Source organism: Devosia sp. Root635, from assembly GCF_001427605.1.
Classification (GTDB): Bacteria; Pseudomonadota; Alphaproteobacteria; order Rhizobiales; family Devosiaceae; genus Devosia.
Genome location: NZ_LMGZ01000005.1, coordinates 1 through 56,495, shown reverse-complemented (window position 1 = coordinate 56,495; position 56,495 = coordinate 1). Strand labels below are relative to the sequence as shown.

General features: G+C 63.8%; 56 protein-coding genes and 1 riboswitch (1 of these 57 running past the window's edge). Of the genes, 38 read left to right on the top strand and 18 right to left on the bottom strand.

Annotated features, from left to right (window positions below; translation table 11 throughout):
* Together ASD80_RS03965 and ASD80_RS03960 are read left to right on the top strand one after the other, a co-directional pair.
* Positions 1-276, top strand: partial view of a Na/Pi cotransporter family protein gene (locus ASD80_RS03965; RefSeq protein ID WP_056229299.1) — the 3' end only. Its footprint begins 1,398 nt before the window's first position; 276 of the gene's 1,674 nt are visible here — the last part of the coding sequence; its start codon lies beyond the left edge, outside the window; its stop codon occupies positions 274-276.
* A gap of 12 nt (positions 277-288) precedes the next feature.
* Positions 289-1,092, top strand: a complete 804-nt coding sequence (locus ASD80_RS03960) for an inositol monophosphatase family protein (protein WP_056229297.1) — start codon at positions 289-291, stop codon at positions 1,090-1,092.
* 297 nt (positions 1,093-1,389) lie between these two features.
* Here the strand turns inward: ASD80_RS03960 and ASD80_RS03955 are convergent, their stop codons facing one another.
* The 6 genes from ASD80_RS03955 to ASD80_RS03930 form a co-directional block, all read right to left on the bottom strand.
* Complete coding sequence (locus tag ASD80_RS03955) at positions 1,390-2,223, bottom strand: glycerophosphodiester phosphodiesterase (protein WP_056229290.1); 834 nt, start codon at positions 2,221-2,223, stop codon at positions 1,390-1,392.
* Positions 2,220-3,260 (bottom strand): ABC transporter ATP-binding protein, encoded by a 1,041-nt coding sequence (locus ASD80_RS03950; protein WP_056229287.1) that lies wholly within the window; start codon positions 3,258-3,260, stop codon positions 2,220-2,222. The genes ASD80_RS03955 and ASD80_RS03950 overlap by 4 nt, the downstream gene beginning before the upstream one ends.
* Before the next feature lie 9 nt (positions 3,261-3,269).
* Positions 3,270-4,091 carry an ABC transporter permease gene (locus ASD80_RS03945; protein ID WP_056229285.1) on the bottom strand — a complete coding sequence of 274 codons (822 nt, stop codon included), beginning with the start codon at positions 4,089-4,091 and terminating at the stop codon, positions 3,270-3,272.
* A 1-nt stretch (position 4,092) separates the two neighbouring features.
* A complete protein-coding gene (locus tag ASD80_RS03940; protein WP_056229282.1) occupies positions 4,093-4,971 on the bottom strand; it encodes an ABC transporter permease in 879 nt (292 codons plus the stop codon).
* The gene (locus ASD80_RS03935) at positions 4,968-6,116 is read right to left on the bottom strand and encodes an extracellular solute-binding protein (RefSeq protein WP_056229279.1); all 1,149 of its coding nucleotides are present in this window, start codon (positions 6,114-6,116) and stop codon (positions 4,968-4,970) included. Before ASD80_RS03935 ends, ASD80_RS03940 begins: the two co-directional genes overlap by 4 nt.
* A gap of 555 nt (positions 6,117-6,671) precedes the next feature.
* Positions 6,672-7,154 (bottom strand): SRPBCC family protein, encoded by a 483-nt coding sequence (locus ASD80_RS03930; RefSeq protein WP_056229277.1) that lies wholly within the window; start codon positions 7,152-7,154, stop codon positions 6,672-6,674.
* A 152-nt stretch (positions 7,155-7,306) separates the two neighbouring features.
* Between ASD80_RS03930 and ASD80_RS03925 the strand changes: the two genes are divergently transcribed.
* Together ASD80_RS03925 and ASD80_RS03920 are read left to right on the top strand one after the other, a co-directional pair.
* Positions 7,307-7,627 (top strand): hypothetical protein, encoded by a 321-nt coding sequence (locus ASD80_RS03925; protein WP_056229275.1) that lies wholly within the window; start codon positions 7,307-7,309, stop codon positions 7,625-7,627.
* A 23-nt stretch (positions 7,628-7,650) separates the two neighbouring features.
* On the top strand, positions 7,651-10,074 hold the full coding sequence (locus ASD80_RS03920; protein ID WP_056229274.1) for a glycoside hydrolase family 2 protein: 2,424 nt from the start codon (positions 7,651-7,653) through the stop codon (positions 10,072-10,074).
* 138 nt (positions 10,075-10,212) lie between these two features.
* Here the strand turns inward: ASD80_RS03920 and ASD80_RS03915 are convergent, their stop codons facing one another.
* Positions 10,213-11,109 carry an N-acetylmuramic acid 6-phosphate etherase gene (locus tag ASD80_RS03915; protein WP_056229271.1) on the bottom strand — a complete coding sequence of 299 codons (897 nt, stop codon included), beginning with the start codon at positions 11,107-11,109 and terminating at the stop codon, positions 10,213-10,215.
* A gap of 264 nt (positions 11,110-11,373) precedes the next feature.
* Between ASD80_RS03915 and ASD80_RS03910 the strand changes: the two genes are divergently transcribed.
* Genes ASD80_RS03910 through nagA form a run of 3 tightly spaced genes read left to right on the top strand, consistent with a single transcriptional unit; the run spans position 11,374 to position 14,350 of the window.
* Positions 11,374-12,162, top strand: coding sequence for a GntR family transcriptional regulator (locus ASD80_RS03910; RefSeq protein WP_056229268.1), 789 nt, complete (start codon positions 11,374-11,376; stop codon positions 12,160-12,162).
* Between the two features lie 20 nt (positions 12,163-12,182).
* Positions 12,183-13,193: an SIS domain-containing protein gene (locus ASD80_RS03905; protein ID WP_056229439.1), complete on the top strand. Its 1,011-nt coding sequence runs from the start codon at positions 12,183-12,185 to the stop codon at positions 13,191-13,193.
* Complete coding sequence (gene nagA / locus ASD80_RS03900) at positions 13,190-14,350, top strand: N-acetylglucosamine-6-phosphate deacetylase (protein WP_056229265.1); 1,161 nt, start codon at positions 13,190-13,192, stop codon at positions 14,348-14,350. Before ASD80_RS03905 ends, nagA begins: the two co-directional genes overlap by 4 nt.
* Positions 14,351-14,370: 20 nt before the next feature.
* On the opposite strand, the gene ASD80_RS03895 is transcribed toward nagA, so the two are convergent.
* Entirely contained in the window at positions 14,371-15,114 is a 744-nt protein-coding gene (locus tag ASD80_RS03895; RefSeq protein WP_056229264.1) for an SDR family oxidoreductase, read from the bottom strand.
* Positions 15,115-15,562: 448 nt separating this feature from the next.
* Here ASD80_RS03895 and ASD80_RS03890 point away from each other — a divergent pair, with 448 nt between their 5' ends.
* The 3 genes from ASD80_RS03890 (at position 15,563) to ASD80_RS03880 (ending at position 21,134) form a co-directional block, all read left to right on the top strand.
* Positions 15,563-16,906: a hypothetical protein gene (locus tag ASD80_RS03890; protein ID WP_056229263.1), complete on the top strand. Its 1,344-nt coding sequence runs from the start codon at positions 15,563-15,565 to the stop codon at positions 16,904-16,906.
* 235 nt (positions 16,907-17,141) lie between these two features.
* Complete coding sequence (locus ASD80_RS03885; protein WP_056229262.1) at positions 17,142-20,399, top strand: OmpA family protein; 3,258 nt, start codon at positions 17,142-17,144, stop codon at positions 20,397-20,399.
* A 135-nt stretch (positions 20,400-20,534) separates the two neighbouring features.
* Positions 20,535-21,134, top strand: coding sequence for a hypothetical protein (locus ASD80_RS03880; protein ID WP_056229259.1), 600 nt, complete (start codon positions 20,535-20,537; stop codon positions 21,132-21,134).
* A gap of 33 nt (positions 21,135-21,167) precedes the next feature.
* On the opposite strand, the gene ASD80_RS03875 is transcribed toward ASD80_RS03880, so the two are convergent.
* Positions 21,168-22,100 carry an alpha/beta fold hydrolase gene (locus ASD80_RS03875; protein WP_162247308.1) on the bottom strand — a complete coding sequence of 311 codons (933 nt, stop codon included), beginning with the start codon at positions 22,098-22,100 and terminating at the stop codon, positions 21,168-21,170.
* A 103-nt stretch (positions 22,101-22,203) separates the two neighbouring features.
* Positions 22,204-24,228, bottom strand: coding sequence for a lytic transglycosylase domain-containing protein (locus ASD80_RS03870; RefSeq protein WP_082555035.1), 2,025 nt, complete (start codon positions 24,226-24,228; stop codon positions 22,204-22,206).
* 273 nt (positions 24,229-24,501) lie between these two features.
* Between ASD80_RS03870 and dapA the strand changes: the two genes are divergently transcribed.
* Both dapA and smpB read left to right on the top strand, forming a co-directional pair.
* Positions 24,502-25,377: a 4-hydroxy-tetrahydrodipicolinate synthase gene (gene dapA / locus ASD80_RS03865; RefSeq protein ID WP_056229251.1), complete on the top strand. Its 876-nt coding sequence runs from the start codon at positions 24,502-24,504 to the stop codon at positions 25,375-25,377.
* 5 nt (positions 25,378-25,382) lie between these two features.
* Positions 25,383-25,880, top strand: coding sequence for an SsrA-binding protein SmpB (smpB, locus tag ASD80_RS03860; RefSeq protein WP_056229248.1), 498 nt, complete (start codon positions 25,383-25,385; stop codon positions 25,878-25,880).
* A 145-nt stretch (positions 25,881-26,025) separates the two neighbouring features.
* Here smpB and ASD80_RS03855 read toward each other — a convergent pair whose 3' ends face one another.
* Positions 26,026-26,592, bottom strand: a complete 567-nt coding sequence (locus ASD80_RS03855) for an NYN domain-containing protein (protein WP_056229438.1) — start codon at positions 26,590-26,592, stop codon at positions 26,026-26,028.
* 248 nt (positions 26,593-26,840) lie between these two features.
* On the opposite strand from ASD80_RS03855, the gene rpoZ reads away from it, so the two are divergent.
* From rpoZ to ASD80_RS03810, 9 genes are all read left to right on the top strand, one after another.
* Complete coding sequence (gene rpoZ, locus ASD80_RS03850; RefSeq protein WP_056229435.1) at positions 26,841-27,209, top strand: DNA-directed RNA polymerase subunit omega; 369 nt, start codon at positions 26,841-26,843, stop codon at positions 27,207-27,209.
* 353 nt (positions 27,210-27,562) lie between these two features.
* Positions 27,563-29,851 carry a RelA/SpoT family protein gene (locus ASD80_RS03845; RefSeq protein WP_056229245.1) on the top strand — a complete coding sequence of 763 codons (2,289 nt, stop codon included), beginning with the start codon at positions 27,563-27,565 and terminating at the stop codon, positions 29,849-29,851.
* An 8-nt stretch (positions 29,852-29,859) separates the two neighbouring features.
* The gene (acpS, locus tag ASD80_RS03840; protein WP_056229242.1) at positions 29,860-30,288 is read left to right on the top strand and encodes a holo-ACP synthase; all 429 of its coding nucleotides are present in this window, start codon (positions 29,860-29,862) and stop codon (positions 30,286-30,288) included.
* Between the two features lie 31 nt (positions 30,289-30,319).
* Positions 30,320-31,123: a signal peptidase I gene (gene lepB / locus ASD80_RS03835; protein WP_056229239.1), complete on the top strand. Its 804-nt coding sequence runs from the start codon at positions 30,320-30,322 to the stop codon at positions 31,121-31,123.
* Positions 31,120-31,827: a ribonuclease III gene (gene rnc / locus ASD80_RS03830; protein ID WP_056229237.1), complete on the top strand. Its 708-nt coding sequence runs from the start codon at positions 31,120-31,122 to the stop codon at positions 31,825-31,827. The genes lepB and rnc overlap by 4 nt, the downstream gene beginning before the upstream one ends.
* Positions 31,824-32,747, top strand: coding sequence for a GTPase Era (gene era / locus ASD80_RS03825; RefSeq protein ID WP_056229234.1), 924 nt, complete (start codon positions 31,824-31,826; stop codon positions 32,745-32,747). Before rnc ends, era begins: the two co-directional genes overlap by 4 nt.
* 153 nt (positions 32,748-32,900) lie before the next feature.
* Complete coding sequence (gene recO / locus ASD80_RS03820; RefSeq protein ID WP_056229231.1) at positions 32,901-33,608, top strand: DNA repair protein RecO; 708 nt, start codon at positions 32,901-32,903, stop codon at positions 33,606-33,608.
* Positions 33,609-33,716: 108 nt separating this feature from the next.
* Positions 33,717-35,987 carry a DNA topoisomerase IV subunit A gene (gene parC, locus ASD80_RS03815; protein WP_056229228.1) on the top strand — a complete coding sequence of 757 codons (2,271 nt, stop codon included), beginning with the start codon at positions 33,717-33,719 and terminating at the stop codon, positions 35,985-35,987.
* Positions 35,984-36,292, top strand: a complete 309-nt coding sequence (locus ASD80_RS03810) for a Dabb family protein (RefSeq protein WP_056229225.1) — start codon at positions 35,984-35,986, stop codon at positions 36,290-36,292. The genes parC and ASD80_RS03810 overlap by 4 nt, the downstream gene beginning before the upstream one ends.
* A 133-nt stretch (positions 36,293-36,425) precedes the next feature.
* Here the strand turns inward: ASD80_RS03810 and ASD80_RS03805 are convergent, their stop codons facing one another.
* From ASD80_RS03805 to ASD80_RS03790, 4 genes are all read right to left on the bottom strand, one after another.
* Positions 36,426-37,415 (bottom strand): endonuclease/exonuclease/phosphatase family protein, encoded by a 990-nt coding sequence (locus ASD80_RS03805; protein WP_056229221.1) that lies wholly within the window; start codon positions 37,413-37,415, stop codon positions 36,426-36,428.
* Between the two features lie 120 nt (positions 37,416-37,535).
* On the bottom strand, positions 37,536-38,561 hold the full coding sequence (locus tag ASD80_RS03800; RefSeq protein WP_056229219.1) for a hypothetical protein: 1,026 nt from the start codon (positions 38,559-38,561) through the stop codon (positions 37,536-37,538).
* A gap of 151 nt (positions 38,562-38,712) precedes the next feature.
* Positions 38,713-39,441 carry an arginyltransferase gene (locus tag ASD80_RS03795; RefSeq protein WP_056229214.1) on the bottom strand — a complete coding sequence of 243 codons (729 nt, stop codon included), beginning with the start codon at positions 39,439-39,441 and terminating at the stop codon, positions 38,713-38,715.
* A 59-nt stretch (positions 39,442-39,500) separates the two neighbouring features.
* Positions 39,501-40,028 carry an RDD family protein gene (locus ASD80_RS03790; protein WP_056229213.1) on the bottom strand — a complete coding sequence of 176 codons (528 nt, stop codon included), beginning with the start codon at positions 40,026-40,028 and terminating at the stop codon, positions 39,501-39,503.
* A 64-nt stretch (positions 40,029-40,092) separates the two neighbouring features.
* Between ASD80_RS03790 and ASD80_RS03785 the strand changes: the two genes are divergently transcribed.
* Complete coding sequence (locus ASD80_RS03785; RefSeq protein ID WP_056229210.1) at positions 40,093-40,890, top strand: class I SAM-dependent methyltransferase; 798 nt, start codon at positions 40,093-40,095, stop codon at positions 40,888-40,890.
* Positions 40,891-40,910: 20 nt separating this feature from the next.
* Here the strand turns inward: ASD80_RS03785 and ASD80_RS03780 are convergent, their stop codons facing one another.
* Together ASD80_RS03780 and hemB are read right to left on the bottom strand one after the other, a co-directional pair.
* Positions 40,911-41,318, bottom strand: coding sequence for a cytidine deaminase family protein (locus tag ASD80_RS03780; RefSeq protein WP_056229207.1), 408 nt, complete (start codon positions 41,316-41,318; stop codon positions 40,911-40,913).
* A 1-nt stretch (position 41,319) separates the two neighbouring features.
* Positions 41,320-42,333 (bottom strand): porphobilinogen synthase, encoded by a 1,014-nt coding sequence (hemB, locus tag ASD80_RS03775; protein ID WP_200950221.1) that lies wholly within the window; start codon positions 42,331-42,333, stop codon positions 41,320-41,322.
* Positions 42,334-42,430: 97 nt separating this feature from the next.
* On the opposite strand from hemB, the gene ASD80_RS03770 reads away from it, so the two are divergent.
* The 9 genes from ASD80_RS03770 (at position 42,431) to ASD80_RS03730 (ending at position 50,419) form a co-directional block, all read left to right on the top strand.
* On the top strand, positions 42,431-42,820 hold the full coding sequence (locus ASD80_RS03770) for a hypothetical protein (protein WP_056229205.1): 390 nt from the start codon (positions 42,431-42,433) through the stop codon (positions 42,818-42,820).
* A 188-nt stretch (positions 42,821-43,008) separates the two neighbouring features.
* Positions 43,009-43,518: a transcriptional regulator LdtR gene (ldtR, locus tag ASD80_RS03765; RefSeq protein WP_056229202.1), complete on the top strand. Its 510-nt coding sequence runs from the start codon at positions 43,009-43,011 to the stop codon at positions 43,516-43,518.
* Between the two features lie 276 nt (positions 43,519-43,794).
* The gene (locus ASD80_RS03760; protein WP_056229200.1) at positions 43,795-45,015 is read left to right on the top strand and encodes a L,D-transpeptidase family protein; all 1,221 of its coding nucleotides are present in this window, start codon (positions 43,795-43,797) and stop codon (positions 45,013-45,015) included.
* Positions 45,016-45,217: 202 nt separating this feature from the next.
* A complete protein-coding gene (locus tag ASD80_RS03755) occupies positions 45,218-45,430 on the top strand; it encodes a DUF6898 family protein (RefSeq protein ID WP_056229198.1) in 213 nt (70 codons plus the stop codon).
* A gap of 48 nt (positions 45,431-45,478) precedes the next feature.
* Positions 45,479-45,561: riboswitch (ZMP/ZTP riboswitch) on the top strand.
* 119 nt (positions 45,562-45,680) lie between these two features.
* Entirely contained in the window at positions 45,681-46,985 is a 1,305-nt protein-coding gene (gene glyA / locus ASD80_RS03750; protein WP_056229197.1) for a serine hydroxymethyltransferase, read from the top strand.
* A 9-nt stretch (positions 46,986-46,994) separates the two neighbouring features.
* Positions 46,995-47,471 (top strand): transcriptional regulator NrdR, encoded by a 477-nt coding sequence (gene nrdR, locus ASD80_RS03745; RefSeq protein WP_056229193.1) that lies wholly within the window; start codon positions 46,995-46,997, stop codon positions 47,469-47,471.
* On the top strand, positions 47,468-48,565 hold the full coding sequence (ribD, locus tag ASD80_RS03740; RefSeq protein WP_056229190.1) for a bifunctional diaminohydroxyphosphoribosylaminopyrimidine deaminase/5-amino-6-(5-phosphoribosylamino)uracil reductase RibD: 1,098 nt from the start codon (positions 47,468-47,470) through the stop codon (positions 48,563-48,565). The genes nrdR and ribD overlap by 4 nt, the downstream gene beginning before the upstream one ends.
* 102 nt (positions 48,566-48,667) lie before the next feature.
* The gene (gene nusB / locus ASD80_RS03735; protein WP_056229188.1) at positions 48,668-49,171 is read left to right on the top strand and encodes a transcription antitermination factor NusB; all 504 of its coding nucleotides are present in this window, start codon (positions 48,668-48,670) and stop codon (positions 49,169-49,171) included.
* A 51-nt stretch (positions 49,172-49,222) separates the two neighbouring features.
* Complete coding sequence (locus ASD80_RS03730; RefSeq protein ID WP_056229186.1) at positions 49,223-50,419, top strand: MFS transporter; 1,197 nt, start codon at positions 49,223-49,225, stop codon at positions 50,417-50,419.
* Here ASD80_RS03730 and ASD80_RS03725 read toward each other — a convergent pair.
* Positions 50,416-50,865, bottom strand: a complete 450-nt coding sequence (locus ASD80_RS03725) for an outer membrane protein assembly factor BamE (RefSeq protein WP_056229183.1) — start codon at positions 50,863-50,865, stop codon at positions 50,416-50,418. The genes ASD80_RS03730 and ASD80_RS03725 overlap by 4 nt on opposite strands.
* Before the next feature lie 122 nt (positions 50,866-50,987).
* Between ASD80_RS03725 and ASD80_RS03720 the strand changes: the two genes are divergently transcribed.
* From ASD80_RS03720 to iolG, 7 genes are all read left to right on the top strand, one after another.
* Entirely contained in the window at positions 50,988-51,515 is a 528-nt protein-coding gene (locus tag ASD80_RS03720) for a ubiquinol-cytochrome C chaperone family protein (RefSeq protein ID WP_056229180.1), read from the top strand.
* Positions 51,512-52,060, top strand: a complete 549-nt coding sequence (locus tag ASD80_RS03715; protein ID WP_056229179.1) for a YceD family protein — start codon at positions 51,512-51,514, stop codon at positions 52,058-52,060. Before ASD80_RS03720 ends, ASD80_RS03715 begins: the two co-directional genes overlap by 4 nt.
* A 79-nt stretch (positions 52,061-52,139) precedes the next feature.
* Entirely contained in the window at positions 52,140-53,201 is a 1,062-nt protein-coding gene (plsX, locus tag ASD80_RS03710) for a phosphate acyltransferase PlsX (RefSeq protein WP_056229176.1), read from the top strand.
* A 5-nt stretch (positions 53,202-53,206) separates the two neighbouring features.
* A complete protein-coding gene (locus tag ASD80_RS03705; RefSeq protein WP_056229173.1) occupies positions 53,207-54,184 on the top strand; it encodes a beta-ketoacyl-ACP synthase III in 978 nt (325 codons plus the stop codon).
* Positions 54,185-54,432: 248 nt separating this feature from the next.
* The gene (locus ASD80_RS03700; RefSeq protein WP_056229170.1) at positions 54,433-54,744 is read left to right on the top strand and encodes an integration host factor subunit alpha; all 312 of its coding nucleotides are present in this window, start codon (positions 54,433-54,435) and stop codon (positions 54,742-54,744) included.
* 24 nt (positions 54,745-54,768) lie between these two features.
* Positions 54,769-55,224 carry a MerR family transcriptional regulator gene (locus ASD80_RS03695; RefSeq protein WP_056229168.1) on the top strand — a complete coding sequence of 152 codons (456 nt, stop codon included), beginning with the start codon at positions 54,769-54,771 and terminating at the stop codon, positions 55,222-55,224.
* An 80-nt stretch (positions 55,225-55,304) separates the two neighbouring features.
* Positions 55,305-56,342 (top strand): inositol 2-dehydrogenase, encoded by a 1,038-nt coding sequence (gene iolG / locus ASD80_RS03690; protein WP_056229431.1) that lies wholly within the window; start codon positions 55,305-55,307, stop codon positions 56,340-56,342.
* The last annotated feature ends 153 nt before the right edge of the window (positions 56,343-56,495 follow it).

Genomic DNA, 56,495 nt, shown 5'->3' with positions numbered 1-56,495 from the left:
CGTGATCCGCAACTGGCCCGCCAACTGGTGGCCGCCAAGGTGGATGTGCGCCGGCTCGAGGCACGCTCGGCCGGCACGCATATCCAGCGCGTGCGGGAGCGCGTACCGGCATCGGTGGAAACCAGCTCGATGCATCTCGACCTGCTGCGCGACCTCAAGCGCATCAATGCGCACCTGGCCTCGGTGGCTTATCCCATCCTCGAAACCAAGGGCGAACTCGATGAGAGCCGCCTGCGCCCCAATGCCGTTCTCGAACCGAAGACGGCTTCCGAATAGCTGGAGCTTTCCATGAATTACGATGCTGTCCTCGCGGACATGGTTGCCATTGCCCGCGAAGCCGGAGCCTTGACGCTGGCCTATTTCAAGCGCTTCCGCGATCTCGAAATCGGCATCAAGGGACCGGCGGATTTCGTCTCCGACGCCGACAAGGAGAGCGAGCTGCTGATCCGCAAATTCCTGTTCGACCGCTATCCTGGCTGGAGCTTCACCGGCGAGGAATTCGCCCCGGTCGATACGGACAATGAGCATCGCTGGCTGGTCGACCCCATCGATGGGACGACCAATTTCATCAACGGCATGCACTACACCATTTCCATCGCGCTGCGCCGGGGCAACAGGACGGTCTGCGCCGTGCTCTACAATCCGCCGGCCGACGAGATGTTCACCGCCATTCCGGGGCAGGGCGCCTTCATGAACGGCGAACGGCTCAGGGTGAGCGAGCAGGCCGATATCGGCCTGTGCAATATCGGCACCGGCCTGCCGACGCCGGGCTTGCAGCTCTACCCGGGCGCTTATGAGCGCCTCGACGCCATCAGGGCACCCATCGGCGCCGTCCGCATCGTCGGCAGCGCCGCCAATAGCTGCGCCTATGTCGCGATGGGCCGGCTGACCGGCTATTACGAGGAAACCGGATTCGTCGACACGGCCGCGGGAATCCTGCTGGTGCAGGAAGCGGGCGGCGTCGTCACCGACTGGTGGGGCCGTGGCCCGGATATCTACGAACGCACCGGCACGCTATTGGTGGCCAACAAGGCGACGCATGCCTATCTGCTGGACAAGCTCAAGGATGTACCGCGGAAAGACCCGAAATAGGGGGCGAAGGGACGTTCCCCTTGTGGGGCGTGTTTGTTTTTGGACGCCGCTGCCGAAACGGCTGCATTCTCGCTATTGAATCATCAATTCATGCGCCCCCTCCCCCTTGAGGGGAGGGTAGCGTCGCTCGGCCCAAAGGGCCGTAGCGAAGCTGGGGTGGGGGTCGTCTTGTGGATCACCGAGGACCCCCTCCCTCAATCCCTCCCCTCACGGGGGAGGGAGGCGAAAGAGCCGACCCTGCGCGAAAGAACAGAAGTCCAAAGTGAACAGCCCACACAAGGGCAGGCTCCGCTCACCTCACCCCACCAGCGCGATCAAACCTTCCGGGTCATCCGTGGTGATCTGGTCCACCTTCAGCGCCAGCAGGCGTTCGACGGCCGGTTTCGTTGCCGCGCTGGCTTCGCGTATGGTCCAGGCGTCGATGCGCTTGCGGTGCCTGTGGTAGGCCTCGATGATATCAAAGCCGGCATCGGCGGCCTGGGTGACGATTTCCCAATAGAGATAGATCATGTCGGTGCCATCAAGGGCGGTGACGGAGTCATCGACGAAGGCCTGCAGCGTGCCGCCGGCCAGTGCTGCCTTGAAGCGCTGTTCGTCGCTGGCGTCGTAGCCGCTGCGCATGCCGGGCACTGCTCCGGTCAGCAGCTTCACCGCCGCCGCAGAGCCCGATGACACGATCATGTTGCCGGCCACCGGCCCGGTGGCGCGGGCGAAATTCTCGATGGCGCTGCCGTCGAGAACGGTCTCATCCTCCTTGTAGTCGAGCTGCAGCAGTGCATCGGGATGCACGCTGCCCTCAGCTATCAAGGCGCAGAGATCGTCTAGCAGCATGACCCGGTCGGCGATCGGCGCGCCGTCATTGCCGCGCAGGTGGAGATTGCGGATCGCGGCGTCGGTTGTCGCGGCAACCGCGCCTCGCCCGGTGGTCTCGCGATCGAGCGTCATGTCATGCAGCACCGCCATGCCCTTGTCGGCCGTGACCACCAGGTCCACCTCGACGCTGGCGCCCAGCCGCATCGCCTCGATGATGCGTGTGCCGGTAAACACCGGGTCGGACGCCCGGCGGCGCCCGCGATGCCACTTGAGCCAGGTGCGGTGGCCGTTGCGCTCGATGAAGATGGGATCGCTCATGCTCGGTGGATCACCACGCCGTCGCGATAGGCGGCAATGGCCTTTGGCGTCAGCGTGACCGACTGGCCGGCCTTGAACAAATCCGGATGCGGCACCATCGCCTTGATGCGGGTGGCGTCGTTGAGTTCGAGGTCCACCAGCCCATGGGTGCCATAGTCGGTGACCCGATGCACCTTGCCCTGGCTGCCCTCGCCGGCAATCGCCAGGTCCAGCGCTTCGGGGCGGATGGCCATGATGGCCGGGCCATCGCCGACGGGCAGGGGGGTCGAGTAGCCGGCCTTGCTGAAAATGCCGTTGGCGACATTGCCCTCGATCAGGTTCATCGTGCCGATGAAGCCGGCGACGAAGGGCGTTTGCGGCTCGCGATAGATCACTTCGGGGCGGTCGATCTGCTCGGTTCGCCCGTCGCGCATGACCACGATGCGGTCGGCCATCGACAGCGCTTCGTCCTGCCCATGCGTCACGAACAGCGTGGTGATCTTCAGCCGCTGCTGGATATCGCGCACTTCCTCTCGCAGCCGCTCGCGCAGGTGCTGGTCGAGGCTGGCAAAGGGTTCATCGAGCAGCAGTATCTTGGGCTCCAGCACCAGCGATCGCGCCAGCGCCACGCGCTGCTGCTGCCCGCCGGACAGCTTGGCGACGTGGCGCGTGCCATAGCCATTGAGGCCCACCAGGTCGAGCACCGCTTCGACCCGCCGCTTGATCTCGTCGGGCGCGACCTTGCGCAGCTTGAGGCCGAAGGCGAGGTTCTTGAACACATTCATATGCGTCCACAGCGCATGGCTCTGGAACACCATGCCGGTGGGGCGCTTCTCGGGCGGAACGTGGGTGATGTCCTCGCCATCGATGGTCATGAGGCCCGACGTCGGGCGCTCGAAGCCGCCCACCATGCGAAGCAGGGTGGATTTGCCCGAGCCCGAGGGACCGAGCAGGCAGACCAGTTCGCCATCGGCCACGTCGAGTGAGAAATTGTCGACGGCGCGGACCTGGCCGCTGGCGAAAATCTTGGAAACGTCTTTGATCTTGAGAATGGACATGCGTTTTTCCTAGCCCCCGAAGCCGCGGGCGAACGAACCCGAATTGACCACGCGTCGGGCGAACAGCAGGGCGATGAAGCTGGGAACCCAGAGCAGTACAGACAGCACCGCGCCATACTGGATGACCGGCTGGTTGTTGATGAAGGAGATCATCAGCACCGGCAGGGTGCGCACCTGCGGCGCGCCGATCAGCCAGGCGCCTTCGGTTTCGTAGAAGGTGCCGACGAAGCTGAGCAGGATGGCGGCGGCAATGGTCGGCCCGGCCTGGGGCAGGGTGATCGACCAGAACACCCGGAACGGCCCCGCGCCCACATCGCGCGCCGCCTCTTCCATCCGCCGGTCGACCGACTGGAAGGCGGCCACCGGGATCCAGATCATGAACAGCAGCGTGCCCACGAGCTGAATCAGCACCACGCCCCAGAAGGTGCCGATGAGATTGAGCTGCAGGAAAATGCCGGCAATGGCGACGAGCAGGCCGAATTTGGGGAAGGCGTGCCCTGCCAGGAACGAGAAGAACAGGATGTCCCGACCCGGAAAATCGAGCCGGGCGAAGGCATAGGCCGCCGGCAGGCAGATCAGGGCGGAGAGGCCCGTCACCGTCGTCGCCAGCGTCAGGCTCATGGTGATCGACCCCCAGACGTCGGCACGCGCCAGCGTCTGGTTCCAGAACCGGAGCCCGAATTCCTGCGGGATCACCGCGGGAAAGCGCCAGACATTGGTGAAGGCCCAGGTTCCCACCACGATCAGGGGAAGCACGATGACCAGCGTCAGCACGATGGCGAAGATGATGCCGGTCCAGTCGATCGGGCGGCGGATGAGTGCGGTGGCCATGTCAGGGTGTCCTGTTCTTGGCGACCGAGCGCACATAGAAAAGCCCGAACACGATGCAGAACCCGAAGGTGATGACCGCCTGGGTAATGGCCGTCCGTGGTTCGTAGAGTTCGCGGAAGGTGCGCTGCATGAACGGCCCCATCATTTCCGGCGCCGCCGGCCCCAGCACATAGGGCAGGGTGAAGGCCGAAAAAATGCCGAGCACAGCGAATGAAATTGCCACGAGGATGGAATTGGAAATGCGCGGCAGGATGATGTGCCAGAGCAGGGCGAAGCGGCCCGCGCCGACATCGCGCGCGGCTTCTATGGCCTGGTTGGAGACATTGCCCAGTCCCGACAGCAGGATCAGCACGGTGAGCGGGATATTGTCCCAGACCAGCCCGATCACCGGCCCCCACGGGGTCAGATAGGGCGATCGAATCTTGGGCAGGCTCATCGCGTTGAGCAGCAGGTCGACGGTGCCGTTCGGCCCCAATACGCGGATGAAAGCGAAGCTGAGGATAATCGAGGGCACGAACATCGGGAAAATGGCCAGGCCCTGCACATAGGCGGCGACCTTGCTGTCCGAAAAACGCAGGTAGAGCGCGATCGGCAGGCAGACCACCAGCAGCAGGATGGCGCAGACGCCCGTCGTCCACAGCGTGATCGACAGGTTGGAAAGGCTGTAGCCGTCCGAAAAGAAGAAACGGTAGGTCTCGAGCGAGAAGGTCTCGCCGCCTTCGGGCAACCTCATCCACAGCGTCTGGATGATGGCCGAGATGATCGGCCAGATGATGAGCCAGATCACCAGCAATACCGGAACGGCAACGAGCAGGAGGCCAATCGGCCTCCTGCGTTCTGGTGCAGCGAGCACTGGCTGGCCCGCGTCTGCTATGGTCACGAAGCCGGGTCCACGTTTGGAGCAACGGCGCGATACCAGCCCTCGTTGATGGCCTTTTCCCAGTCACCGCCCGGGAAGTTCGGAATGGTCTGCGGGATGAGGTCGGCGAATTTCTCGCGCAGGTCGGCCGAGATGTAATCCCACGACACGCCCGGGAAACCACCCAGTTCGGTGAGCACGGCGGATTGGATTTCCTCGGTGAGGAGGAAATCTGCCAGCTTGAGCGCGGCATCCTTGTTGGTGCCGTTGCTGAGTACGGCCAGCTTGGTGAAACCGCCCGGCAGGCCAAGGTCCTGAAGCTGCACGAGGCCGGTGGTTTCCGGCAGCACGCCCTGGTCAATCGCAGACAGCGCCTGGTCGGACCATGCCGGAATCATGGTGACGGCGGATTGGCCGAGCAACTGCAGCGACTGGGTATTGCCTGACGTATAGGCGCCGCCGTCGAACAGCGAGGGCGCCAGGTCCATCAGGATGTCCCAGGCCGGGTTCAACATGGTCTCGCCGGCTTCGGCAGTATAGTTGTCGACGGTGAACTTGGCCGGGTCCTGGCCATTCGCCTCATAGATGGCGCGGCGCACGAAATTGCCGCCTGAACCACCCTTGTTGGGGCGGTTATAGATGAACTGGCCCGGATTTGCCTTGATCCAGGCCACCAGGTCCGCCCAGGTCTTCGGCACATCTGCCGGGGCAAGCTTGGTGGTGTCATAGGCCAGCAGCACCTGCGAGCCGCGATAGGGCAGGTTGGTCGGAATGTCGAAGGCCAGCGGATTGACCTTGGAATAGTTGGAGAGGCCGGCCGTCTCGAAGTCGACATAGAGGCCCTTGGCGATACCGTCGACGGTGACGCGCGTGTCAAAACCTTCGAACAGGTCGGCCTGCGGGTCGCTGCCGCTGGCGAGGGCCGCCATGGCGCGGTCGCCGATGGCGGCAACGCCCGGACCATCGCCGCCGTCAACCAGGTTGAGGGTGATGCCGGCATTGGCGGCTTCGAATTTCGGTTTCACCACATTGGTCCAGAAGTCGATGACGTTCTGGTCCGAGGTGAAATAGACGTCGATGACGCCTTCCGCGCCAAAGGACATGCGGGGCAGCATTAGGGCGCCGGCAGCCGTGCCGGCAGCGAGCATGAAATCACGCCGTTTCATTGTAATCTCCCAAAGTCCGTTCATTGGAACGGATGTTCCACACGGCGGTCAGTTCCGCCCGTAGGTTTCATCGATCTTGCGTCGACCTCTCCCGGCCGAAAGCTAACTACCGGCTGGAAAATTATGCAAGCGGAAACCCGCTGATCGGTGACGCGACGATCCAGACGTAGAAATCACAGCTCTGCGACAGATGTGTAACAGTGGCCCTTCCAGCATGCCTGGATGGGGCGAGTCTCTGTGCAAAAAGCGAATTATCTAATTGAAATAAATAGCAATAATTGAGAATTCGTAGCGCCGAAGTGACCTGTTGCGGCCCGTCGTCAGGGCGCTAGTCGCGCGCAATGCGCCGTTCTGGCGTCGATGCGGCAATCGCTGGTTCCGGATGTGGAATTGACCGGTTCGCGCAGTCCGGGTCGGCGAGCGATGCGTTTCGAACGAAGTCTGCGTCGCGTTCCATGTTTGCAATTTTTGTTCTATTATGACGACAGCACCTCGGAACAAGTTCCGGGGTGCGGAGGCGAAGGGAAGCGTCGGCGCCGGGCCGACACTGTGGCCCTAGATGCTGGCAGCGAGTTCTTCGAGCTGGGCGGCACACATGCCCCAGCCTTCGTGGAAGCCCATCTGCTTGTGGGTCGCTGCATCTTCGGGGGTCCAGTGGCGGGCGATGGCGGTGTAGCGCGTCTTGCCCTCGCCGGCATCTTCGAAGGTCAGGATGGCAGTGAAGAAGGGCTTGGCCGAGGGCGCCCAATCGCCGGTAAAGGCATCGGTGAAGACCAGCTTCTCGTTGGGCACGATTTCCAGATACTGGCCTGCATTGGGATATTCAGTGCCGTTCTCGTCGGCCATGGTCATGACGTTGCCGCCGCCGGGACGCAGGTCCATTTCGACCTTGGGCGTGGTCCAGGGCCTCGGCGCGAACCACTGCTTGATGAGATCTGGCTGGGTCCAGCATTGGAAGACCTTGTCGCGCGGGGCATTGAGCACGCGGGTCAGCACGAGGTCGCGATCGGTATCCTGGGTGGGAAGGGTGTTGGTCATTTGCAGTTCTCCTTGACTGGCAGTTTCGCTGAGGCGACGAGCGAGCGGGCCGGCTTTCGACATGCGGCGCGTCTTTTTTATCCTGCGGCGATGTCCCGGCTTGGCAGGCAGCCCCGGAGGATGTTTGCTGTAGCCAGCCAAGGAGATGTGCCATGACCGACCCATTGCCCCCGATCACCGCGCCGCAAAGCCGCGCCGGCAGGGCTCTGGTCGGCTGGTCGATCACCGGGCTGGCCGAGGCGACCAACGTGCCGGCCAGCGAAATCGAGCGCTTCGAGGCCGAAACGCTGCGTCCCGATGCCAATTGTCAGCGGGCGATCCGGTCGGCGCTGGAGGAGGCCGGCGTGCTGTTCCTGCCCGAACAGGGTGGGACGGGCGTTGGCGTGCGGCTCAAATTCCCGCGCCAGACCGTCAAACGCCTCCAGACCTGGGAAGGCGAAGGCGGCACCACCGGCGAAGACGACATTCACTGACCGACCGATATCGAAAGCTCGCAATGCCTCTTTTTCAACAGCCCATCGAACGGGGCTGGACCCTCAATTGCGCCCGCCGGGTTGGTGCACCGATCCTGCCGGAGGCCATCCCGGCCACGGTACCCGGCACGGTCCATACCGACTTGCTGGCAGCCCGGCTGATCCCCGATCCCTATCTTGATCTCAACGAGATCGCGGTCGACTGGGTGGGCCGTTGCGACTGGCGCTATGAAGTGGTGTTCGACTGGCGGGACGAGGGCGCAGCCCAGGTCGAATTGGTCTGCCCCGGCCTCGACACTTTCGCGCAGATCGTCCTCAACGGTGCCATCATCGGCGAAACCGCCAATATGAACCGGGAATACCGGTTTGATGTTCGTGGTCTGCTGCGCGAGGGCGCCAATACGCTGACCGTCCTCTTCGAATCGGCCTGGACGCGCGGTGAGGCGCTGGCGGCGCAATATGAGCCGCGGCCCAACAACTATCCCGGCCCGGCCAACCTGATGCGCAAGATGGCCTGCAATTTCGGCTGGGACTGGGGCCCGACGCTGGTCACGTCGGGCATCTGGAAGCCGATACGGCTGGAAAGCTGGACGAAGGCCCGCATTGCCAGCGTGCGCCCCGAAGTGGCGCTTGAAGGCGCTGATGGCCGCGTGCGGGCGCATTTGGCGGTGGATGGCGACGGACAAGGGTTGAAGTTGCGGGCCAGCGTGGCCGGCATAACCGTGGAACTGCCTGTCGGCGACGTGCTGGACCTTGTCGTGCCCAATCCCGCCATCTGGTGGCCGCACGGACTGGGCAGCCAGCCGCTCTATGATCTGATTGTGGACCTAGTGGATGAAGCCGGCGCCGTAACCGATTCCTGGCGCAGGAAAATCGGCTTCCGCTCGTTGCGCCTTGATACATCGAAAGACGATAAAGGCACCGCCTTCACCTTCATCATCAACGACGTCCCGGTCTATATCTGCGGCGCCAACTGGATTCCCGATGATTGCTTTCTGCCGCGCGTCACGCCCGAGCGTTATGCCGCCCGCATCGCCCAGGCCAAGGGCGCCAATATCAACATGCTGCGCGTCTGGGGCGGCGGCATCTACGAAACCGACGCCTTCTACGAGGCCTGCGACGAAGCCGGCATGCTGGTCTGGCAGGATTTTTTGTTCGCTTGCGCCGCCTATCCCGAAGAAGGCGACCTGCCGGCCGAGATCGAGGCCGAGGCGCGCGACAACATTGTCCGCCTGATGCCTCACCCCTCGCTGGTGCTGTGGAACGGCAATAACGAGAATATCTGGGGCTGGTTCGACTGGGGCTGGCAGGGCGTGCTGGAAGGCCGCAGCTGGGGCAAGGGCTATTATCTCGACCTGCTGCCGCGGCTGGTGGCCGAACTCGATCCGGTCAGGCCCTACTGGGCGGGCAGTCCCTATTCCGGCTCGATGGACATCCATCCCAACGATCCGGCGCATGGCTGTTCCCATGTCTGGGATGTGTGGAACGAGGTTGGCTATGAGCATTATGCCGACAGCGTGCCGCGCTTCTGCTCCGAATTCGGCTGGCAGGCGCCGCCGACCTGGGCGACCCTGAGCCAATCGGTGCATGACCAGCCGATGACGCCGACCTCGCCCGGCGTCTGGCATCACCAGAAGGCCACGACAGGCAACGACAAGTTGCTGCGCGGGTTGGCCGGACATCTGCCGGCGCCAGCCAATATGGACGACTGGCTCTATGCCACCCAGCTCAACCAGGCGCGCGCCATCCGCTTTGGGGTGGAGCATTGGCGCAGCCATCGTGGCACCAATATGGGCGCCATCGTCTGGCAATTGAACGATTGCTGGCCGGTGACCTCATGGGCGGCCGTCGACGGCTATGGCCGGACCAAGCCGCTGTGGTATGCGCTACGCGCGGCCTATCACCCGCATCTGCTGACCATCCAGAAGCGCGGTACCGACCTGCAGGTCTTCGCGGTCAATGAGCGCACGCTGTTCTGGCGCGGCCCGGTGACGGTCAAGCGGGTGCGCTTCGACGGCACGGTGCTGGCCGAATGGACGCATTGGCGGCTCTGTTCCGACCGGCTGGATATCGCTTCGCTGGTCGTTCCTGCCGATGTAGCAAAACCCGATAATCCGCGTGACGAAATGCTGGTGGCCACAATGCATGACAGCGTGGCGCACTACTATTTCAGCGAAGATGTGGAGCTCGACCTACCCGAAGCGAGGGCCGACATTGCGGTGGCCGGCGATGGTGCCGACTGGCTGGTAACGGTGACGGCACGCAGCCTCCTCAAGGACCTGTGCCTTTTCGTCGACCGCATCCATCCCGATGCTGCTGTCGACGACATGCTGGTGACATTGCTGCCGGGCGAGAACCGGGTGTTCCGCGTCACCTGTGCGGTGGAGCCGGATGCGGCCGCGTTGGGGGCGAGCCCTGTGTTTCGGTGTGCCAATCAGCTTGGGTAGTGCCGCGCCCTCGTGGTTCGAGGCGCTGAAGAAGCGCACCTCACCATGAGGGCTGTTGATACACCGAGTTCCCAGTAGCCCCTCATGGTGAGGTGCGAGCTCTTCGCGAGCCTCGAACCACGAGGGCGTGGCGCGATGTCACCGCCCCAGCGCCTTGAGCGCCGGACGCAGCCGGTTGCCATTCGCGGCCAGCAGCCGCTCGGCGCCAGCGACGCCATCAGCGCCCGCCGCCAGCAATATCGCCGTCTTCACCGCGCCGTCGGCCTGTTCTAGCGCCGCCGCGGCCTCGTCCTCCGACACCTGGCTCACCGCCATGACGATGCGGCGCGCCCGGCCGCGCAGTTTCATATTGTCGGCGATGAGGTTGACCATGAAGCCGTCATGTACGTGGCCGAGATGCACGGCCATCATCGTCGAGAGCATATTGAGCGCAATCTTCTGCGCGGTGCCGGCGCCCATGCGGGTCGAGCCGGCGATGACCTCGGGCGGCGTCGGCAGGCAGACGGCCACATCGACGCGATCGAACAGCGGTGCGCCGCTATTGTTGCTGATGCCGATCGTGCCGGCGCCAGCGGCTCGGGCCGCTTCGATGATGGCCATGGGGTAGGGTGTATAGCCGCTGGCGGTAAGGGCGATCACACAATCGCTCGGACCCACCTTGGCCGCGGCGATATCGGCGCGGGCCGCTTCGGCATCGTCTTCGGGCGCGCCTTCCATGTCGGTCAGCGCGGCAATGCCGCCGGCCAGCAGAACCTTGATACGGTCACGGCCAATACCATAGGTGCCCGGCAATTCCAGCGCGTCGGCCAGCGCCATGAGGCCGGAACTGCCGGCCGCCGCATAGATCAGCCGGCCGCCGCCGGTGAGGCTGTCGGCCGCCAGCCGTGCGGCTTTGGCAATGGCCGGCACTGCGTCTTGCACCGCGCGTGCCGCTTCGGCCTGCGCTTCGGCCAGAATCGCCAGCGCCTCCCGCGGAGGCTTGGTATCGAAGCCTCTTGCACTCGCATGGCTCATCTCGGTTTGCGCTGTAGTCATGCCGGTCTCCAGTCGCAACAATAATGCCAAAAAAATACCACTTGTCCAGTCGAGCCCATAAAATGGGCGCCCAGAGGATATGCAGGCCCGTCAAGACCCCAATTGCGCCAGAGTCATGCCCCGATTGTGCAGAAACGTGATTTGGGGCTTGGTAAATGGTATTTTATTGGTATTATCCCGTTGGGAGGACGTGCGGCTGGTCAAACGACGGATTTTTAGTGATATGCAACGCGATGACGGGCGCCACAAGGCGAGGGGGGAAGAGTGACCGACGTGTCGAACAGTTTCTTTGCCGACGGCCCTGTCGTGCTGCAATCGGGCGGCCCGCTCTATCTCCAGCTCAAACGCTGGATCGAGGATGCCATCCATAGCGGAGCCATCAACCCCGGCGACGCACTGCCCTCGGAACGTGATCTCGCCACCAAGGTCGACGTGTCGCGCGTGACCGTGCGCAAGGCCGTGCTGCAACTGGTCAAGGACGGCGTGCTGGTGCAGCGCCACGGCTCGGGCACCTTCGTCGCGCCGCAGACCCAGCGCGTGGAGCAGTCACTGTCGCAACTGACCTCGTTTACCGAGGACATGGCGCGGCGCGGCATGGCGGTGCGGGCCGAATGGCTCGATCGCGGGCTTTACCTGCCCTCGCCGGAAGAAACCATCATCCTTGGCCTCTCCTCGGGCGAGCAGGTGGCGCGCATTTCGCGCCTGCGCCTCACCGGCGATACGCCGCTTGCTATCGAGCGGGCGAGTCTGTCCTCGCGCGTGCTGCCCGATCCGGCCGGCATCGGCGACAGCCTCTACAAGCATCTCGACAAGTCCGGAAATCGGCCCATCCGCGCTATCCAGCGCATCCGCGCCGCCAACCTGGACGACGAGGATGCCCATCTCCTGCAGGTGCCGGCCGGCTCGGCGGGGCTCAATATCGAGCGTACCTCCTATCTCGCCTCCGGGCGGGTCATCGAATTCACCCGCTCCATCTATCGGGGCGATACCTATGACTTCGTCGCCGAATTGCGGATCGGCGATTCTCCAGCACAAGGAGGCAGCAAGACGTGACTTTGACGAACCAGACCCATATGCGAAATGAAGTCGAGGCCATTCCCGGCGTCGTCGCCGGTTTTCTCGAACAAAGCGGGTCGGTGCTCGATGCAGCGGCGGCTGCCCTGCGCGAGCGTAATCCTGTGCTGGTCGCTACGGTCGCCCGCGGTTCGTCCGATCACGCCTGTTCCTATCTCAAATATGCCATCGAGCTGACGCTGGGCCTGCCGGTGGCCTCCATCGGCCCCTCGGTCGCTTCCATCTATGGCAAGGATCTGAAGCTCGATCGCGCCGCAACCATCGCTATTTCACAGTCGGGCAAGTCGCCCGATATTGTCGGCATGACCCAGTCGGCCCGGCGTTCCGGCGCTGCCACCATCGCCATCACCAACACGGCAGGCTCGCCTTTGGCCGAGGCGTCCGACTTCACCATCGATCTCCATGCCGGGCCGGAAAAGTCCGTCGCCGCCACCAAGACCTTCGTGACCTCGGTGGTGGCCGGCCTGTCGCTGATCGCCCGCTGGAGCGGCGATGATGCGCTCAATGCCGCGGTGAATGCGTTGCCCGAATCCCTCGCCAAGGCTGTCGCCTGCGACTGGTCCGAGATGATCGGCGCGCTTGACGGCCACAATGCGCTTTATGTGCTTGGCCGCGGGCCCGGCTTCGCAATCGCCAACGAGGCCGCGCTGAAATTCAAGGAAACCTGCAATATCCAGGCCGAATCCTATAGCGCCGCCGAAGTGATGCACGGCCCGGTCGCCATCGTGACTGAGGGCTATCCCGTGCTGGGCCTGGCGGCGCGCGATGCGGCCGAGGGCTCGGTGGCCGACATGGCGCACAAACTGGCCGGGCAGGGGGCATTGGCCTTCCTCACCAGCGACCGGCCGGGCGCGGCCAAAGCCTTGCCCTTTGCGGCCACCGGCCACCCGATCACCGATCCGCTGGCGCTCATCGTCTCCTTCTATGGCTTCGTCGAAGCGCTATCGCGCCATCGCGGGCTCAACCCCGACGTGCCGCCCGCACTCAAGAAGGTCACGGAAACGGTATGAGCGACCTCAGCGCCATCGCGGGCGCCCGCATTTTCGACGGCCATCGCTGGCATGACGATGCCGCGCTGCTGGTGGAGTTCGGCCATGTCTCGGGGATTGTCGCGGTGAGCGCGGTTCCGGCCAATGCCGAGCGGGTGAACCTCGATGGCGGCCTGCTGGTGCCCGGTTTCATCGACCTGCAGGTCAATGGCGGCGGGGGCGTGCTGTTCAACAACGATCCGAGTGTGGATGCCATCCGCACTATCTGCGCGGCCCATGCGCAATTCGGCACCACGGCGCTATTGCCGACGCTGATTACCGATACGGTAGCCGTCAATGTCGCGGCCATCGCCGCCGGCAAGGCTGCAGCCAGGCAAAGCGTGCCCGGCTTTATCGGCCTCCACCTCGAGGGGCCGCATCTGTCGTTGGCCCGCAAGGGCACACATGATCCTGCGCTGATCCGTCCGATGGATGGGGACGACCTGGCTCGCCTCATCGCGGCGCGGGCCGACCTGCCCAATCTGCTCTGCACCGTCGCGGCCGAAACCGTCACTCCCGATCAGGTCGCAGCCCTCGCCACAGCTGGCATCATAGTCAGCCTCGGCCATTCCGACGCCGATGCGGTCACGGCCGGCGCCGCCATCGCTGCCGGCGCCAGCATGGCGACGCATCTGTTTAATGCCATGAGCCAGCTCGGCAACCGTGAGCCCGGCGTGGTCGGCGCCGTGCTCACCGCCGATGGCGTCCATGCCGGGCTCATCGCCGATGGCATCCACGTCCATCCCGCTGCTATCCGGATCGCCCTGCGCGCCAAATCCGGCGCGGGCCGCATCTTTCTCGTCACCGATGCCATGTCGCAGACCGGCACCGATATCAGAACGCTCACCCTCAACGGCCGCACCATTACCCGCGCCGACGGCGCCCTGCGCCTTGCCGACGGGACACTGGCCGGCGCCGATCTCGACATGATCGACGCGGTGGAATTCATGCACAGCCGGATCGGCCTGCCCTTCGAGGAAGCGGTGCGCATGGCCTCGCTCTATCCGGCGGAGGCCATGGGCATAGCGGGCGAGTTCGGCCATCTGCGACCCGGCGCCGTGGCGAGCTTCGTGCATCTGTCGGATGAACGGGCAGTGCGGGCGACGTGGATCGGGGGCAATGAGGTGTGGAGCGCATGAACTACGGCGGCGCCGCGCCCTCACCCCCGCCCGATATAGGGCATGGTTGTCGCCATTACCGTCATGAACTGCACATTGGCCGATAGCGGCAGCCCGGCCATATAGAGCAGGGCATCGACCACATGCTTCACGTCGAAGGTCGGCTCCGGCATCATCGTGCCATTGGCCTGCAGCGCGCCGCTGCTCATGCGGCTGGTCATGTCGGTAGCCGTATTGCCGATATCGATCTGCCCACAGGCAATGCTGAAAGCCCGCCCGTCCAGCGAGATCGAGCGGGTCAGCCCGCTGATCGCGTGCTTGGTCGCCGTGTAGGGCGCTGCGCCCGGCCTGGGCACCGAGGCCGAAATCGAGCCATTGTTGATGATGCGGCCACCCTGTGGATGCTGATCGCGCATGGCGCGGAAGGCTTCGCGCGCCACGTAGAAGGCGCCATTGAGATTGGTGTCGACCATCTCCCGCCAGGTGACGATGTCGATATCGCCGAACGAAGTGGCCGGCGCCGAGCGTCCGGCATTGTTGAAAACCACGTCGATCCGGCCATAGGCCTCCCTGACCCCGGTGAAAAAATGCGCGACCGCCGCTGGGTCGGTCACGTCGCATTCGCCCCAGTGTCCCCCGGTCTCGGCCGCGACCGTGCGCAGCGCCTCAGCCCGTCGCCCGCATATGGCCACATCGTATCCCGCGGCGGCGAAACCGAGAGCCGCCGCCCGGCCGATGCCGGAGCTTCCTCCGGTGATAACCGCAACCTTGTTCTGCCTCTGCATGTTCGCTCCAATTGTGGCGGCGTGGATTCGTCCGCCCACTTGATTCCGGATTTCCGGCACTATCTCGCCGCATCGCCGCTACGTCCATGGCAGGCCCGATCGCACCGGATGGACGCGTGCCGAGCCGACAAAAGCGGCGCTGCGGTCTATAAGCCCCTCGAAACAAGGCAATTTTAACGGTTCGTTTAACCGGGTTAACAGGTCGTTTCCAGCTGTGTGCTGAATCTGCAACATCCGGTTCCCAACCATGTTGCGTGGCCGGCAAAACGGCTTTTGCGCGATTGCGTCATTTTCCGTCATGCGTAGAGTGGGTCTTGCGAATCCATGCATGGGATCGTTTGTCGGTCGCAGCGCGACGGCAACACACTGCACCACGAATAGTGTGGTCGCGTTACGACAAACCGCCGGGCAACCGGCACAAAGAATGACTGACTTTGGAGGTCAACTAATGAAACTCAAGAGCCTTATCCTCGGTTCTGTCGCCGCTGCCGGTCTCTCGACCGCTGGCTTCGCTGCCGATCTGGGCGTCCTCACCTCGCTCGACGTTTGCGACGAGCTGGGCCTGTCGGGCCTGACCATTTCGTCCGACACCAACTGCCTGCAGATCTCGGGCAAGGTGACGTATGAATTCAACTGGGGCAACTACGACGGCAAGCAGGCGATCGCTTCCACCCAGTTCGGCGTCCGTAACATCGACGTCCCGAGCGCCTTGGCCCCTGCTTCCGACAACGATTGGGCTTCCAAGGTCGAGACCTGGCTGAAGTTCGTCGGCACCGCCAGCAGCGACTTCGGTCCTGCCAGCACCACGATCGTTCTGCGTCAGCGCGATTACACCAAGGTCGAAAACGCCATCGTTGGCGTCGACGGCGATGCGCATGGCCTCCGCTTCCAGGAAGCCTGGGTGTCGGTTGGTGACAGCACCGTTCTCGCCGCTGGTAAGAAGGGTTCGATCTTCAACGACGGCGACGACGAGCCGTTCAACTTCACCGGCCTGTTCATCTCGTCGGCTGTTGACGCTGGCGTCTCCAAGGGTGCCCCGAAGACTGGTGGCCATGTCATCCAGCTCTGGAGCAACGTTGGCGAAGGCCTGATCGCCAAGATCGGTCTCGAGGCCCTCGACCTGACCGGCTCCACCGCCGGTACCCTGGTCGGCGTTCTCGACTATTCGGGTTCGGGCATCACTGCTCACATCAGCGGCGCCGTTGGCGGCCTGCTCGATGGCGTTCAGACCACCGATGACAACTATGCGATCCACGCCGGCTTCACCGGCACGTTCGACCAGTTCAAGCTCCGCGCTGCTCTGGGTGCCGGCGGTGCATACGCTCCGGGCGGCAACTCGTCCTACTGGAACGCCCTGGTTACCGGCGAAGCCAAGTTCGACATGTTCAAGGTCGCCCTGTCGGGTGAAGCTTCCGGTGGCGTTGCCGCTGGTGGCGCTGCTCTCGACACCGACTACGGCTTCGGCGCATCGGTTGGTGCCACCGTTGCTGATGGCATCGAAATCAATCTCGGCGGTCGCTACTTCAACGACGGTACCCCCGGCGTTGCCGATGGCTACCAGATCGCTGCCCAGTTGATCGCTTCGCTGACCGAAACCGTCAAGCTGACCGGTGAAATCGGCGTCTATGGCCTGACCCCGGCTCCGGCCGCTCCGGCCTTCTCGTCGGACTTCTACGGCAAGGCCGAACTGGCCTGGACCCCGGGCGGCGGCTTCTCGTCGTCGGTTGGCGCAACCGTTCAGCAGAACGGCGCCTACAAGGTCACCTTCAAGGCTGCCAAGGCCTTCCAGTAATCCTCGGATTACTCTGGCTTACGGAAAGGCCCGGCTCACGCCGGGCCTTTCTGCTTTTGGGAGGCAGAAGCTCTCTCGCCGCACACCCGCGATCATCACTTGGGCTTGACCCGCCGAGGCCTGCACCTGCCCTGCAAAACGCCCGTATTCCCCGTATGTTGTGCGCTATTGGCTATTCGCTAATCACCGAATCCACTAGCCTTGCGCGCAATTGCGGACTTTCACTGGAACGGGAATGATCAGGGACCTCCTCAAGTGGGTCGTGCCGGGACTCGCCACTGTCCTGGGCGGCACGACTTTGTGCCTGGCGATGACGGCGGCGGATATTGCCGATGACCTGGCGACACGCAGCGCCGCTGCCATGGCCGCTGGCGGCTACGATTGGGCCGAACTGTCGCTCGACGCCCGCGACCTGAAGTTGACGGGCACCACCACCGACCAGGCGCGGCTTAACTCTGCAATCGCACGACTTTCCGCGCTTGCAGGCGTCCGTTCGGTCACATCAGAGGTGACGCTGGCGCCGATGGCGCGACCCTATGCGCTGGTAGCAAGTGTCGACCAGGGCGTTCTCGACCTTGCGGGCGCCGTGCCGGATGATACGACACGGCAGCGCCTGCTGAGGCTGGCGGGGCTGGAGCAGGCCGGCCTGGACCTGCGTTCCGGCATGCCCGATCGCCGCATCTGGGTGTCCGGGGCGGAATTCGCCATCGATCAGCTGCAGTATTTCGACCAGGGCGAAGCCGTGCTTTCCGACCTGACAGTCAGCCTCGATGGCCGGGCCAAGTCCGAGCGGGCTTTTCGTGACCTGCTGATCGTCATGCGGGCAGGGGCTCCGGCCGGCGTCACCTTGGGCGACGTCAACATCGTCCCGGCTTTGGTATCGCCCTATCAGTGGAATGCCAGCTTCGACGGCAAGCGCATCGATATTTCCGGCTTCGTGCCCGAAGATTCCCTGGCCGAGCGCTACCGCACGGCCGATGTTTCCGGTGCGCAGGTGGCGACCGGCCTGACGCTGGGATCGGGTGAACCCACTGGTTTTGCTGATCTTTCCCAGAATCTGATCGAGCAGTTGGCGCGCCTCGAATATGGCACGGCCAGCATTACCGATGGTCAGAGCACGCTTGCCGGAGCGCCCGCGACGCTCGATATCGCGCAGGGCATCGTCGACACGCTCGAGCCGTCCGGAACCATCGTGGTGCTCGAACCACCGCGGATCGACGACTACTGGATGAGCGCGACGCGCCAGCCCGGCGGCGTCGTGGTGTTCGACGGCTATGTGCCCGACGAAGCCACGCGCGAGGCCTTTGGCCAGCGCGACGGCGCCGATACCAGCTATCTCAAGCTGGGGCGCGGCACGCCCGAGCGCTACCGGTCGGGCGCCGACTTCGGCCTCGATGCGCTCGAACTGATGAGTGAAGGCCGCATCGCCCTGCGCGACAACGTGCTGACCATTACCGGCACCGCCCGCTCCGGCGGCGATTATGATGCGCTGCTGGCCATGGTGGCGGCAGGCGCCCCGCAGGGCCTGGTGCTGGCGCGCGCCGAAATTCTGGCGCCGCGCGCCGCAGCCTGGTCCTGGTCCGTGACCAAGGACGCGACCGGCGCCGTAGCCCTTGCGGGCCTCGTTCCCGATGCCGCCGATGCGATGTCATTGGTCACCAAGGTCGGAAATAGAGCAACGAACACAATGACATATGCGTCAGGCGACCCAGACGGTTTCATCGCCTCGGCGGAAACTGCCTTGGAATTGTTGCAATGGCTGCGCGATGGCAGCGTGACCTATGATGGCCTGAGCTGGACGGTGGCCGGCACGGCCAATTCGGCGATCGACAAGGGCGCCATCGAGGCGGATTTCGTCTCGCGGCAATTGGCTGCCGCCGGTTGGTCCATGGCGGTCGCCCTGCCGCCGCCGGTCATTCCGCAGATCGCACCGTATACCTGGTCGGCCACGCGCACTGCCGATGGGGTCAGCCTGATGGGGCATGCGCCCAACCAGAGCTTCAAGAGCTATCTCGCTGTTCACGCAGGGGAATCCGTCGTCGATGCCACCGAACTGGGCCTGGGCGCGCCGGATGGCTTCGTGGCCGCAGCCACGGCCGGGCTCGACGCCGTGCTGGCGCTCGATGAGGGTGAGATTGCTTTCGACGGCGCGAACTGGTCGCTGAGCGGCCGCGCGCCGTCCGAAGCGCAGCGCGATGCCGTGCTGACGGCGCTGGCCGCCGCGACCGACAGCAGCGGCTGGTCTGTTGACATCGCGGCGCCGCCGCCCGAACCGGTGGCGACCACGCCCTATATATGGTCGGCGACCAAGGCGGCCGACGGCGCGGTGACATTCAGCGGCCTCGTGCCGGTCCAGTCGCTGCAACGCTTTCTGGTGGTGCGGGCAGGGGGCAATGTCAGCGACGAAACGACCATCGACCCCACAGCGCCGCCGGGATTTGCCAATGACGTGCTGGCCGCCCTGGGCGCAATGGCGGCACTTTCCGAGGGTAGCGCCAGCTTCGACGGCACCGCCTGGGCGGTCAGCGGCACGCTGGCCAGCGCCGATGCCGCCGCCGCGGTCGACGCCGCTATTGCCGCCGCGAACACGCCGGCCGCAGGCTGGATCTTGACCCTCGCCGGTCCGCCCGAACCGGCCGTCGCGCCGGTGGCGGAGACGCCGGCCGAGCCCGAGCCGGTGGTTGAGCCGGAACCGGCTCTCGAGCCCGAGCCTGCGCCTGTCGCGGTGAACCCGGACTATGCCTTCTCGGTAAGCCGTGCGGCGGACACGGCGGTCCTGAGCGGTCAGGTACCGTCCGATCCGGCCCTGCGCTATTTCGCTGCCGTCAGCGGCGGCGATGTGGCAGCGCTTTCGGTTGCCGATGGGGCGCCGGAAACCTTCCTTCCCAGCGCCGAAACGGGGTTGCGCGCCTTGCTATACCTCACCGAGGGCCAGCTCGATTTCTCCAGAGGCGTCTGGTCCCTGCGGGGTGTCGCGGCCGATGCCGCTGCCCGCGACGCGGTGCTCGCCGCGATCGCGGCCGATCCGGGCGAGGCGGACTGGACGACGGCGATCGATCTGCCGCCGCCACCCGAGCCGGCTCCGCCGCCGGCACCGGTCGCGCCGGTTCTTGTTGATATATCGGCCTGTGCCGCGCCGATCGCCGAGTTCTCGGCGCGCAATTCCATCCTGTTCCAGTCGGGCGCGGCGCTGATTGCCGCCGAGTCCGATGCGGCGCTGGATGAGCTGGTGCTGGATCTGAAAGCCTGCCCTGATGCGGTCGTGCATATCGAGGGTCACACCGATGCCGACGGCGACGAAACCCTCAACCTGGCGTTGTCGGTGGCGCGCGCCGAGGCCGTGGTCAATGCACTGGTGTCGCGCGGCGTCACGCCGGCGCGGCTCTATGCGGTCGGCTATGGCGAAGCCGCGCCCATCGCGGACAATGATACGGCCCAGGGGAAACGGCTCAACCGGCGCATCGTGGTGACGGTACGGCCGGAGCATTATTGAGACGCGGCGGGGCGATGACCTGGAATTCGCTGTTCTATCTGATGGGCGTCTACTGGCCCTATTTGGCGGGGGCGGGGCTCATCGGCCTCGTCGTCGGCTGGCGCAGCTTTGCGCCGCCAAAGGCGTGAGGCCGCGGTGACCAACGTGGCCCATATCGTCGAAACGGGGCTGCTGCTGCTGGCAGCCTACCTGCTCGGCTGCATTGTCGGCTATGCGGCCCGCCGCATTCTCCATGCCGCGCGCGGTACGCGTCAGGTTGGAGCCGTCGCGGAAATCGCCATCGCTGTGCCGCCCGAGGTCCGGCGCCCGCGCAGCGCTGCGGTGCGGCTTGCCGCCAGCGTCGAGGATGTGCCGCTGGCCGCCCCGGTCCCGGTTTCGCGACCGATTGCCGGGCCCAGTAAACGGGCAGCGCCACCACCCGAAAAAGTGACTGCCGTTGCCGGCAAGCCGCCAGTCAAGCCGCGCGGCAAGGGAAAGCCGGCCGATCCCAAGCCCGCCACCCTGGCCAGCCCGCGCAGCGGTGGTGCCGACAATCTCAAGCAGATCAAGGGAATCGGCCCGAAAATTGAAGCATCGCTTCATGCTATCGGCATTTTCCACATCGATCAGATCGCCGGCTGGAGCAAGGCCAATGTCGACTGGGTCGAGGCGCAACTGGCCTTCAAGGGCCGCATCCGCCGCGAACGCTGGGTGGAGCAGGCCATGGACCTCGACAAAGTGAGGGTCAGCGCCTAGAACCACCCGTTGGGTCCAGAGGAGACCGGCGTTCTACGCTGCCCGTCCCAGCGCCCGTGCATTCGTATGCAGCACGAATTCGGCCACCGCCTCGATTTCCTCGCGCTGGTCGAACAAAGCCGGCGAGCCCTGGCCGGCAATGGTCAAGGCCACTGCATCAGGGCGCCGGCGGGTCATTTCGTCGAAGGTTTCGCGCCGCAACTGGTCGGTCAACTGCGTGCGCAGCAGCATCAACGGTGCGCAGGTCAGTGCGTCGAACATCGGCCACTGTGCCGTCAGCACATCATCGAAATTGATGCTGGCCAGGGCTTCGATCAGCCTGGTGTCATAGAGCGGGCGGGCGCGGCCACGCCGGTCGAGGAAATGGCTGCGGCCCATCAGGGCGTCGAGCCGGTCATCGGGCAGGCCCGGATAATCCCCGCCCAGAATGCGCCGGAAGCCTGCTGTCACCACCTTGGCGCCGCGCAGCGCCTCGACATGGGCCAGGTTGCTGCGCAGGCGCACGATGCCGCGCGAATCCGTCACCGGCCCGGAATCGAGCAGCACCGTGCCGGCGATCAGCAGCGGGTGCCGCGCCGCCAGCGTCATGGCGACCTGCCCGCCATGCCCCTGGCCCAGTATGATGGCCCGGCTGATCCCCAGGGCCGCCATCACCGAGGCCAGGTCGGCGGCATCGACCTGTGAGCCATAGTCGCCGGCCTTTTTCCGGTCATCGGCGCGGCCGCGTCCCGGCAGGTCGAGCAGCACGACCGGCCAGTCGCCACCGCCAACCCGGCGGAAATAGGCCGCGAAGGCAGTGAAGTCGCTCATATTGCGCTGGTAGCCGGGAATACAGACCACGGGTAACCGGCGGCTCGACAATTGCCCCGCCACATGCACGGCAGCGCGCGCGCCCGCAGCAAGCGCCACATGAGTCACAAGCAAGGCGGCGAAGGCGGGGTGGTCGGCAGGGACGGTTCTTGGCATGGCCGCCATTTAGGGGCAGCGGCGCCGTGGCCTCAAGTGGGTTTCGTCGACCTGCGCGGTGATTTGGGTGGACGCGCAGGATCAATCGGATTTGCCGGATCCCTTACCGTATCGTCCGCAGCGCCTGCTGCAGCGGCACCGGGCTGTCGCCCAGCCGCTGGCGGTAGACCAGGTAGTTGCCCAGCACGCGCTTTACATAGGTCCGCGTCTCCTGGAACGGGATCAACTCCACCCAGATCACCGGATCGACATTGTCGGCGCGCGGGTCGCCATAGGCCTTGATCCACTTGTCGGCATTGCCCGGCCCGGCATTGTAGGCAGCAGCGGCAAGCACCAGCGAGCCGTCATAGCGGTCGAGCTGCGCGCCGAGATAGGTCGAGCCGAGCAGGGCATTATAGGCCGCGTCACTCACCAGCCGGCTGGCCGAATAATCCACGCCCACCTTGCGGGCCACGTCCTGCGCCGTGCCCGGCATGAGTTGCATCAGCCCGCGTGCCCCGGCCGACGAGACGGCATCGACCTGGAACATCGATTCCTGCCGGGCGATGGCATAGACGGCGGCCCGGTCGGCGGCCAGTTGCGCATCGGAGGGCAGTCCATCCTTGGGAAAGCTGAACAGGTCCAGCGGCGTGCCGCGCTGATCGGCCGTATTGGCAATGCCGATCGCCAGGTGATGCGCGCCGATCTCCTGTGCCAGCCGCGCCGCCAGCAGCATGTCGCCGCCGGCGCTCAGGCCGTTGCCGAAATTCCGCAGCAGCGGCACCGCCATGCCGGCCTGGCCATTGGCCGCCAGCAGGCGGATGGCTCGCACAATGGGATTGGCGTCGAACAGCGCCTGGCTCTGCTGCCAGTCGGGCAGGGGGCGGATATCGACGCCCGCGCGGCCCAATTCGGCCCGCGCCAATTGCCCGTAATAGACATTGCCATAGCGCGCCGCTGCTTCGAATGCCGCTCGGCCCGCCTCGGTGTCGCCCAGCTTGATATCGGCGCGCGCCAGCCAGTAATTGGCCTGGGTCACGCTGTCGGGCAGGGTCGAAAGCCCCGCCATTGCCGTAAAATGTGCCTTGGCGCTCGCCGCATCATCGAGAAAGGACAGGGCGATCCATCCGGCGTGGAAATGGGCTTCCACCAGCCGGCCCTCGGGGCCCTTATCGTATTCCGCCGCGGCGCGATAGGCCAGGCCGGGCTGGCCGATATCAAGCAGCTTGCGCAGCAGTGTCCGCCGCTCATACCACCACTCGGCCGCGTCGGGCACCACGTCCGGCGCCTTGGCCAGCCAGTCGACGGCGCTCTGCCACAATTCGAACTGCCGCGCCCGCTGCGCCCGCGAGAAGATGAAGACCGGGTTGGCCTGCATGGACGGATCGACGCCATCGAGCAGTGCCTTGGCATCGGCATCGTTGCGCGACACCGCCGCCCGCGCCACCACCAGCGACGTCTGCGCCTCGGAAAGATAGGGCAGCAACCGCTCGCTGCCCCGCGCCCGGTCATGCATCATCAGGTGCATGGCACGCGCCCAATGCGCCTCGCGGTCGAGCAGGCTGCCCAGTGTGTCGAGCACCACGGCTTCCTGTTCTTCGGTCAGGAAATTGTCGATCCAGATGCTCTTGGCGATGCTGGTGGCGCGGCCGGTTTCGCCCTGTGCCAGATAGGCGGTGGCCAGCATGATCTGCCCGTCGATCGTGTTAGGTATGGCGCCGCCCAACGCGGCGACCACCGCGCCCGGATCGGCCTCGGCCTTGGCAATCGATTGCTCGATCCGTGTGCGATAGACACCGGCGGCGGCGAAATCGGGCGCGTCGGCGGCCAGGCGTTGGATGGACCGGTAGTCGATCTTGCCGGCATTGAAATAGACCGCCGCCCACTGGATGGTGCGGCGCTCCACATCGTCGGGCAGCGCGCGCGCCTGCGCATAGGCCGCCACGGGATCGCCATCGACCAGCGCAGCCAGGGCGGCGCGGAACGCTGCCGACCCCTTGGCGTCGGCCACCGGCGCCGTGGCATCAGCCTTCACCGAGCCGGTGGTTACGGGGTCGATCGTGTCATTGGCCGTCGCATGCGAGAAGGGGGCAAAGCTCAGAATACCCAAAACCGCTGCGATGAGGCCTGCTCGAAAGCGGCGCTGCATCTGCTGTCCTGCTGGTACTCGCGCCTGCGGACAGGCGCGCACAACATTCCCAACAGGGAGCCCCCATCCCTGCGGTTAACCCATCCTTACGCCTCGGGGGTAAATATCGGGTTGCCGCAACGACGATCCCTGCTGGCCGCCGCCAACGAAAACGTTGTCGTGGCAGCCAAGTGAAAGTATGGTGCGCCACGCAAAGCCGGCCGCCACCAGCGCGGTCCCTACCATCTCGCCACGGCTGAACTGTGGCACCCAAAACCAAGGACATCTCGACAAATGCTGCGAGGATCGATTACGGCGCTCATCACTCCCATGCATAACGGGAACGTGGATGAGAAAGCCTTCGCCAGCTTTGTCGATTGGCAGATTGCCGAGGGCACGCATGGCCTGGTGCCGGTCGGCACTACCGGCGAAAGCCCTACCGTTAGCCACGAAGAACACCGCCGCGTGGTGGAAATCGCCATCGAGGTTGCCAACAAGCGCGTTCCGGTGATTGCCGGGGCAGGGTCCAATTCCACCGCCGAGGCCGTCGAACTGGCCAGGTTCGCCGAAAAGGCCGGCGCCGATGCGGTTCTCAGCATCGTGCCCTATTACAACAAGCCCAACCAGGAGGGCATGTTCCAGCACTTCTCGGCCGTGGCCAAGGCCGTCGGCATTCCGGTCATCCTCTACAGTGTGCCCGGCCGCACGGTGGTCGATCTCACCATCGACACCATAGCCCGCCTGCACGAAGCCCATTCCAATATTGTCGGTGTCAAGGACGCCACGGCCGATCTGGGCCGGGCGAGCCTGCAGCGGGACAAACTGGGTAAGGATTTCATTCTGCTGTCGGGCGAGGACATCACCGCGCTCGCCTTCAACGCCCATGGCGGCCACGGCTGCATTTCGGTCACGTCCAACATCGCCCCGCGCCTGTGTTCCCAGATGCAGGAACTGTCGCTGGCCGGGGACTTCAAGGGCGCATTGCTCAAGCAAGACAAGCTTGTGCACCTGCACAGGAACCTGTTCATGGAGCCCAATCCGACGGCGGTGAAGTATGCCGCCAGCCGCCTCAACCGCTGCGCCAACGAACTGCGCCTGCCGCTGGTGCCGGTCGCCAGGGAAACCGAACAGGCCGTGGACTTTGCAATGCGCCATGCAGGCCTTATCTAGAGCCCATGGCAGCAAAGAACGACAAGGCAAAGAACGGCGTCATCAGCCACGGTCTCGTGGCTGAAAACCGTCGCTCGCGCTACGATTACGAAATCGGCGAGACCATGGAAGCCGGCCTTGTGCTGACCGGCACCGAGGTCAAGTCACTCCGCCTCGGCAAGGCGCAGATCACCGAATCCTATGCTTCCCCGGAAAAGGGCGAGCTCTGGCTGATCAATGCGCATATCCCGGAATACCTGCAGGCCAACCGCTTCAACCACGAGGAAAAGCGCCCGCGCAAGCTCCTCGTCTCCAAGAAGCAATTGGCCCATCTCGACCAGGAAGTCGCCCGCGCCGGCAATACCATCGTGCCGCTCAAGCTGTTCTTCAACGATCAGGGCCGCGCCAAGCTGCTGATCGGCGTCGGCAAGGGCAAGAAGAACTACGACAAGCGCGCCACCGAACGCGACCGCGACTGGAACCGTGACAAGTCCCGCATCATGAAAGAGGGCGGCCGGGGGTAGATCGTGCCACGCCCTCGTGGTTCGAGGCGCTGGAGAAGCGCACCTCACCATGAGGGCTGTTGCTACACCGAGTTTCCAGCAGCCCTCATGGTGAGGTGCGAGCTCTTCGCGAGCCTCGAACCACGAGGGCGTGGCACCGGTGGTGCTATTCCTCAGCGACCGGCGCAGCCACCGGCCGCGTGCTCGGCGGTCGGCCCACGGTCTTGGCCAGGTCCGCCACATCGATGAAGAAATCCGCCTGCCGCCGCAAATCGTCCGAGATCATCGGGGTCGAGGTGGTCAGCGTCGAGACCACTGTCACGCGCTTGCCCTTGCGCTGCAGGGAGGCGACCAGCGCGGTGAAATCGCCATCGCCCGAGAACAACACCATGTGATCGTAGAACGGCGCCAGTTCGAGCGCATCGACGCACAGCTCGATATCCATGTTGCCCTTCACCTTCCGCCGTCCGGCGGCGTCGGTGAATTCCTTGGCGGGCTTGGTGACCACGGTGAAGCCGTTATAGTCCAGCCAGTCGATCAGCGGCCGGATGGATGAGTATTCCTGGTCCTCGATCAGCGCGGTGTAATAATTGGCCCGTAGCAGATAGGCCCGGCCATTGAATTCAGCCAGCAGCCGCCGGTAATCGATATCGACACCTATGGCCTTGGACGTGGCGTAGAGATTGGCGCCATCAATGAACAGGACGATTTTTTCCCGCGGGTCTATGGGCATCGCAATCTCCAGATTGGCGGAATATCCGCCCAAAGCCTGTGCCGACGACGCGGCTAAAAGTATGACTTAAATTCCGCCGAGAACATTATATTAACTTCGCTATTCGCATGTTTTCTTGCTCCCGACAAGACGTCTGCGCTAGCGCGGTTTTGCATGGCCAATGCGCACCTGATGGGGCAGGGCAACCTTGTGCCATCGGGATCACTGGTGTATGGGAACCATTCATCCCCACAAGTTTGGAGACGTTCGTGGCACGCGTCACCGTTGAAGACTGCATCGAAAAGATCGACAACCGCTTCGATCTCGTTCTCATGGCGGCACACCGCGCGCGCATGATCTCGTCTGGCGCCCAGATCACCGTGGCCCGCGACAACGACAAGAATCCCGTTGTTGCGCTGCGTGAAATCGGCGACGGCGCCATCTCGCCGGAAGACCTGCGCGAGGACCTGATCCATTCGCTGCAGAAATATGTCGAGGTCGACGAGCCCGAGAGCCATGCGGCTCCGCTGATCGAAAGCGCCGGCGACGACGATTCGATCAATTTCGACACTATCAGCGAAGAAGAACTGCTGCGCGGCATCGAAAGCCTGGCCCCGCCGGAACGCCGCGACGACTGATTTTCGGTTGGTTGGAAGAATTCAGCACCCTCGGCGCGAGCCGGGGGTGTTTTGTTTTACCTCTGGCGTTGCCATCCACCGGGCCGTCACCCTCCATCCACCGCGCGTCACCCTCGGGCGAAGACCCGAGGACACTTCACTTGACTGAATTCCGCAAGTGCAGAGCCCTCGGGTCTTCGCCCGAGGGTGACGGCCGGCGGGCTGGGGCGGTACCGTGGTGGGATGCCCCATCTTGCCAACCAGGGCTCAGGTGACTTCCCATCCGCCTTCAACTCAGATACTCCCGCTCTCGCCCTTTCCAAATCCAATCAAAACGCTAAGCTCTTTCCTTCGAGCGAGCGGCGACACCTTCCATGATGCGTCAGTATGAACTGGTCGAACGCGTTCAGGCCTATAACCCTGACGTCGATGAGCAGTTGTTGAACAAGGCCTATGTGTACGCCATGCAGAAGCATGGCTCGCAGAAGCGCGCCTCCGGCGACCCCTATTTCAATCACCCGCTCGAAGTTGCCGCCATCCTGACCGAGCTCAAGCTCGACGACGCCTCCATCGCCGTGGGCCTGCTGCACGACACCATCGAGGATACCGACGCCACCCGCGCCGAGATCGACCAGATGTTCGGGGCCGAGATCGCCGCCATCGTCGACGGCCTGACCAAGATCGACCGGCTCAACCTGGTGTCGCGCGAAGAAGCCCAGGCCGAAAACCTGCGCAAGCTGCTGCTGGCCATCAGCCAGGATGTCCGCGTGCTGCTGGTCAAGCTCGCCGATCGCCTGCACAACATGCGCACGCTGCAGTTCATGCCGCCGGACAAGCAGAAGCGCATCGCCCAGGAAACCATGGATATCTATGCCCCGCTCGCCGGCCGCATGGGTATGCAGGACATGCGCAACGAGCTGGAGGACATCTCCTTCAAGATTCTCCAGCCCGAGCACCACCAGGCCATCGTCGCCCGGCTCGACGAGATGCAGGAGGAGTATCGCGAGACCATTTCCACCATTTCGACCGAGCTGAGCGAACGTCTCGCCGCCGAGGGCATCACCGCCCGCGTCAAGGCGCGGGTGAAGTCGCCCTTCTCGATCTTCAACAAGATCGAGCGCAAGTCGATCGCGCTGGAACAGCTGTCCGACATGATCGGTTTCCGCGTCATCGTCGGTTCGGTGGAAGAATGCTATCGCACCGTAGGGGTCGTCCACACCAAGTGGAAAGTCGTGCCGCTGCGCTTCAAGGACTATATCTCGGTTCCCAAGCACAACGATTACCAGTCCATCCACACCACCATTGTCGGTCCCGGCCGCCAGCGCGTGGAACTGCAGATCCGCACCGAGGACATGGACCGCATCGCCGAATTCGGCATTGCCGCCCACGCCCTCTACAAGGATGGCGCTTCGGCCAATCTCGGCCGCATCGAGCAGGAATCGCAGGCCTATGGCTCGCTGCGGCAGACCATCGGGCACCTGACGACCGGCAATTCCTCTACCGAGGATTTCCTCGAATATACCAAGCTGGAGCTGTTCCAGGACCAGGTGTTCTGCTTCACCCCGCGCGGGCGGCTGATCGCCCTGCCGCGCGGCGCCACGCCCATCGACTTCGCCTATGCGCTGCACACCGATATCGGCGACACCACGGTCGGCGCCAAGATCAACGGTTCCATCCTGCCGCTGGTGACGCAACTCCGCTCGGGCGACGAGGTGGAGATCATCCGCGACCAGAACCATCTGCCGCCGATGAACTGGCTGGGCATCGCCGCCACCGGCAAGGCCCGCGCCGCCATTCGCCGCGCCGTGCGCCACGCCGCCACCCAGCGCGCCTTTGCCCTGGGCGAGCATGTGCTCCACATGATGCTCGAGCGCGAAGGCGTCATGCTCGATGACAGCGAAGCCAAGGCGCTTGCCGAGGCTTTGGGTACGGCCAGCCGCCGCGACCTGCTGATATCGGTGGGCGAGGGCAAGATTGGCTCCGAGCCCCTGGCGGCCGAACTGGCCAAGCTCAAGGGCCTGCGCAAGCGCCGCCGCAAGCTCGATTTGCCGGTGGCCGACACTGCCGACGGCTGGTTTGCGTTGCGCGCCACCGACCTGTTCCGCTTCCGCGTGCCGGGCGGCCAGCGCTCCGGTCCGCGCGCCAAGGTGGCCCTGGCCAAGCTCGATTTTCACATGCCGGTCATCGTCTCGGGGGAGGGGGTCGTGCCCGGCGACCGGCTGGTCGGCATCCTGCAGCCCGACAGCCCCATGCTGGTCTATCCCATCCATTCCGAAGCGCTGATCGACAAGCATGACAGTGACGTGGCCTGGGTCGATGTGCGCTGGAACCTCAAGGGCGGCGAGGAAAAGCTTTATCCCACCGTCATCACCATGGAGAGCGTCAACAAGCCCGGCTCGCTGGCGCAGATCTCGTCGGCCATCGCCGCCTGCGACGCCAATATCAACAACCTGGTGATGCGGATGATCTCGCCCGACTTTCACCAGATGATCTTCGAAATCGAAGTGCGCGACCTTGCGCAACTGACCGATGTTCTGGCAACGCTCAAGCGCAGCCCTGGCCTCAGCGCCGTGCAGCGCGCCGGCATGCGCGAAGCGGGCATGATTTCGACGCTGGAATGGGACGGCAAGGTCGACAGGAGATTTGTCGATGACGAGCGGTAAGGTGTGAAATGATCATCGGCCTCGGCTCCGACCTCATCCAGATTCACCGCGTCGAACAGACGCTGGAAAAATACGGCACCCGCTTTACGGATCGTTGTTTCACCGAGATCGAGCGCCGCAAATCCGACCGCCGCGCCCAGCGCGCTGCATCCTATGCCAAGCGCTTCGCCGCCAAGGAGGCCTGCTCCAAGGCCTTGGGCACCGGCATAAGCTGGGGCGTCTACTGGCGCGACATGGGCGTCGTGAACCTGCCATCGGGCAAGCCGACCATGCAGCTCACCAATGGCGCGGCAAAAGCGCTGGCCCGCCTTGTGCCGCCGGGCCACACGCCCCACATCCACCTGACCATCACCGACGATGCCGGGCTTGCTCAAGCCTTCGTCATCATCGAAGCGCTGCCGGCTAACCAAGTTGACCCGCTTGGGACAAAGGCATAACGCTGCCCGCGTTATCTTTCCGGGGAAATTCATGAGCCAGCCCGCCGACAAGCCCATCAAGAAATCAGCGGCCAACGAGTGGTGGGAAACCATCGTCGTCGTGGCCGAGGCGCTGCTGATCGCCATCGTGCTGCGCTCGTTCCTCTACCAGCCCTTCTCCATCCCGACCGCCTCGATGCAGCAGACGCTGATGATCGGCGACTACTTCGTCGCCAACAAGTTCGTCTGGGGCTATGGCAAGCATTCCTTCTCGCTCGGCCGCTACGGCGATTTTTCGCTGCTCGATTTCGAGCTGCCGATCAACAACCGTATCTTCGGCCGCGAGCCGAACCGGGGCGACATCGCCGTGTTCCGCCCGGTGCCGCAGACTATTGAATATATCAAGCGCGTCGTCGGCCTGCCGGGCGACACCATCCAGATGAAGCAGGGTCGCCTCTACATCAACGGCACTATGATCGAGCGCGAGCAGATCGGCACCGCGCAGGATACCGACAGCAATGGCGATACCCGCGACGTCACGCTCTATCGCGAGACTTTCCCGGAGGGCACGACCCATATCATCCAGGAAATCTCCGACAATGCGCCGCTCGACAATACCTCGGAATATGTCGTGCCCGCCGGCCACTATTTCATGATGGGCGACAATCGCGACCGCTCCGCCGATAGTCGTGTGCTGAGCCAGGTGGGCTACGTGCCGGCGGTGAACCTCATCGCCAAGGCCGAGGCCCGCTTCTTCTCGATCAAGGACAATATTCCGCCTTGGCAGCTCTGGCAGTGGCCGGCCAATGTGCGCTGGGACCGCATGTTCCAGGGCGTCGATCATCAGCCTCTATGAGTCGCGCCCCGCGCAACCACGACAAATTGCAGTTCCGGCTCGGCTATCGCTTTGCCGATCCGGACCTGCTGAACCGTGCGCTGACCCATTCCAGCGCCACGTCGCCCGCCAGGCGCATCGAGTACTCCTACCAGCGCCTCGAATTTCTCGGCGATCGCGTGCTAGGTCTTGTCGTCGCCGATATGCTCTATCGCCGCTATCCCAAGGCCAATGAGGGCGAGTTGAGCCGCACGCTCAATACGCTGGTGCGGAAGGAAACCTGCGCCATCATCGCCCGCACGCTCGACCTGGGCTCCGAACTCCATCTCGGCGATAGCGAAGCCCGTACCGGCGGCGCCGAAAAGGAAGCCATTCTCGGCGATGTCACCGAGTCCATCATCGGCGCCATCTACTGCGATGGCGGCATGGGCAAGGCTTATGAATTCGTCGAGCGCATGTTCGAGGAATTTCTGGCCGATGGCTCCGCCAACAAGGCCGATGCGAAAACCACCCTGCAGGAATGGGCCCAGGCCCGCGGGCTCGAGCCGCCCACCTATACCCAGACCGACCGGCGCGGCCCCGACCACGCCCCCGAATTCACCATATCAGTAACCCTGGGCGACTATGATAGTCTGAGCGCCACCGGCCCTTCCAAGAAGATCGCCGAACACAAGGCCGCCGAGCTGTTCCTCATCGCCCAGCAGGTGTGGAAGGAAAATCGATGAATACGCCAGAAGAACTGTCCGACACTTCCTGCGGCTTCATCGCCCTGGTCGGCGCGCCCAATGCCGGCAAGTCGACCCTGCTGAATTCGCTGGTGGGCACGAAAGTCTCCATCGTCACCCATAAGGCCCAAACCACGCGCAGCCAGGTGCGCGGCGTCGTCACGCTCGACAAGGCGCAACTGGTATTCATCGACACGCCTGGCATTTTCGCGCCCAAGCGCCGACTCGACCGCGCCATGGTCGACAGCGCCTGGGGCGGGGCAGGGGACGCCGATATTGTCGCCCTGATCGTCGATGTCGACAGGGGACTGACGCCCGAGCTTGAAAAGCTGCTGGAAGGCCTCGAAAACGTCAATCATCCGCGCATCCTGATCCTCAACAAGATCGACACGATCAAGAACGAGGAGCTGCTGGCGCTGTCGGAATCGATCAATGCCAAGCTGCGCTTCGAGGCCACTTTCATGATCTCGGCGCTCAAGGGCTATGGCGTGCAGGACTTCATGGACTGGTGCGTCAAGCACATCCCGCCCGGCCCTTGGCACTTCCCCGAGGATCACCTGACCGACCTGACCATGGCGATCACGGCGGCTGAAATCACGCGCGAAAAACTGTTCCTGCGCGTCCATGACGAGATCCCGTACAATTCCACGGTCGAAACCGAGAGCTTCAAGATCCAGAAGGATGGCTCCTACAAGATCGACCAGGTGATCTATCTCTCGCGCGAGAGCCACAAGAAGATCGTGCTCGGCGCCGGCGGCCAGACCATCAAGGCCATCGGCGCGGAATCGCGCAAGGAACTGATGGCCATGTATGAGGTGCCGATCCACCTGTTCCTGTTCGTCAAGGTCCGCGAAAAATGGGGCGACGACCCCGAGCGCTACCGCGAAATGGGCTTGGAATACCCGCATGGGAAGGGATGAACCAGCGTTCCCGACCTCGTGGTTCGAGGCTCGCTGCGCTCGCACCTCACCATGAGGTCTCACAAATTTCCGCAAGACAACCAGTAGCCCTCATGGTGAGGTGCGAGTTCTTGGCGAGCCTCGAACCACGAGGGCGTGGCACAGGGTTGATGCATGGAATGGACCGGTGAAGCCCTGCTGATCGGCGTGCGCCGCCATGGCGAGAGCAGCGTCATCGCCGAAGCCGTGGTGGCCGGTCGTGGCCGCCACCTCGGCCTTGTCAGGGGTGGCCGTTCGACCAAGCTGGCCGCGGCGCTGCAGCCCGGCAATACCGTCCAGCTCACCTGGCGGGCGCGGCTCGAAGATCATCTGGGCACATTCACGGTCGAATTGCTGCAGGCCCGCGCTGCCGAGCTGATTGCCGATCGCACCCGGCTCTATCTCAGCCAGCTTGTCTGCGAACACCTGCGCCTGCTGCCCGAGCGCGACCCGCATGATCGCCTGCTCGGCATGGCCCTGCGGCTGATCGAGAGTCCGCCCGATGGCGCCGCCCTGGCCCGGTTCGAGCTGGCTTTGCTCGACGATCTCGGTTTTGGGCTGGACCTCACCTCCTGCGCCGTGTCTGGCACGACTGATGATCTCACCCATGTCTCGCCCAAATCGGGCAGGGCGGTATCCCGCGCGGCCGCGGCGCCCTATCTCGACCGCCTGCTGCCGCTCCCGAGCTTCCTGACCACGCGCGGCAATGCCAGTCCGCACGACATCGCGGACGCCTTGCGGCTGACGGGGCATTTCATCGAAGCGCAGGTGTGGGGGGCGCGACAACTGGAACCGTCGCCGACGCGGGAGATGCTGGCTACCCTGTTAAGCCAGGAACGCTAAATCCGCATAAATCGTGTTGATACCCTGGCCAGACGCCCATAAAGCCTGAGCTTTCGGCCCTCGCCCACTATACTGCTTTCCTGATTCGTTCCCCCGGAATGCCTGCCGATGTCTGATAGCGATACCCTCCCGCCTGCCGACGACCAGCGCGTCGTCGATCTCAAGCAGGCGCTTGAGGAGCGGTACCTCTCCTATGCCCTCTCCACCATCACCCAGCGGGCCCTGCCCGATGCGCGCGACGGGCTCAAGCCCGTGCATCGCCGCATCATCCACGCCATGCGCCTGCTCAAGCTGGCGCCGAACGAGGGCTACAAGAAATCGGCCCGTATCGTCGGTGACGTGATCGGTAAGTTCCACCCCCATGGCGATCAGTCGATCTATGACGCCTTGGTCCGCCTGGCGCAGGATTTTGCCCAGCGCTATCCGCTGGTCGATGGGCAGGGCAATTTCGGCAATATCGACGGCGATAGCGCCGCCGCCATGCGCTACACCGAATCCCGCATGACCGACATCGCCATGCGCCTGCTCGAGGGCATCGGCGAAAACGCCATCGACTTCAAGCCGACCTATGACGGCGAAGACGAAGAGCCGGTGGTCCTGCCGTCCAATTTCCCGAACCTGCTGGCGAACGGTTCCACCGGCATCGCCGTGGGCATGGCGACCTCGATCCCGCCGCACAATGTGGCCGAGCTCTGTGACGCCGCGCTCCATCTTATCAATGTCAATCCAGAGGCTTCCGCCCACGACCTGACTCAGTTCGTCAAGGGCCCCGATTTCCCCACCGGCGGCATCCTGGTCGAATCGCCATCCTCCATCGCCCACTCCTACCAGACCGGCCGCGGCTCCTTCCGCCTGCGCGCCAAATGGGAGGTGGAAGAGACTGGCCGCGGCGTCTATCTCATCGTCGTCACCGAAATTCCCTATGGCATCCAGAAGTCGCGGCTGGTCGAAAAGATCGCCGAACTGCTGCTCGCCAAGAAGCTGCCTTTGCTCAAGGACGTGCGCGATGAGTCTTCGGACGATATCCGCCTCGTGCTCGAACCGCGCGCCCGCACCGTCGATGCGGTCATCCTGATGGAGCAATTGTTCAAGACCACCGATCTTGAAACCCGCTTCCCGCTCAATCTCAACGTGCTCGATCGCGGCACCGCGCCCAAGGTGATGAGCCTGGCCCAGGCCCTCAAGGCCTGGCTTGAGCATCGCAAGGAGGTGCTGGTTCGCCGCACCACCCACCGGCTGGAGCAGATCGCCCACCGGCTCGAAGTGCTGGCCGGCTATATCATCGCCTATCTCAACCTCGACGAAGTGATCCGCATCATCCGCGAGGAAGACGACGCCAAGGCTTCGCTGATGGCGACGTTCGAACTGACCGATGTGCAGGCCGAAGCCATTCTCAACATGCGCCTGCGCTCCCTGCGCAAGCTCGAGGAAATCGAGCTGCGCAAGGAGCATGCCGACCTGACCGAGGAGAAAGGGCACCTTGAGGCGTTGCTGGCTTCCGACAAGCGCCAGTGGGGCAGCATCAGCAAAGAAATCGAAGCGCTCAAGAAGGCCTATCCGCTCACTAATGCCGATGGCACGCCGCATGCACTGGGCGCTCGCCGCACCGTGCTGGGCGATACACCGACCGCTGATGCCGCCGAAGTCACCGAAGCCTTCATCGAGCGTGAGCCGATCACCGTCATCCTCTCCGAAAAGGGCTGGATTCGCGCACCGCGCGGCCACGCCACCGACGTCAACGACGAGCGCGGCTTCAAGGCTGGCGACCGGCTCAAGCTCGCCATAAAATGCGAGACTACCGACAAGCTGCTGATGCTCACCACCGGCGGCAAGGTCTATACGCTGGCCGGCGACAAGCTGCCCGGCGGGCGCGGGCAGGGCGAGCCGGTGCGCATCATGGTCGATATCGAGGAGGGGCAGGACATCGTCGACCTCTTCGTCTATCGGCCGGGCCAGAAGCGGATCGTCGCCTCGGCCGCCGGCTATGGCTTCATCGTCGGCGAGGACGAGATGATCGCCAATACCCGCAAGGGCAAGCAAATCCTCAATGTCGGCGCCCCCGACGAGGCCGCCCTGCTGGTCCCCGTGGCCGGCGATCGGGTCGCGGTCATCGGACAGAACCGCAAACTCCTGGTCTTCCCGCTGAGCCAGCTCGCCGAGATGAGCCGCGGCAAGGGCGTGCGCCTGCAGCGCTACAAGGATGGCGGCATTTCCGACCTCAAGACCTTCTGGGCCGCCGATGGCCTCACCTGGATGGATTCGTCCGGCCGCACCTATACCAAGCCCACAGAGGAACTGACCGACTGGCTCGGTGATCGTGCCGCCGCCGGCCGTCAGCCGCCCAACGGTTTCCCGCGCAACAACAAGTTCGTCGGATGATCCGGCACTGCGTCTTCGTCAGGTTCCGCAGTGAGGTCGGCGCCGGCGAGCGCGCCGCAATCTATGCCGGGCTGGGCGCATTGGTAGGGCAGATCGAGGGCCTGCTCACTTTCGACTCCGGCCCCAATATTTCGCCCGAGGGGCGCAGCCAGGGCTTCAATGACGGCTTCATCATGGATTTCGCCGATGCAGCCGCGCGCGACCGCTACCTGCCACATCCGGCCCACAAGGAAGCCGGCAGCCGGTTGGTGGCGGCGCTGGAAGGCGGCCGCGACGGGCTGATCGTGTTCGATCTCGAATTGTAGTGCCACGCCCTCGTGGTTCGAGGGTCGCTACGCTCCCGCCTCACCATGAGGGCTACTGATACACCAAGCCAGAAGTAGCCCTCATGGTGAGGTGCGCTTCTTCAGCGCCTCGAACCACGAGGGCGTGCCCCGATCACTCCACCGAGAAGGTGAACACCACCGGCAGGTGGTCGCTCGCCGTTTTCTGTCCGGCATGCAGGTCATGCACTACGACGCCACCGCGTGTCATCACATGGTCCAGCGGCAGGAACGGGATCGTGTCGCGCCAGGCGCCGAAATAGAACCAGCTCAGTGGATAGGTCACGAGGTTCATGGTCTCCCGCGTAAACCCGTTGCGCGCCACGAAGTCGCGCAGCGAATAGGACCATGGGGTGGAATTGAAGTCCCCTGCCAGGATCATCGGCCCCTCGATCTTGTCCACCACCGCTGAAAGCGCGTTAAGCTGCTCATGCTGGCGCGCTATCGGGATCGGCCAGTCCATATGCGTGGTGATGACGGAAAAGGGCTTGCCATCCGTGGTCTGGAAATTGGCGAGGATATGCGCGGTGCGGGTCGTACCATAGGCATTGTTGGGGCAGGCGTTGTCATCGACCTGCGCGAAGGGGATACGCGAATAAAGCCCCAGATTGGCCCGCTTGCCGCCCCGGCAGCGCACGAAGAAGGGATAGTCGGCCAGCAGCAGGGGATGCAGGTCCGTTGCCTGCTCGCCGAAATACTCCTGCAGCACGATGATATCGGGGTGCTCCGCCCTGATGGCGGCGATGACCTTGTCCATCTCGTAGTTCATGCCGAAGAGATTATGCGTCATCATGGTGATGCTGCCATCGGCCGGCGCCAGCGGTCGTGCCCGCAGCGATCCGACGATTTCGGGCAGCATCACATTGGCCGAAGCGGCCACGCCCACCACCACCACGATCGCGGCCACGCTGCGCAGCATGCCGCCCAGCAGCACTGTGACGATCACCAGCCCGACCACCGTCCCCGGCAGCAGGAAGATTTGCGCGTGGTTCAGCAGGTCGAGTTCGGGCACGGCAAAGCCGAACAGCGCCAGAATGGCAAGGACGGCCACGCCCAATGCGGCCAGTACCAGGCCAAGCCGGATCAGCTTCACGAACAGAGACATGGCGGGTCCGGCAAGGTGGATCGTAGCGACGATGTCGCCGCAGACATATGGCGCAAGCAAGACCGCCGCAATGGAAAAGGGCGGCCGGATGGCCGCCCTTTTCGGAACGCTGTTGGCGAATTAGGCGCCGAACAGGTTCGACGACAACAGGCCGAACAGCGTCGCCAGCGAGCGCACCACTTCCACCGGAACATTGGTGCCGACGAACTGGCCCGAGGCATCGACCTGCGACGGCGTTTCGGTGAGCACGCCGTCGATATCGACGTTAACGTGCTTGGATTCCTTCATGATGATCTGCGCGGTGATGCCGTCGGCGGCCGCGAACAGGTCGCTATTGGCGTCGCCGGTGGCGAACAGAGCATCGTCGCTCGCCGCGCCGGCAGAGGGCAGCGTCAGCGTCAGGTCATACTGGGTCTGCGCTTCGACGCCGGGCGAGTCGGTCCAGGGCATATTGCCCTTGAGCACATATTCCTTGTCGGCGCAGGTCGCCGTGAGGTCGAGGAACCAGCTTTCGGTCTGGTAGGCGAACACCATATTGCCCGACCAGGTGCAGCCCACGTCGGAAGGCAGGCCGGCCGAAGGGATAAAAAGACGTGTCAGGTCGACCGTATCGACACGGTCATCGATCACCGACCCGCCGGAATTCTGGCCGAGATTGGCCATGATCGAATCCTTGAGCGCCGAGGCACCGCTGGATGTGACTTCCGGCTTGAGATTCATCGAGCCGGCAAAAGCGCCGGCGGAAGGGGCGACCTTGCCGAGCGCCAGGTAGTTGACGGCCATGCCCGAGCCATCCGTATAGCCATCGGCATTGACCGTATAACCGCCAGAATACTGGGTGCGCGGCAGCAGGGCCTGGTTGGCCGGATTGACGATCGAGCCACTGCCGGCCACGGCACAGGCCTTGTCCGAACGCACGACGAGGAACTGGGTATAGCCGGCCGAGCAGGTCAACTCGAGTTGGGTCTTGACCTGCGCATCGCCGATGGTGACGGCGAAGACGTCCTTGCGGGACGGATCCTTGAGCGACGGCATGGTGGCCGAGGCGGTAAAGTCGACATTGGGCGGCACGGTGGCCTGTGCGAAGGCCGTCGCCGGCAGGGCTGCCAGCAGGAGGGACGCGAGATAGATGCTTCTGATCTTCAACGAAGTTCTCCATGGACAAAAGATGGAAATAAGGGCGCCCCGGTTCCCATCGGTCCACAGCCGCCCACGCTGATCATTGCCAGTAAACACCTGAACAATAACTGACAGCATGCGTCAGAAACAATTCAGTTTTCGAAGTAACGCGCCGAATTTAGTCGAGCGAACACCAGCCCAGCGTGCCCTTCTGGACTTCCAGAGGCTTGTAAAGGGCCTTGTAGGCCATCTTAGGGGAATCCTTGACCCAGTAGCCGAGATAGACGTAGCGCAAGCCTGCCGAGCATACCTGGGCGATGTGATCGAGGATAAGGTAGGTTCCCAGGCTCCGCGAGGCCAGGTCGGGGTCGTAGAAGGAATAGACCATCGAAAGCCCGTCGGGCATCACGTCGGTCAGCGCCACTGCCACCAGGGTCTGGTCGGGGTGGTCGCGCAGGCGGTATTCGACCAGCACGGACTGCACCGGGGTATCCTCGACCATGTATTCATAGTCGACAAAACTCATCTGGTTCATGCCGCCACCGGCATGGCGCGATTCCAGATAGCGCTTGAACAGGTCGTATTGCTCGCTGGTCGCCGTTGTCGGACGCACTTCCACGGACAGGTCGGCATTGTGTTTCAGAACCCGGCGGAAACGGCCCGAAGCGACGAAGTCGTTAGCCACGATCCGCACTGACTGGCAGGCATTGCAGCCTTCGCAGGCCGGGCGATAGATCAGGTTTTGGCTGCGCCGGAAACCGTTCTCGCTCAACAGGTGGTGCAGGTTGGCCGCGCGCCGCCCGGTCAGGTGCGTAAACAGCTTTCGCTCCTGCTTGCCCGGCAGGTAGGGACACGGCATCGCCGCGGTCAGGAAGAGCTGGGTGGTTTCCGGCGTCTGGTCGGTCATCAAAGACCCTTGAGTGCATTCAGGAGAATGTACTCCCGCGCCTCAAACCCGGCAATGATTCAATATGCGCCGCTGGCCTGCGCTGTCTGGGCGCGCCAATGCCGCACCATGGGCGACCGGCGCACCATCAGCGTGCCGGTGATCAGGTCGTGGATCATCTGCCGGCGCGGCGTGAACAGCGCGAACAGCAGCGACAGGGGCCAGGAAATCCACGTGGTCAGCCAGAACACCGCCGCATGGATGATCGCCATCCAGCCATCGAGCGGCTGATTGCGCGTCGGCGTCAGCACGATATCCATCATCTGCATGCCCAGGGTCGCACGCCGCGGCGAGCCGAGCGTCGCGCCGTAATAGAGCACGATGGTAGCCGGAACCACGACGACCAGCGCCAGCCACGCCAGCCCAAAGGTCAGGAAGCCGGCAATCAGGCCGACAAAGGCGAAGGCCAGGATCATCAAGCCCATGACGAAGAGGTCGACGAAGAAGGCGATGACGCGTCGCGTCAGCACCCCCTCGAACAATTCGGGTGCAGTGGCGGGATCGGGCAGGGTAGGCTGGCTCTGGTTCATGACCAGAAAGATTGTCATGGCCGGGGCGGGGTGCAAGAGGTACGGCACAAAAATGTGCCTGCGCCGGCTGGGGGAACAGGCAATGTCGAACATCACCTCGGGCATGGGCACGCAATATTCGGACAGCAGCAAGCTCGCCGCGCGGGCAAGGCTGCACCGCGAATTCAGCACAGCCGAAGTTGGCTGGTTTACCTGGACTGCCCGCCACTTGCCGGCTCGTCCCGGCGCCAAAATCCTCGATGTCGGCTGCGGTCCCGGCTGGTTCTGGCCCGAAGCCGTTGCCGCCTTGGCGCCGCAGGTTGTGCTCACACTGCTCGACCAGTCGCAGGGCATGCTGGATGAGGCGCTCGAGCGCTGCCGCCCCTTGCCGCTGGCCTCGGTGACGGGCGTAGCGGCGGATGCCACCCGGCTCCCGTTTCCGGATGGCACCTTCGACGCCGTGATCGCCATGCACATGCTTTATCATGTGAGCGATCAGGAACAGGCGATGCGGGAATTCCATCGCGTGCTTCGTCCCGGCGGCACCCTGCTGGTAACGACCAATGGCATCGACAACATGCGCGAGCTTTACCGGCTCACCACAGTCTTCGGCAGCTCACCGACGGATCCGGCCGCCCTCGCTTTTGACTTTGACCGCGCAGAACGACTCATGCGCGACCGCTTCGGCAATGCCACGCTATCGGTACATCCGCAGACCATGCGCGTCACCGATCCCGAAGTCGTCTATCTGGCACTGACCTCCTACCCGCCGGGCGACACCGCTCCGGCCGAGCAGCAGGTTGCCTTTCGCACCGCGATCGATGAAGCCTTCGCCACTAGCGGCGGTGCGCTGGATGTCACCAAGCAGGTTGGCGTCATAGCTGCGCGCAAATCGGCCTGACGCTACCCGCCCCACCTCTCCTATTGGATTGGTGCTGGCCACGCATGCGCAGGCAGGAGTTCCGCTAGCGAAACGCTCCTGTCTGGTCCGAGGATGACGGCGGTAGCCAGATTGCCATCATCGACCTGCCGCATGAATTCGCGGCAATGGCCACAGGGTGGAAGGTGGAGTGCCCCTGTTCCGGCGTCGCGCCACACGGCAACGATCTGCTCGATGCGGTATTCTCCCGCAGTAATCATGGCAGCGATGGCGCTTCGCTCGGCGCAAAGCCCCCAGGTAGGGGTGTCGACGCATACGCCTTCAAACACCGTGCCCGAGCCCGAAACCAGCGCCGCTCCCACATCACCGAAGAGCCGCCCGGCTGATGTCGTATACGGCTTGAGGAGCGCCGCTGCGCGTTCGATCAGCATCTGGCTAGTATGGGGCATGCTACCGCCCCAGTTCCCGCGCCACTTCCAGCGCGAAATAGGTGAGCACGCCATTGGCGCCGGCCCGCTTGAAGGCGGCTAGGCTTTCCAGGATCGCGCCCTTGCGGTCGATGGCGCCGGCGGCCGCCGCCATCTCGATCATCGCGTATTCCCCGCTCACCTGGTAGGCGTAGATCGGGATGTTGAAGCTATCCCGCGCCCGCCGCACGATATCGAGATAGGGCAGGCCGGGCTTGACCATGACGCTGTCGGCGCCTTCGGCAATGTCCTGCTCGATCTCGCGCATTGCCTCGTCGGAGTTGGCGTAGTCCATCTGATAGGTGCGCTTGTCGCCCCTGAGCCGGCCGCCCGAGCCCACCGCCTCGCGGAAGGGGCCGTAAAAGCAGGAGGCATATTTGGCGGCATAAGCCATGATCTGGACCTGCTCATGCCCCTCGTCGTCCAGTGCGGCCCGGATGGCGCCGACCCGGCCATCCATCATGTCAGAGGGGGCAATGATGTCCGCACCGGCCCGGCTCTGCACCAAAGCCGAGCGGATCATCACCTCGACGGTTTCGTCATTGAGGATTTCCCCGTCGCGCACCAGCCCGTCCTGGCCGTCGCTGGAATATTCGTCCAGCGCCACGTCGGCGATCAGCCCCACTTCGGGCACGGCGCTCTTGATGGCCGACAGGGCCCGGCACATCAGGTTGTCGGGGTTGTAAGCCTCGGCGCCCGTCTCGCTGCGCAGGTGGTCCGGCGTATTGGGAAACAGCGCCAGTGCCGGAATGCCGGCATCACGTGCGGCCCTGGCAGCCTCGACGCAGAGATCGACGCTCAGCCGCTCCACCCCCGGCATGGTGCGAATCTGCGTCTTCTCGTTGTGCCCCTCGATGACGAAAAGCGGCCAGATCAGGTCACCCGGCGTCAGCACGGTTTCGCGCACCATGGCGCGGCTCCAGGTGGTGCGCCGCGTGCGGCGCAGCCGGCGGCCGCCGAGAAACGCCATGTCGTGCTTCTGCCAGTCATCGGCCATGGGATTTTCCTTGTCGTTGCGGCTCTCGTTTATCAGCGCTGCCGGCGCCCTCCAAGCTCCGGCTTGTCGCATCCGCCCGCGCCGGATAGAAAACCGCATGGACTTCAGCGCGCAACCCATCGCCATCTACATCCGCATCGTCGCCATCATCAGCCTGCTGCTGGGCCTCAACGATGCGGCGCGCCTGCTTGGGGTCAATCTGGGTGATGTAAGCCCCATCGCGACAATGGGCATGACCGGTTTCGTCTATCTCGCCATTTTCGCGCTGGCCCGGCTCTTCGCCGCCGTTGGGTTGTGGATCAAGGCAAGTTGGGGAGCGGTGCTGCTGGTTGGTGCGACAGTGCTCGAACTGGCGCTCTACCTGCTCGGAAATCCCGACGTCCGCATGACCGCTTTCGGCTTCGCGGTGCGGCTTGTATTGCTGGTTTCGATCATCATCATCTTCGTGCTGTCGGTCCGGCTCAGTCGCGCCCGCGCAGCCGACTAGCCGGGCGTTCACACCCGCGTAAGGTTACAAATTTATGCACTGGTGTAACGAAGAATAAAGCCAAATTCTCATTGTTTTCCAGTAAGATGTGCTTAATCACGTCGCTTAGGGCGATCTTAGTCCGCACGCCGTAGTTTGGCCTCATGAGATGCGAAAAATCGCACAGACTGCAAAACAGTGAGGCACAAATGGCAATCAAATCCAACGCAGCCGAGGCCATGGTCCCGGAACGTCCGCAGAGCCTGAAGCCGCTCTATCTGGAAGCGGTTTCCCGGGTAGAGCGTCTTCATCGCCGCCTGCTCGATCTCATCAAGGATGAGTTCGACCGCATGGGGTGGGACGATATCAATCCGGTCCAGGCCCTGCTGATGTTCAACATCGGCGATGCCGAGCTCACCGCTGGCGAGCTGCGCTCCCGCGGTTACTACCTGGGCAGCAACGTCTCCTACAATCTGAAGAAGCTGGTCGAAACCGGCTACATCTTCCAGGAACGCTCCCGTTCCGACCGCCGCTCGGTCCGCATCAAGCTCACCCCGAAGGGCGAGGAAGTGGCCGAAGTGATCGACGAGCTCTATGACCGTCACCTCAAATCCATCGACAAGGTCGGCGGCCTGGGCGACGACGAATTCGACGGCCTCAACAAGGCCCTGGCCCGCCTCGAGCGCTTCTGGGTCGACCAGATCCTCTACAAGCTCTGACGGCCTCTGTTGCAGTCGTGCCACATCGCTATGCAAACGCCGGTCCCTCTGGGCCGGCGTTCTCATTTCTGCCGCAAACGCGCGTGAACAGCGTCGTTAGTGGTTTGCAACCATTTCCCACGTATTGATGGTTCACGAAGTCTGAACAGGTTCACATGCCGTTGAGCGCGTTGTGACCCGCGGGACGGGATGGTAGAAATTGGCCTGCTTTGGGGGCTGAAAATTTCAGGTGACTTGATGCGGTTGAATCGACGTTCTTTGCTCCGGTACACGGCCATGGCCGGGGCATCCTTGGCCTTGCCGGCGGTGGTTCGCGGGCAGGAATCGGTGTTCGACATGATGAATCGCGGCAATGTGCTGCGCAATGTCGACAAGGACGGCAATACGGCGGCCGCCGAAGCGCTGATCGCCACCAACGAGCCGATCCTGTCGTTCGACACGGTCCACAACCTGCAGCTCGCTATCTCGCAATACGAGCCTTTCGTTGCCGCCGGCGGCTGGGAGGAAATTCCCCAGGAAGCCTTCCGGCTGATGATCGGCAAGTCCAGCCCTGCCGTGATCGCGCTCAAGCGCCGCCTGATCTCGTCCGGCGATATGCCGCTGGTGCCCAATGTCAACGACCTGTTCGACGAAGAAACCGATCGCGGCGTTCGCACCTTCCAGGCGCGCCACGGCCTGATTCTCAACGGCCAGGTGGACGAAGCGACCTGGTATGCGATGAATGTGCCGGCCGCCACGCGCCTGCAGCAGCTCTATTTGAATTTCACCCGCGTCCAGAGCATGGCCGCCAACCTCAATCCGCGCTACGTCGTGGTCAATATTCCCGCTGCCACTATCGAAGCAGTCAACGATGGCATGGTTGAGCAGCGTCACACCGCGGTCGTCGGCCGTGTCGACCGTGCCACCCCAATCATGGCCAGCAAGATCAGCCAGATCAACTTCAATCCCTATTGGCATGTGCCAAAGTCGCTCGTCGAGCGCGACCTGACCAAGTACATGCTAGAAGATCCCGAATACCTGGCCAAGCAGAATATCCATATCTACGATGGGAGTGGCAACGAGATTTCGCCAGCCAGCATCGATTGGAACAATCTGGGCAATGCGGTCAACTACATGTACCGCCAGGAGCCAGGTGCCGAAAATTCGATGGGCCATTGCAAGATCAACTTCTACAATCCCTACGATTGCTACCTGCACGACACGCCGACCAAGGCCTTGTTCGGCGAGAATGCGCGCTTCCACTCCTCGGGCTGCGTGCGCGTGGAGGGCGTCAACCAGTTGGTCAACTGGCTGCTGCGCGACAACGGCGACTGGGACCAGGCCAAGGTCGACATGACCTTCGAATCCAACCAGCGACTCGATGTCGAGTGCGAGGCTCGCGTGCCGATCCACACCACTTACATCACCGCCTGGGCCAATCGCCAGGGCACGGTCAGCTTCCGCGACGACGTCTACAAGTTCGACGAGCAGGGCAAGGTCTCCTTCGAACAGGCTTAGCCGCTCTGCCACCAGGCCCTTCCACCGTCATTTCCGGCTTGTCCGGGCAATCCATGGCTCAATACACACTGAGATATGGACCACCCGGATAAGCCGGGTGGTGACGAAGACTGCAACTTCCCAATGCATGCTCTCCGACCGGGGAGGGCGTTTGCTTTTGGCGCCCATGGAATCCTGCTAATATCGTGGCGGGGGATGCGCCATGGCCGACGGTGAGGTCTATTTCGAGTTTGTGCAGGTCGGCCAGCAGATGCGGGTCGCCGCCATCGACGCTGCGACGGGCACCGAAGTCATCGTCATCACGCCCGTATCGGCCAACAAGTATCAGATGCAGCAGATTGCCATGGCCAAGCTGCGCAAGAAGCTGGGGGAGGCCGCGCCGCCACCGCCGGTCAGTTCCGGCAAATTTGCCTGAAATGGCGGGTTGCTCTCTTCCCCTGCGGCGCGTTCTGCGCCATAACTCTCTCGTTCGCGCGACTGGCGAGAAAAGATGGGGAACCATCGGGAAACGCGAACCTTAGAGAGCCGCTCGCCTGGGCACCCATCCGCAACCAGGGAGCCCTCATGTATCTATCCCTTCCTTCCCGGCCTTGGAATCGCAGTTCGCGACATGATAAGGCCATGGCCATGCCGACCCATTTCGTCTCTCGCGAGGTCATTGTCCCATGAGCGCCGCCACGTCTTCCTCGCTCTTTCCCAATTTCTTCTCCAACACGCTGGCCGAGACCGATCCGGAGATCGCTGAAGCCATCCAGAACGAGCTGGGCCGCCAGCAGCACGAGATCGAGCTGATCGCCTCGGAAAACATAGTCTCCCGCGCCGTGCTTGAAGCGCAGGGCTCGATCATGACCAACAAGTATGCCGAGGGTTACCCCGGCAAGCGCTATTATGGCGGCTGCCAGTTCGTCGATGTGGCCGAAACCCTGGCCATCGAGCGCGCCAAGCAGCTGTTCGGCGCCAAATTCGCCAATGTGCAGCCCAATTCCGGCAGCCAGATGAACCAGGCCGTGTTCCTGGCGCTGCTGCAGCCGGGCGATACTTTCATGGGCCTCGACCTCAATTCGGGCGGCCACCTGACGCATGGCTCGCCGGTCAACATGAGCGGCAAGTGGTTCAATGTCGTCTCCTATGGCGTGCGCCGCGACGATCACCTGCTTGACATGGACGAGGTCGAGCGCCTGGCCCATGAGCACAAGCCCAAGCTGATCCTGGCCGGCGGCACGGCCTATTCCCGCGTCTGGGACTGGGAGCGCTTCCGCCAGATCGCCGACTCCATTGGCGCCTATCTCATGGTCGACATGGCCCATATTGCAGGGCTCGTGGCCGGCGGCGTGCATCCCTCGCCGGTGCCGCATGCTCATGTCACCACCACCACCACGCACAAAAGCCTGCGCGGTCCGCGTGGCGGCATGATCCTTTCCAATGACGAGGATATCGCCAAGAAGATCAATTCGGCCGTGTTCCCGGGCCTGCAGGGTGGGCCGCTGATGCATGTCATCGCCGCCAAGGCCGTGGCCTTCAAGGAAGCCTTGCAGCCCGAATTCAAGGCCTATGCCCGCCAGGTGGTGGACAATGCCCGCGCATTGGCCGAAGCCCTCAAGAGCCATGGTCTCGATGTGGTTTCCGGTGGCACCGACAACCACCTGATGCTGGTGGACCTGCGTCCCAAGAATGCCACCGGCAAGCGCGCCGAGCAGGGGCTGGGTCGCGCCTTCATTACCTGCAACAAGAACGGCATTCCCTTCGATCCGGAAAAGCCCTTCGTGACCTCGGGCATTCGCCTCGGCACGCCCGCCGGCACCACGCGCGGCTTCGGCATTGCCGAATTCCAGGAAATCGGCAGCCTGATCGTGGAAGTGCTCGACGGCTTGCGCGAAGCCAATTCCGATGAGGGCAATGCTGCCGTGGAAGCGGCTGTCGGCGCCAAGGTGAAGGCGCTCACCGCGCGCTTCCCGATCTACGCCAGCTAGGATTTTTCGATGCGCTGTCCCTATTGCGGCAACGACGATACGCAGGTCAAGGACAGCCGCCCGACCGAAGATTCCGGCGCTATCCGCCGCCGCCGCGTCTGTAATGGATGCGGCGGCCGCTTCACCACCTTCGAGCGCGTCCAGCTCCGCGACCTGACGGTGGTGAAGAAGAGTGGCCGAAAGGTGCCCTTCGACCGCGAAAAACTGGCCAAGTCGGTCTACACCGCGCTGCGCAAGCGGGCGGTGGAGTCCGAGCGCACCGAGCGCATGATTTCAGGCATTGTCCGCCAACTCGAAAGCCTCGGCGACGTGGAAGTCACCTCCGATCAAATCGGCGAATATGTCATGGACGGCCTCAAGGGTCTCGATGATGTCGCCTTCGTCCGCTTTGCCTCGGTCTACAAGAATTTCTCCGCCGCAGACGACTTCCGCAACTTCCTCGCCGAACTTGCCGAAGGGCAGGGCATCCTGCGGGACGACGAGTGAGCGACCTTTCGCCCGAGGATAGACGCTGGCTCGATGCCGCCGTCCGCTATGCCGCGCCGTTCGTCGGCACCACTGCTGATAATCCGGCAGTTTGCGCCCTGGTGGTTGATCCACGGACGCAGACGGTGATTGCGCGGGCGGTGACGGCCAAAGGCGGACGTCCGCATGCCGAAGCTGAGGCGGTTGCACAAGCCGGTTTCGAAGCTGCCGGCTGCACGCTCTATGTGACGCTCGAACCCTGCCATCACTGGGGCCGCACGCCGCCCTGCATCGATGCCATCGTTCGCGCCGGCATCATGCGGGTCGTCATCGGCGCGATCGACCCCAAATCGGCTGGGGGCAGCGTGGCCCAGCTCGAATCCGCCGGCATCGAGACCGTCCTCGCCCGCCACGCGCCATCGCAGGCGCTGCATGCCGGTCATATTTTGCGCCACACCGCCAATCGGCCCTTCGTCACTGCGATGCTGGCTGTCTCGGCCGATGGCATGATCGGCCGAAAAGACGAGGGCAGGGCGCCTGTCGAAGGCCCAGCCCGGACCTGGATCGAAATCCTGCGCTCCCGCGCCGACGCAGTGCTGGTCGGTGCAGCCACGGCACGCGCCGACAATCCCGCGCTCACGGTGACGCTGCCCGGCCTGCCCGGACGGACGCCGCTTCGGATCGTGCTGGCGGGCGCGTCCGGCGTCGATCGCACGGTGAATCTGATTGGTGGTTTTTCCGGCTATCGTACTGTGATCATTGCTGAAACATCAACGTCGACCGACGCGCCGGCCTCGGTCGAAACCGTGCGTGTCGCGGGCAAGGCAGGCCGTTCCGATCTGGCCGCGGCGCTGGCGACCCTGGCGGAGCGGCATATCCAGAACCTGCTGGTCGAGCCCGGCCAGCGCCTCGCCGCTTCCCTGCTCGAAGCCGATCTGGTGGATCGTTTTGCCCTCATCACGCGCGCCGAAACCATCGGCGCCGACGGCGTTCCGGCCAGCCTGGACGGGCCGATCGTCGACGTCCTGGGCGCCGCCGGCCTGGTCGAGACCGGCAGGCAGGCGCTGGGCGATGATCATTTGACGCTCTACGAGCGGCCTGCGCGGACAGATTGACCCGCCACCCCTGTTGAAGTTCCTCCCGTGGAAGATTATGGGGTTGCGACGCCCGTCCGGGCAGCGCGGCCCAGCGGCCACACAGCAAAGTTGAAAGTTCGAATGGCCGACGCCCCCAAACGCGACCCGCAGACCGACCGTCCCGCCAATCAGCGCGGAGCCGCGCGTCTGGCCGCCGTGCAGGCGCTCTACCAGATGGATGTCGGCCGGGCGACGCTCGAGGATACGCTGGCCCAGTTCGGCGCCTTCCATCTCGGCCGCGAAATCGAGGGCGAGCAGTATCTGCCGGCCGATGCCGATTTCTTCCGCCAGATCGTCACGGGTGTCGCCAAACACCAGCTGGCCATCGATCCGGCCGTCGATCGGGCGCTGGCCGAAGGCTGGCCGGTCGAGCGGGTCGATGCCACTTTGCGCGCCATCCTGCGCGCCGCGGCCTTCGAGCTGCTGCGCCGCAAGGATATCCCGCCCCGCGTCGTCATCACTGAATATGTCGACGTGGCCAAGGCCTTCTACGAAGACGACGCCACCGGCCTCGTCAATGCCGCGCTCGACGCCATTGCCCGCGAGGCGGGCGTGGAGCTGAACGAGGGCGGCAAGCCCAGTTGACCAAACTGGACTGCTCAGCCTAGCGTGCGCCCCCGTCGCCGGAGTCGATCCGTGGTCACCGAGCCGTCTCGCAGCCAGTCTTTCCGCAATATTGGCCTGCTCGCTGCCGTACAGGCATTCGGCGGGTCCAATTCGTCCATCGTCATGTCGGTCGCTGCGCTGGCCACAGTCAACTTCGCACCCGACCCGGCAATGGTGACGCTGCCGGTAACGGCGATGATTGTCGGGCTGGCGCTGTCGACCTCTATCGCCACGATGATTATTTACCGGCTTGGGCGGACGCGCGGGCTGATGCTGGGTGCGGCCGTCGCGATCCCGGCATCGCTCATGGCGGCGCTGGCGGTCATGCTGGGCAGTTTCTATCTGTTTGCAGCGGCCTTATTTCTGGTTGGCGTGTCGGGTGCGTTCATCCAGCAAGTCCGCTTCGCCGCCGCCGATAGCGTAGCGCCCAATCTCAAGAGCCGGGCGATCTCCTGGGTCCTGTTTGGTGGTGTCGCTGCCGGCTTTTTCGGCCCGCAACTGAGTTCGCTCACCCGCACCTGGATCGCGGGCTCCGAATATGCAGCCAGTTTCCTGGTGATCGCCGTGCTGTCGCTGGCGTCCATCCTCGTATTGATGCCGACCCGGCTGGCGCCAACCATAGCGCCAGGCAGTGGCGTCGGCACGGGGCGGCCAACGCGTGTGCTGTTGCGGCAGCCGGAGATTGTGCTGCCGATGGTAACAGCGGCGCTCACCTATGCGCTGATGACGCTGGTCATGGTCGCAGCCCCGCTGGCCATGGTTCACCTCTGCGGACATTCGCCCGGCGAAGCCAGCAGCGCTATCCAGTGGCATGTGGTGGCGATGTTCGCGCCCAGCTTCGTCACCGGGTCGATCATCCGTCGGGTCGGTGCGCCGCTGGTGACCGCCATCGGCTTGCTGACGATCATTGCCTGCGCCGTCGTCGCGCTCAACGGCATCACCGTCGGTCATTTCACGCTGACGCTGATCCTGCTCGGCCTGGGTTGGAACTTCGGCTTCATTGGCTCCACCACCATGCTCACCAGCGCCTACCGGCCGGAAGAAGCGGGCAGGGTGCAGGCCATCAACGAACAGGTGGTGTTCGGCGTCAGCGCACTGGCCTCGCTGGGGTCGGGCTTCCTGCTGCAGACCATCGGCTGGGAAGCCATCAATACGCTGGCGATTCCCCTGGCCGCGGTGGCAATCCTGCTGCTGGCCGGGTCGGCGATGCGACGCGCGGCAGCCTAGAACGACTGCAGGATCTGGTCGATGAAGGTGCGATCCTCGCCATAGGATGGCGTGCGGCGGGTCTCGATGGCGATGGTCTTGCCGTCTTCCAGGCCGTAGACGGCCTTGTCGATGACTTTCTTGTTCTTGTCGAAATACACCACCAATACGGTGCGCGAGTCGACCATCGTCATGCCGAAGGCGGTCTGGCGCACCTTGGTCTCGACATAATAAAATGCAGACTGGTCGCCGAACGTATTGGTCGATTGCGGCGAGCCGAGCACCAGCGTCACCAGTTGCTGGCTCTGGCCGGGCCGGATTTGCGCCAGGGCGCTTTCGGAGATTTCATATCCCTGGGTCCGCTTGGTGACCAGCGACGTGCTGCTGGTGCAGGCTGCCAGCGCCATGGCGAGCAGGGCTGCGGCGGCAAGCGGCGCGATGGAACCGGAGGCGGTACGCAAGGGCATGAATTTGACTTTCCCGATGGCTCTCGACTATAGGCACGGCAACAAGGCGACGACCCTCTGGCCGCCGAAATGTTTAGCTGCCAACCTGTCCGTATGGCAAGCGAGATGCTGAGCGCAATCCCATGATCCTGTCCCTGTTTCGCAAGAATACTGCCACCGAACCGGTTTACGCCGTCTATAGCGCCATTGTGGCGCAATCCCGGCAACCCCGGTTCTACGCCGATTGGCAGGTGCCTGATACGGTCACCGGGCGGTTCGACATGATCAGCCTGCATATGGCCCTGCTGTTCCGCCGCCTGCGTGCCGAAACCGGCGAGCAGAAGGCATTCAGCCAAGCAGTGTTCGACCTGTTCTTCAAGGATATGGACCGTTCCCTGCGCGAAATGGGCGTCGGCGATCTGGGTGTTCCCAAACGCATCCAGAAGATGGGCAACATCTTCTTCGGCCTGCTGGCGGCCATGAACGAAGCCATGGACCGCGCCGATGCCGAGGCATTGCAGGCCGTGCTGTCCCGCAACATCTTCGACGGTGCGTCCGGCCCCCATGTCGCAGCCTTGGCCGATTACCTGCTGGCCGAGGACCGGGCGCTGGTCGGCCAAGCCACCGAAACTATCACGCAGGGCTCGCTCAGCTTCGAGGCGGCAGCGTGAGCGATACCGGTACGCCATTGTTCGACGCCGTGGTCCGCATCGACCGCCTGCCGGCGACAGGGCGCGACCTCAAGGTCGCCCTGGACGAGCCGACCCGCGCCGCCCTGGCCGAAATGCTCAAGCTGAGCGCCATCGATTCCTTCGCTGCCACGCTGGCCGTGACGCCCCTTCGCGGCGGCATCCGCGCCCTGGGACAACTCACCGCCGACATCGTCCAGCCCTCGGTGGTGACATTCGAGCCGGTGGGCCAGCATGTCGATGAAACCATTGATCGGGTTTTCCTGCCCGAAGCGCATGCCCACAAGCCGACGCCCGGCTCAGAAGTCTTCATCGATCTCGAGGACGAGGACTTTCCCGACCACATTGATGGCCCCGAAGTCGATCTCAGCGCCTTGCTGATCGAGACGCTGGCGCTGGCCATCGATCCATACCCGCGCCGGCCGGGCGAAAGCCTCGACTCGCTGGGCATCGACGTCGCCGGCGCCCCTGCCGGGCCCTTCGCCGCCCTCGAAAAGCTCAAGAAGTCCACCGATATTGACCGCTAGCACCACGGGGCAGGGCTTGCACCGACTCTCCGATGGGGTATGTTTGGCTGCCTCCTCGTGAGGCGCAGAACGGGCTGAAATGACCGATACAATAACAATATCAGTGGATGCCATGGGAGGCGACAATGCTCCCCGCGCCGTCATCCACGGAGCCTATCTGGCCCTTCGCGAGCGCAGGAATACCCGTTTCATCTTCCATGGACGGCAGGAGCAGATCGCTCCGCTACTCGATGAATTCCCCGACCTGAAGCCGGCATCCACCGTTCGCCACGCTGAAGCGGTCATTGCCATGGACGAAAAGCCCAGCCAGGCCCTGCGCAAGGGCAAGGGCACCTCGTCCATGTGGTTGGCCATCCAGGCGGTCAAGGACGGCGAGGCCGATGTCGCCATTTCCGGCGGCAATACCGGCGCGCTGATGGCCATGGCCACCTTCTGCCTCAGGCCGATGAAGGGCATTGCCCGTCCGGGCATCGCCGCCATCTGGCCCACCCTGCGCAGCGACATCATCGTGCTCGACATGGGCGCCACTATCGGCGCCGACGCCAAGCAACTGGTCGATTACGCCATTCTCGGCTCCGCCCTGGCGCGGTGCCTGTTCGACGACGATGCGCCCACCGTGGGCCTGCTCAATGTCGGGACCGAGGAGGTCAAGGGCCTCGACTATATCAAGGAAGCCGGCCGTATTCTCACCGAGGCCAGTGGCTCGGGCTTTACCTATCACGGCTTCGTCGAAGGTGACGATATCGGCAAGGGCACGGTGGACGTCGTGGTCACCGAGGGCTTTGTCGGCAACATCGCGCTCAAGACCGCCGAGGGCACTGCCCGCCAGGTCGGCTCCTACCTGCGCAGCGCCCTCAAATCCAATCTGATGAGCCGTATCGGCGCGCTCTTCGCCACCTCGGCGCTCAATGCCCTGCGCCGCAAGATGGACCCGCGCACCGTCAATGGCGGCGTGTTCATGGGTCTCAACGGCATCGTCATCAAATCCCACGGCGGCACCGACGAAATCGGCTACAAGAGTGCGCTGAGCCTGTCCTACGAAATGGCCCGCAGCCGCCTGATCGACAAGATCGGCGATACCATGCACCGCTTCCCGATCAAGGTGGCCGACGCTGCCCCTGAAGCAGAACACGAGGCGTAACTGGCGTGACCAAGACGCGTACCATCATCCGCGGTGTCGGCGGCTATCTTCCCGAGAAGGTGCTGACCAACGCCGAACTGGCCACCATGGTCGAGACATCCGACGAGTGGATCCAGCAGCGAGTCGGCATCAAGGAGCGGCACATCGCCGCCGAAGGTCAGTTCACCTCCGATCTTGCGGTCGAGGCGGCCAGGAAGGCCATGGCTGCCGCAGGCGTCACCCCTGACGACATCGATCTCATCGTGGTGGCCACGACCACGCCCGACTACACCTTCCCTGCCGCGGCCACGCTGGTCCAGATGAAACTGGGCATGCACCACGGCATGGCCTTCGATATCCAGGCGGTCTGCTCGGGCTTCGTCTACGCGATCGCCACCGCCGACAGCTATATCAAGAATGGCCTGGCGACCCGTGCGCTGGTCATCGGCGCGGAAACCTTCTCGCGCCTGCTTGACTGGACGGACCGCACCACCTGCGTCCTGTTCGGCGACGGCGCCGGCGCCGTCGTGCTGGAAAAGCTCGAACTTGAGGACGACGCCCCCGAACGCGGCATACTGGCCTCGGCGCTCCGTTCCGATGGTCATCACTGGGATAAACTCTATGTCGATGGCGGCCCGTCCACCACCGGTACCACCGGCCATGTCCATATGCAGGGCCCGGAAGTGTTCCGCCATGCCGTGGGCAAGATCACCGATGTCGTCTACGCCACGTTGGAAAAGACCGGCTACACCGTGGCCGATCTCGACTGGTTCGTGCCGCACCAGGCCAACCGGCGCATCATCGAAGGTGCCGGCAACAAACTTGGCCTGCCCGCTGAAAAAGTCATCATCACCGTCGATCGTCATGCCAACACTTCGGCGGCGTCCGTGCCCCTGGCGCTGAGTGCCGCCGTGGCCGATGGCCGCATCAAGCGGGGTGATCTGGTGATGCTCGAGGCCATGGGCGGCGGCTTTACCTGGGGTGCGTCCCTCATTCGCTGGTAGGGACGTCGCGAGCCGATTGACCTTAGGTGTTTCAAGGCGTTAGTGTCTTTTCGGGTGGAGGAACCCAGCGTAGAAACCGGTCGCATGAGGGGTTTGTGACGGTCCGGTATCGCTGAGCGAAGGGAAGGATTCCCGCGGTTATGGCTCGACCCCATGCGGGGTTGTGCCGGCAGCAACTTTGATCAGGGACGCGAGCCAACTCGTCCCGGCGTGGGGATTTTGCACCTTTCGACAACACGGGGGTACGAATGACGCAGAAGACGATAACGCGGGCCGATCTGGCCGAAGCAGTCTATGGAACGGTTGGACTGTCGAGGACCGAGTCGGCGGAGCTGGTGGAAAGGGTGCTCGAGCTTATCGGGGACGCCTTGATCACCGGCGCGAACGTCAAGCTGTCATCCTTCGGCTCCTTCCAGGTCCGCTCGAAGAATGAGCGCATCGGCCGCAATCCCAAGACTGGCGAGGAGGTTCCGATCCTCCCTCGGCAGGTTCTTGTGTTCAAGCCATCCAACGTGTTGAAGTCCAAGATCAACAAATCTATGGTTCGTGCTGGAAAATAAGCCACTCAGCGAGTCTCAGCCTCCGTGGATAAGTCGCCAGACGCCTTCCGGACGATATCCGAAGCAGCCGATGAGTTGGATCTGCCCCAGCATGTCCTCCGCTTCTGGGAGACCCGTTTTTCCACTATCAAGCCGCTGAAGCGCGGGGGTGGGCGGCGCTACTACCGCCCCGAGGACGTGCTGCTGCTGCGCGGTATCCGCCATCTGCTCTACGATCAGGGCTTCACCATCAAGGGCGTGCAGCGCATCCTCAAGGATCAGGGCAGCCGCTATGTCATCGCAGTGGGCGAGGGCCGCCCGCTCGAAGACATCCTTCCCATGATCGAGCAGGCGGAAGCCGCCGGCGACGAGGCTGAGATCGAAGAGGCCGTGATGCTGGCCAGCGCCGGCCTCGACCGCGAGTCGCGCGACAAGCTCTCCGACGTGTTGCGCGAACTGCTGGAATGCAAGCGCATCCTGGAACGCGCCAGGGAAGCCTAGTGTTTCTGGAATGAACGTTCTAGATTGACACCATGACGGTGCATATGGTGCATCGGCACACCATTCCCGGAGACTCCAAAATGACCGTTCGTTTCGGCCTGCTCGGCGCTGGCCGCATCGGCAAGGTGCATGCCAAGGCCATCTCGTCCAATCCCACGGCCCAGCTTGTGGCGGTAGCCGACGCCATGGCCAAGGCGGCCGACGATATTGCCGCCCAGTATGGCTGCGCGGTGCGCAGCGTGGACGGCATTCTCGCCGCTGGCGATATCGACGCGGTGGTCATCTGCACCCCGACCGATACCCATGCCGACCTGATCGAGCAGTTCGCCCGCGCCGGCAAGGCCATCTTCTGCGAAAAGCCGATCGATCTCGACGTCGAGCGGGTGAAGGCCTGCCTCAAGGTGGTCGACGCCGCTGGCGGCACGCTGATGGTCGGCTTCAACCGCCGCTTCGACCCGCATTTCCAGGCGGTCAAGGACGTGATCGACAAGGGCGAGATCGGTGCGGTGGAGATGGTCACTATCGTCTCGCGCGATCCCGGCGCGCCGCCGGTGGACTACATCAAGCGCTCCGGCGGCATCTTCCGCGATATGACCATCCACGATTTCGATATGGCCCGGTTCCTGCTGGGTGAGGCGATCGACACAGTCTCCGCCCAGGCCTCTGTGCTGGTCGACAAGGCCATCGGCACAGCCGACGATTATGACAGCGTCTCGGTCATGCTCTCCACCGCCTCGGGCAAGCACGCCACCATCTCCAATTCGCGCCGGGCCACCTATGGCTACGACCAGCGTATCGAGGTCCACGGCTCCAAAGGCGCCGTCTCGGCCGAGAACCAGCGCCCGGTGTCCATCGAGGTTGCCAACGCGTCCGGCTATACCCGGCCGCCGCTGCACGATTTCTTCATGACTCGCTACACCGAGGCCTATGCCCGCGAAATCAGTACCTTCATCGACGCCGTTGAATCGAAATCTCCGGCCTCGCCCAGCGGCATAGACGGCCTGATCGCCCTGGCGCTTGCCGAAGCGGCGCTGAAATCGGTCAAGGAGGGCAGGGCGGTCAAGGTGAGCGAAATCACCGGCCCGCTGGCCGACAGGAGCGTGTTCCAGGGGCGGTAATGCCAACGCCGTAGCGTCAAAGGCGTGGGGCGTTTCTTCACCCACCGCGCGTCACCGTCGGGCTTGTATCGACGAAATCTGATTAAGATGTCCCGGGAGGCGGTCGCATCCGCGCTCCCGGGCAGACATCGACCGTCCTCGGGCAGGCCTTAT

Bases quoted from the DNA above. Each gene is read 5' to 3' on its own strand.
- ASD80_RS03960 (WP_056229297.1), top strand. From the start codon at position 289: ATGAATTACGATGCTGTCCTCGCGGACATGGTTGCCATTGCCCGCGAA.
- ASD80_RS03955 (WP_056229290.1), bottom strand. From the start codon at position 2,223: ATGAGCGATCCCATCTTCATCGAGCGCAACGGCCACCGCACCTGGCTC.
- ASD80_RS03950 (WP_056229287.1), bottom strand. From the start codon at position 3,260: ATGTCCATTCTCAAGATCAAAGACGTTTCCAAGATTTTCGCCAGCGGC.
- ASD80_RS03945 (WP_056229285.1), bottom strand. From the start codon at position 4,091: ATGGCCACCGCACTCATCCGCCGCCCGATCGACTGGACCGGCATCATC.
- ASD80_RS03935 (WP_056229279.1), bottom strand. From the start codon at position 6,116: ATGAAACGGCGTGATTTCATGCTCGCTGCCGGCACGGCTGCCGGCGCC.
- ASD80_RS03930 (WP_056229277.1), bottom strand. From the start codon at position 7,154: ATGACCAACACCCTTCCCACCCAGGATACCGATCGCGACCTCGTGCTG.
- ASD80_RS03925 (WP_056229275.1), top strand. From the start codon at position 7,307: ATGACCGACCCATTGCCCCCGATCACCGCGCCGCAAAGCCGCGCCGGC.
- ASD80_RS03920 (WP_056229274.1), top strand. From the start codon at position 7,651: ATGCCTCTTTTTCAACAGCCCATCGAACGGGGCTGGACCCTCAATTGC.
- ASD80_RS03915 (WP_056229271.1), bottom strand. From the start codon at position 11,109: ATGACTACAGCGCAAACCGAGATGAGCCATGCGAGTGCAAGAGGCTTC.
- ASD80_RS03905 (WP_056229439.1), top strand. From the start codon at position 12,183: ATGCGAAATGAAGTCGAGGCCATTCCCGGCGTCGTCGCCGGTTTTCTC.
- nagA (WP_056229265.1), top strand. From the start codon at position 13,190: ATGAGCGACCTCAGCGCCATCGCGGGCGCCCGCATTTTCGACGGCCAT.
- ASD80_RS03895 (WP_056229264.1), bottom strand. From the start codon at position 15,114: ATGCAGAGGCAGAACAAGGTTGCGGTTATCACCGGAGGAAGCTCCGGC.
- ASD80_RS03890 (WP_056229263.1), top strand. From the start codon at position 15,563: ATGAAACTCAAGAGCCTTATCCTCGGTTCTGTCGCCGCTGCCGGTCTC.
- ASD80_RS03885 (WP_056229262.1), top strand. From the start codon at position 17,142: ATGATCAGGGACCTCCTCAAGTGGGTCGTGCCGGGACTCGCCACTGTC.
- ASD80_RS03875 (WP_162247308.1), bottom strand. From the start codon at position 22,100: ATGCCAAGAACCGTCCCTGCCGACCACCCCGCCTTCGCCGCCTTGCTT.
- ASD80_RS03870 (WP_082555035.1), bottom strand. From the start codon at position 24,228: ATGCAGCGCCGCTTTCGAGCAGGCCTCATCGCAGCGGTTTTGGGTATT.
- dapA (WP_056229251.1), top strand. From the start codon at position 24,502: ATGCTGCGAGGATCGATTACGGCGCTCATCACTCCCATGCATAACGGG.
- smpB (WP_056229248.1), top strand. From the start codon at position 25,383: ATGGCAGCAAAGAACGACAAGGCAAAGAACGGCGTCATCAGCCACGGT.
- ASD80_RS03855 (WP_056229438.1), bottom strand. From the start codon at position 26,592: ATGCCCATAGACCCGCGGGAAAAAATCGTCCTGTTCATTGATGGCGCC.
- ASD80_RS03845 (WP_056229245.1), top strand. From the start codon at position 27,563: ATGATGCGTCAGTATGAACTGGTCGAACGCGTTCAGGCCTATAACCCT.
- acpS (WP_056229242.1), top strand. From the start codon at position 29,860: ATGATCATCGGCCTCGGCTCCGACCTCATCCAGATTCACCGCGTCGAA.
- lepB (WP_056229239.1), top strand. From the start codon at position 30,320: ATGAGCCAGCCCGCCGACAAGCCCATCAAGAAATCAGCGGCCAACGAG.
- rnc (WP_056229237.1), top strand. From the start codon at position 31,120: ATGAGTCGCGCCCCGCGCAACCACGACAAATTGCAGTTCCGGCTCGGC.
- era (WP_056229234.1), top strand. From the start codon at position 31,824: ATGAATACGCCAGAAGAACTGTCCGACACTTCCTGCGGCTTCATCGCC.
- recO (WP_056229231.1), top strand. From the start codon at position 32,901: ATGGAATGGACCGGTGAAGCCCTGCTGATCGGCGTGCGCCGCCATGGC.
- parC (WP_056229228.1), top strand. From the start codon at position 33,717: ATGTCTGATAGCGATACCCTCCCGCCTGCCGACGACCAGCGCGTCGTC.
- ASD80_RS03810 (WP_056229225.1), top strand. From the start codon at position 35,984: ATGATCCGGCACTGCGTCTTCGTCAGGTTCCGCAGTGAGGTCGGCGCC.
- ASD80_RS03805 (WP_056229221.1), bottom strand. From the start codon at position 37,415: ATGTCTCTGTTCGTGAAGCTGATCCGGCTTGGCCTGGTACTGGCCGCA.
- ASD80_RS03795 (WP_056229214.1), bottom strand. From the start codon at position 39,441: ATGACCGACCAGACGCCGGAAACCACCCAGCTCTTCCTGACCGCGGCG.
- ASD80_RS03790 (WP_056229213.1), bottom strand. From the start codon at position 40,028: ATGACAATCTTTCTGGTCATGAACCAGAGCCAGCCTACCCTGCCCGAT.
- ASD80_RS03785 (WP_056229210.1), top strand. From the start codon at position 40,093: ATGTCGAACATCACCTCGGGCATGGGCACGCAATATTCGGACAGCAGC.
- ASD80_RS03780 (WP_056229207.1), bottom strand. From the start codon at position 41,318: ATGCCCCATACTAGCCAGATGCTGATCGAACGCGCAGCGGCGCTCCTC.
- hemB (WP_200950221.1), bottom strand. From the start codon at position 42,333: ATGGCCGATGACTGGCAGAAGCACGACATGGCGTTTCTCGGCGGCCGC.
- ASD80_RS03770 (WP_056229205.1), top strand. From the start codon at position 42,431: ATGGACTTCAGCGCGCAACCCATCGCCATCTACATCCGCATCGTCGCC.
- ldtR (WP_056229202.1), top strand. From the start codon at position 43,009: ATGGCAATCAAATCCAACGCAGCCGAGGCCATGGTCCCGGAACGTCCG.
- ASD80_RS03760 (WP_056229200.1), top strand. From the start codon at position 43,795: ATGGCCGGGGCATCCTTGGCCTTGCCGGCGGTGGTTCGCGGGCAGGAA.
- ASD80_RS03755 (WP_056229198.1), top strand. From the start codon at position 45,218: ATGGCCGACGGTGAGGTCTATTTCGAGTTTGTGCAGGTCGGCCAGCAG.
- glyA (WP_056229197.1), top strand. From the start codon at position 45,681: ATGAGCGCCGCCACGTCTTCCTCGCTCTTTCCCAATTTCTTCTCCAAC.
- nrdR (WP_056229193.1), top strand. From the start codon at position 46,995: ATGCGCTGTCCCTATTGCGGCAACGACGATACGCAGGTCAAGGACAGC.
- nusB (WP_056229188.1), top strand. From the start codon at position 48,668: ATGGCCGACGCCCCCAAACGCGACCCGCAGACCGACCGTCCCGCCAAT.
- ASD80_RS03725 (WP_056229183.1), bottom strand. From the start codon at position 50,865: ATGCCCTTGCGTACCGCCTCCGGTTCCATCGCGCCGCTTGCCGCCGCA.
- ASD80_RS03720 (WP_056229180.1), top strand. From the start codon at position 50,988: ATGATCCTGTCCCTGTTTCGCAAGAATACTGCCACCGAACCGGTTTAC.
- plsX (WP_056229176.1), top strand. From the start codon at position 52,140: ATGACCGATACAATAACAATATCAGTGGATGCCATGGGAGGCGACAAT.
- ASD80_RS03700 (WP_056229170.1), top strand. From the start codon at position 54,433: ATGACGCAGAAGACGATAACGCGGGCCGATCTGGCCGAAGCAGTCTAT.
- iolG (WP_056229431.1), top strand. From the start codon at position 55,305: ATGACCGTTCGTTTCGGCCTGCTCGGCGCTGGCCGCATCGGCAAGGTG.